This window comes from Mesorhizobium newzealandense, assembly GCF_042682145.1.
Taxonomy (GTDB): Bacteria; Pseudomonadota; Alphaproteobacteria; order Rhizobiales; family Rhizobiaceae; genus Mesorhizobium; species Mesorhizobium newzealandense.
This window is the reverse complement of the sequence record NZ_JBHUGZ010000028.1, coordinates 54,849-108,798: the sequence shown is the minus strand read 5'-3', so window position 1 is coordinate 108,798 and position 53,950 is coordinate 54,849. Positions and strand designations below refer to the sequence as shown.

Sequence of the window (53,950 nt, the reverse complement as noted above, 5' to 3'; positions counted from 1 at the left end):
CCTGATGATGATGATCGGCTTCTTTGGCTTCGCCACCGGAACATGGTGGATGACGCATCTGACCGCCGACTGGGATTTTTATGAGCTGCTTATCCCGCAGATCCTGCGCGGCTGTTCGATGATGCTGTGCATGGTGCCGATCAACAACATCGCGCTCGGCACCTTGCCGCCCGACCGGCTGAAGAATGCGTCAGGCCTGTTCAATCTCACCCGCAACCTCGGCGGCGCGGTCGGCCTGGCGATCATCAACACCGTGCTGATCGACCGCAATGCGTTCCACTACGCAAGGCTCTCCGAGCACGTGCAGTGGGGCAGTGCCGCTGCGCAGACCAAGCTGCAGAACATGACGCTCGATTTCGAGCAGACCGCCGGCCTCGACGCGACAAGTGCTGCGATCTCCAAGCTGTCGGGCATGGTGCAGCAGCAGGCCGCGCTGCTGTCCTTCATGGACGTGTTCTATCTGCTGACGGTGCTGTTCGCGACGCTCGGCCTGTTTACCATGCTGATCCGCAGGCCGGCAGCGGTCGGTGGCGGCGGTGGTGGCGGCCACTGATATCAAAACGTGGACATCCGTTTCGGGAAGCTCCTCCAGTCCACGCCCGAAAATGTCTGACCACGCAAAAAACTCCGGGCCGCAAGCCCGGAGTTTTTCGTCATGCTGATGGGTGTTGTCAGGCCGTGGCGGGCTTGAAGGTCAGCGCCACGCCGTTGATGCAGTGTCGCAGGCCGGTCGGCGCCGGGCCGTCGTCGAAGACATGGCCGAGATGGCCGCCGCAACGGCGGCAATGCACCTCGGTGCGGGTCATGCCGAGCGACCTGTCCACGGTCTTGCCGATGCCATTGGCGATCTCTTGCCAGAAACTCGGCCAGCCGGTGCCGGAATCGAACTTCGTCTCGGACGGGTAGACTGGAAGGTCGCAGCCGGCACAGGCAAAGATGCCCTTGCGGTGTTCGTTGAGCAGCGGGCTGGTGCCGGGATACTCCGTGCCTTCCTTGCGCAGCACGTCAAAGGCGGCCGGCGACAGGATGGCTTTCCACTCGGCGTCGGTCTTGGTGACCTCGAATTTTTCGGCGGCCAGCGCTGCCTGCGGACTGCCCATGCGCAACATCGTGGCCGCGGCCCCGACGACACCGATGGCGGCGACACCGCTCAAAAGTAAGTCGCGACGGTTCATGACCAGTTCCTCCTGTTGTCTGTGTGCCAAACTATACCGCCACGCGGAAATCAAAAAGCCGGTGACGGTGGCCCTCACACGAACACTCCGCGCCGGTCCACATCTGGATGTGGGCGGTGCGGAGTGCGCGGGTCGGTTGCGGATCACGGGAGCGAGACCATGCAATCGACAGAGAGCCCTTGCTGCAATTTCGTCGGCAGCAAGCCCCTTGTTACATCTTCGGCAAAAGAACCTTGTCGATGACGTGGATGACGCCATTGGACTGTTCGACATCGGCGATCGTCACATTGGCGACATTGCCATTCTCGTCGGTCACGGTCACCTTGCCGCCGTCGGCCTTCAGCGACAGCTCGCAGCCGCCAACGGTCTTGACCTTGTGGGCGCCGCCATCAGCCTTGGCCATCGCGGCCACGTCCGCCCCCATCGCCTTGGCGCCGATGACATGGCAGGTCAGGATCTTGGTGAGCTTGTCCTTGTTCTCGGGCTTGAGCAGGGTTTCGACCGTGCCGGCCGGAAGTGCTGCAAAGGCGTCGTTGGTCGGCGCGAACACCGTGAACGGCCCGGCGCCCTGCAGGGTTTCGACAAGGCCGGCCGCCTTGACCGCGGCGACCAGCGTCGTGTGGTCCTTCGAGTTCACAGCATTCTCGACGATGTTCTTGTTGGCATACATGGCGGCGCCGCCAACCGTCGGGTTTTCGGCATAGGCCGCGGTGGCAAGAGCGGAAACAGCGATAGCACTGGCAAGCAAAAGGGTGGCGTATTTACGCATGATGTCAAACTCCTCGGGTTTTTCTCTTCCCATCTTTGGGGACGCGAGGAGATACGGGACACAAATGCGAGAGTTTCAGAAATATCTGGATTTTTTAATTTTACTTGCCCCGCAAGGGAGATTTTAGCGCGAAGCGGTTTGCCGGCTCGAAGGTCCCGATTAGACATGCGCGGAGGAAGATAGACTGCTGGTCTTCTGTCTAGTGCTGCCGACGGGAAAGCCGGTCAGATGCTCTTCAGATCGCCAGCCGCGACCACCGGTCCGGTCGGCTGTCCGGTTGGCGAACCGCCGGCCGGCTCGAGGCTGACGGCGAGCACCGCACCCTGGGCGAGCTTCTGCTGGGCTGCCGGCGAGACGACAATATGCGCCGTCGCGCCGGCAGGAATGACGCCCATCGAGACCGGCGGGTTCTTGCCCTCGATCATCCACAGCTCGAAGTCCTTACCGGCGGCGCGCTCGCCGGAGACATGCGACAGGCCGACCTCGTGATGCGCGGCATCGTAGACGGCGAGATATTTGACATCGCTGCCCTCGGCCGCCAGCGAGGCGACGAGGCGCGCCTGTGGCTGCTCGACCGGCGGGTTGAGGATGGGCACGGCGACGTAGATCGCCAGCGCGGCGACCGCCGCTGCGGCGAGGCCACGCCAGAAGGCCAGGCTGGACCACACCCCGCCGCGCGATTCAGCGGGCGTGGCGACAGTCGCGGTGGACGCGAACAGGCGGCGATCGATCGCTGCCTTGACCGAAGCTGGCGGCTCGATTTCCAGGTAGGCGGCGGCGAGCGGCGAGAAAGAGACCTCCCAGTCGTCGACAAGACGGGCGAACCCAGTCTCCGCATCGATGCGCCTGGACGCGATCTGCCGCTCATCCGCCGGCAGCACGCCGAGAACGTATTCGGCGGCGAGCAGGTCGTCGCCTCCACGTTCCGGTCCGTTGTCTTCCGCCAGCGTCATCTTTCCAGACATTCTCTGAGTTTCAACAGGCTGCGGCGCAGCCAGGTACGCATCGTGTTCAACGGCACGCCATGGCGCTCCGCCAGTTCGGCATAGCTCTCGCCCTTGAGATAGGCGCCCCGAACGGCCGCCGCCCGGTCCTTTTCCAGCTCATCGAGACAATGATGGATGCGTTCGGATTCATCACCCGCCACCACCATCGCCTCGGGCCCTGGCGCCGGATCGGCCACGTCGAGCGCGGCATCGATATCGACGGCGGGCTTGCGCCGCGCTCTTATGCGATCGATCGCATGGTTGCGCGCGATGGCCACCAGCCAGGAAATCGGGCTTAGATCTGAGACGGCAAAACGGTCCGCCTTCGTCCATATCTTGACGAAGACTTCCTGCAGCGCTTCTTCCGCATCTCCCCGATCATTCAATACACGAAGGCAGACGCCGAAAAGTTTCGCGCTGGTCTGCCTGTAGAGCAGATCGAACGCAGCCCGATCCTTCATCGAAGTCCGGACGATCAGCTTGGTGATGTCCTGCGGCGTCATGCGAGCCAAATTAGGCAATTGCGATGTATTTGCAACGACGGAAACATTCTTGTGCAGCTAAAGTTCCCTGCTTCGGGTCGCCCGGGCGTGTCGGTCGATTGCCAATGAAATCGCCACTGGCTCCAGCTGTTCATTTGAGCATAAACCGGTTTCCACTTTTCGGGATCATGCTCTAGCTTGCCTTTAGCGACGGGGGAATGCGCATGTCGGTTGAACATACATTGTGGGCGCAAGACGCAACCGGCCTCGCCGATCTGGTCCGCAAGGGCGAGGTTTCGCCGGTCGAACTGACCGAAGCGGCGATCGCCCGTGCCGAGGCCACCCATCCCGACATCAACGCCACCGCCGAGCCGCTCTATGATGCCGCGCGGGCCCGGGCAAAGACTGTCGACCGCTCGCTGCCGCTGGCCGGCATTCCCTTCGCCATCAAGGACCTCGGCATCGCCATCAAGGGTGTGCCGACGCATGGCGGCAGCCGAATTCCGGCATGGCTGGCCGATGTCAATTCGGTGCTGACCGACCGCTATCTCGCCGCCGGGCTCATCCCGATCGTCACCTCGACGTCGCCGGAACACGGGCTGCGGCTGATGACCGAATCCAAGGCCTTCGGCATCACCCGCAATCCCTGGAACACCGGCCATACCAGCGGCGGCTCGTCCGGCGGTGCGGCGGCGCTGGTCGCTGCCGGCGTCGTGCCGGTGGCGCATGCCTCCGATGGCGGCGGCTCGATCCGCGTGCCTGCCGCCTGCACGGGACTTGTCGGCCTCAAGACGTCGCGCGGCCGCATACCGCTGACGCCGTTGGTGAGCGAGAGCTGGTACGGCATGGTGGTCGACCATGCGCTCACCCGCTCGGTGCGCGATTGCGCGCTGCTGCTTGACCTCACCCACGGACCCGACTTTTTGTCGCCCTATGCGGCGCTGCCGCCGAAGGGCAGCTTCACCGCTGCTGCCGCACGCGATCCCGGCAAGCTCAGGCTGGCCGTGTACCGCAAATCGCCGCTCAGCCTGCCGGTCTCGGCCGAGACGCTTGTTGCGCTCGACACCGCGGTGGCGCTCGCCCGCGAGGGCGGCCATACCGTCGAGGACATCGACCTGCCCTTTATCGGGCGCGATTTCCTGGCCGATTTTGCCGGCAGCGTGGCCTCGGCCGTCGCCGGCACGATGCGGGCCGAAGCGCTGCGTGTCGGCCGTTCGGTTTTGGGCGACATCGAGCGGGCGACGCGGGTCGTCGCCCGCTTCGGCGAACATCTGTCGGCCGGCGAGACCTATGCCGGCCTGCAGCGGCTGCATGCGACCTCGAGACAGCTGATCGCGGAGACCGCACAGTATGATGCCGTGCTGATGCCGATCATTGCCCACCCGCCACTCGCCTGCGGCGCCATGGACCCGAAAGGCGCCGACGAACTCATCGAAAACCTGCTCGACAAGCTTCATCTCAGCGCCCTGCTGAAGCTGAAGCCATTGTTCGGCCAGATGATGGACAAGAGCCTCTGGTTCACCCATTGGCCGGCGATCCAGAATGTCAGCGGCCAGCCGTCGATCGTATTGCCCGTCCATGTCACCGACGCCGGGCTGCCGCTCGGCATCCAGGCGGCGGGCCGTCCGGGCGACGAGGAGACGCTGTTGTCGCTTGCCGCGCAGATGGAGAAGATCTCGGGTTGGCTGGGCCGCAGGGCGCCGCTGAGGGTGCCGTCATGATGACGAGGTCGTGAGGCGCTCGAATATGACAGCAAAGCCATTTGCGGCTGGCGCCAATTCCCGCTAAGACGCCGCCGTCCTTTCCAAGTGCATGTCGCCCAAAAGTGTCCAGCGGTTTTGGGACAACGACATGCATAACCAAAAGCCAGGAACCAAGCCGATGACGGAGATAACCGCCACCGCCGAAATGCAGGCCGCCCTGCTTTCGCGGGCGCTGCCCTACATGCAGCGCTACGAGAACAAGACCGTCGTGGTGAAATATGGCGGTCACGCCATGGGCAATATCGAGCTCGGCAAGGCTTTCGCCCGCGACATCGCACTCCTGAAGCAATCCGGTGTCAATCCGATCGTCGTTCATGGCGGCGGCCCGCAGATCGGCGCCATGCTGGCCAAGATGGGCATCGAATCGAAGTTCGAGGGCGGCCTGCGCGTCACCGACCAGAAGACGGTCGAGATCGTCGAGATGGTGCTGGCCGGTTCGATCAACAAGGAGATCGTGGCGCTGATCAATGCCGAGGGCGAATGGGCGATCGGCCTGTGCGGCAAGGACGGCAACATGGTCTTCGCCGAAAAGGCCCGCAAGACGATGATCGATCCGGACTCCAACATCGAGCGCGTGCTCGATCTCGGCTTCGTCGGCGAGCCGGTCGAGGTCGACCGCACCTTGCTCGACCTTCTGGCGCGTTCCGAAATGATCCCGGTGCTGGCGCCCGTGGCGCCCGGCCGCGACGGCCACACCTACAACATCAACGCCGACACTTTCGCCGGCGCCATTGCTGGCGCCTGCCAGGCGACACGCCTGCTGTTCCTGACCGACGTGCCCGGTGTGCTCGACAAGAACAAGAAGCTGATCGACGAACTGACGGTGGCCGAGGCCAAGGCGCTGATCAGGGATGGCACGGTCTCCGGCGGCATGATCCCAAAGGTCGAGACCTGTATCGAAGCGATCGAGCGCGGCGTCGAAGGCGTCGTCATCCTCAACGGCAAGACGCCGCATTCGGTGCTGCTTGAGCTGTTCACCGAGCACGGCGCCGGCACGCTGATCGTGCCCTGAACGACACCCTTGGCAGCTTGCTGCCAATCTATCAGGCGGATTGGGGAACGCGCGCGATGACCTTGATCTCGAAGTCGAATCCCGCCAGCCAGTTCACGCCCACCGCGGTCCAGTTCGTATAGGGCGGCTCGCCGAACGCCTTCAGTCGAACGGCGTCAATCGCCGGCCATTGCGTGGCCGGATCGGTGTGGAACGTGGTCACGTCGACGATGTCGTCGAACGTGCAGCCGGCGGCGTTCAGCACGGCCGCGAGATTGTCGAAGGCAAGCTGGACCTGCTTTTCAAAGACCGGCTCGGCCGCCCCGTCCTCGCGGCTGCCGACCTTGGCCCGAGACGAACAGAAAGTCGCCCGAGCGGATCGCCGCCGAATAGCGGTTGATCTCATAGAGGGCCGGCCGGCCGGCAGAGAAGATCGCGTCGCGTTTGGTCATAGTCTCACTCCATCTAGACAAGGCAGGCCAGACCGCCCGACGATTGCGAAATGACTTCGCCGGGAAGGCGAAAGCCGTTCGCAAGGCTTCAGGGTCTTGGATCGCTGCGCTCCACTGTCCGGGACGGCTATTGACATACGCCCCGTATGCGGGATGTGGGTGCATACGCTGCGTATGTCAATACGCATACGCGACGTATTATTTTCAAGAGATGACATTGGCCGCGGGCCAAGCTCATTCGAGCGGTCAGGCATTCGGCGAGATCGGGATCCCGGGCAAAGCCAGCTTGCGTGCCGGGCGTCGAACGGTCATCGATTCCTCCTCGGCGTCCTGCGGCGCGCCCCAGAACTCGGCAAGCGTCGGGCCGTCTTTCACCCGGCCGTCGCGGACCAGAAAACCCCAGACCTCGCGGAACCAGACGCGGCGGCCCATTTGCGTGTACCAGCGCATCGAATGCCGCTGCTCGGGGTCCTTGTGGAACAGGATGCGGGCCAGCGCCTTCGGCCGCGACTGCACCGCGAGTTCGATCAGCTTGACGCTGAAGAACAGCATCCACGGCTTCAGCCGCGTCATCTGCAGCACCTGGTGCTTGTAATCCCACAGTCGGGCATCTTTCTGGATCACCTTGCGATCCCGCGCGATCCTGAAGAACGGTGTCCAGCGATGCGGCGTTACATACAGCGCCTGGATCTGGTCCGGGTCGTAGGCGATGAGCTGGCGAAAGCCGCGCCACAGGTCGCGAAAACCTTCGTCCTCGAAGCCGGCCACCCAGGTCGCCATCGACAGGATGCCGTTGAGGCGCAACAGCCGGATCGCTTCGCGGTCGGATGAGGTGCTGCCGCCCTTGCGGATCAGTTGCAGCGTCTGTTCGTCGGTGTTTTCCATGCCGAGCAGCCAGCGAATGACGCCCGCCTTGCGGTAGAGATGCAGGATGTCGGCATCGCGCACGATGTCGTCGGCGCGGGTCGAGCCGACGATCAGCACCGGCACGTTCTCGGCGATCATGGCGTCGAGAAAGGCGCGCCAGGCTTTTTTCGAAACCGTCGGGTTCTCGTCGGCGAGGTTGATCAGCTCGACGCCGTGCTCGCGGTGCAGCCAGGCGATCTCCCTGGCGAATTTCACCGGATCGCGATGCCGCCAGCGCGTCCAGAAGCCACGCTGGCCGCAATAGTTGCACAGATGCGGGCAGCCGCGCGAAAACTGCATGACCACGGCACGCTTGCCGCCCCAATAGCTATAGCGCCCGTGGTCGATCAGCTCCCAGCCGACGCGGTAGGCGTCGAGATCGGCGATGGTCATCGCCGGCTGCGTGGCGAAGGGGCGGCGCAGATCGTCGCGAAAGGCGATGCCGGCCACGCTCGCCGGCGGCTGGTGCATTTCCAACGCCTCGACCAGAGCCACGACGGTCGCCTCGCCCTCGCCGCGAACGATGAAGTCGAAGGCGTCCGTTGCGGCGAGGATGTCGCGCCAGTGATAGGTCGGGAACACGCCGCCGTAGATGACGATGGTCGCCAGCTCGCGCTGCTTGATCATGCGCGCGATCAGCAAGGCGGTCGGGTGCGCCGAGGTCGAGCCGGAATGGCCGATCAGGACGAAATCGGGGCCATCGTCGAGTGCGTTGCGCACCACCATGTCGAGTGGCATCGGCCCGAATTCGGCGTCGACGAGCCGCACCTCATGGCCGGCATCGATCAGCGGCCCGCCCAGCGCCAACAGGCCAAGTGGCGGCAGGTGATCGTCCGGCACGCGGCTGCCGATGGCGGTGTGCGGTGGATTGATCAGGACGATTTTCATGGCGGACCCCTGGGATGGTTGGTCCGCGGATGCTGGCCGGCGATATGGACACGCGCTTGGCCCGCTTCAGCAGTTTGCGTGCAGCTTTTCCGCAGGAATGCCGTGGGCGAGCGCAATCACCGCCTGAGGTGGCCGAGCGGCACGTGGCCGGGGCCCTTGATGTTCTGCAACACCAACTGGGTGTGGACGTCACGCACGCCGTCGAGCCGCATCAGCCGGTGCATGACGAAGGCGTTGAGCTCGTCGACCGACGGCACCATGACATGCAGCAGGAAATCGTGGTCGCCGGTCATCGTCCAGCATGAAGACACCTCGTCCATGCGCTGCACGGCGGCAATGAAACTTTCGGGCGAGCCGTCGCTGTGGCTGACGAGGCGAATCTGGATGAACACCTCGACCATTAGGCCGACCGCCCGCCGGCTGATCACCGCGGCAAAGCCCTTGATGATGCCGGCCTCCTGCAGCGCTTCGAACCGCCGCGCGCACGGTGTCGTCGACAGGCCGATCTCTTGTGCCAGCTCGGACACCGGCTTGCGCCCGTCGCGTTGCAGGACATCGAGCATCTTGATCTCGAAATCATCGAACTGAGGCATTTTCACTCCTCTGGTGCGGTTCTCGAGTGAATCTTATCTCAAATATCGTGTTCCGGCCATCATCGAAACCGATTTGCCTCGGAAAATCCGGTTAGGATTTCGGACATTCGCCATTCATGATTTGCGAGGAGAAAAACCATGACGACGATGAGCGTTGCCGAATACGCCCGCGACTGCGCTGCACAAGGGTTGCGCGGCGACTATTCGGTCTGCCGTGCCGATTTCACCGTCTCGCAGGGTTACAATTACAGCGCCGAGGAACAGGCGGTGTGGCGCACGCTGTGCGACCGCCAGACCAAACTGACGCGCAAGCTCGCCCACCACTCCTATCTCGACGGCGTCGAGAAGCTCTGCCTGCTCGACCGCATCCCCGACTTCGACGACGTCAGCGTCAAGCTGCGCAAGCTGACCGGCTGGGAGATCGTCGCCGTGCCGGGTCTCATTCCCGCGGCACCGTTCTTCGATCATCTCGCCAACCGCCGCTTCCCGGTCACCAACTGGCTGCGGACCAGGCAGGAACTCGACTACATCGTCGAGCCGGACATGTTCCATGATTTCTTCGGTCACGTGCCGGTGCTGTCGCAACAGGTGTTCGCCGACTTCATGCAGATGTACGGCGAGAAGGCCGGCGACATCATCGCACTGGGCGGCGACGAGATGATCACCCGGCTCTACTGGTACACGGCCGAATATGGCTTGATGCAGGAGAGCGGCCAGAAGCTGAAAGCCTTTGGCGCCGGCCTGATGTCGTCGTTTACAGAGTTGCAGTTCGCCGTCGACGGCAAGGACGCCCACCACGTGCCCTTCGACCTCGAAACGGTGATGCGCACCGGTTACGAGATCGACAAGTTCCAGCGCGCCTACTTCGTGCTGCCGTCCTTCGACGCCTTGCGCGATGCTTTCCAGGCTGCCGATTTCGAGGCGATCGTCGCGCGCCGCAAGGGCCAGCAGGCACTCGACCCGGCGACGGTCTAAACAATTCCAGGAGAATTGTTTCCGCCCGGAACGACATGCATGAAACACAAAGCGCGTCGCATGAATCCGTGTCGACGCGACGCGCTTTGGACGCTTTGATCCCCCTGGGCTATTGCATGGCGGCAGGGTTCATCCACAGGAACTCCCAGACGTTGCCGTCGGGGTCCTCGATGTGGCGGTTGAACATGAAGCCGAGGTCCTGCGCAGGGTTGGGATCGGCCCGGCCGCATGCCGCCACGCCCTTCTCGATTGTGGCATTGACCTCGTCCTTGCTGCCGGCGGTGAGTGCGATCAGCATCTGGCTGTCACGCCTGGCGTCGCCGATCTGACGCGTTGTGAACTGGCCATAGTGCTGGTGCGTCAGCAGCATCACCCCAATCGAGTCGGAGAACATGATCGAACTGGCCTGGTCGTTCGAGAACTGCGGATTTAGTGTGCCGCCGATCGCGAGATAAAACTTGGTCGCGGTCTGAAGATCGCGCACCGGCAGATTTATGAAGATCATCTTGGTCATCGGTCTAAGCCTTGCCTTCGTTGACAGGTACTAGTCAGTCCAGTACCGTTTTCACGACTATCATGCGGGAACGGTACCGTCTAGTACTGGTCAGGAGGTCGCCATGAAAATCGACGGTGAGACGAGATCGGCACGCAAGGATCGTGAAATCATCCAGGCGGCCACGGCGGCGTTCATCGGCAAGGGATATGACGGGACCAGCATGGAGGAAATCGCCACCAGGGCGGGGGCCTCCAAGCAGACCGTTTACAAGCATTTCACCGACAAGGAGACGCTGTTCGGCGAAGTCGTTCTTGCAACCGCTACCCAGGCCAACGATGTCATCGAGTCCGTGACGACGCTGCTTTCCGAGGCGAAATTCATGGAAGGTGGCCTGCAGCAGCTCGCTCGATGTTTGATAACGACGCTCATGGATGAAGAGTTGTTGAAGCTGCGGCGCTTGATCATCGCCAATGCGGATCGAATGCCGCAGCTTGGCCGCAGTTGGTACGAAAAGGGCTTCGAGCGCATGCTTGGCTCAATGGCTTCCTGCTTTCAAAAGCTCACCAGTCGAGGGCTGATACAAACCAGTGATCCCTATCTGGCAGCCAGCCACTTTTTTGGGATGCTTCTTTGGATCCCCATGAACGAAGCCATGTTCACGGGAAGCAACCGGCGCTCCAAGGCCGAACTGGAACGGCACGCGGATGCCTCAGTGGGGGCGTTTCTTGTCGCCTATGGGGTCCAGCCGAAATAGTCCCGTTGCCTGCCGACATTCGCAGTAACGCCGCCAACACATCGCACCCCTATCGCCCAGGGTTGTCCGACCCCTCGGCCTTCAGCCGCGCCAACTGGTCGCGCTGCAGGTCGAGGGCCGCGTTGACGAAGCGCGATATGGTGGCGAGCTCGGCGTCGCTGAAGGTCGCGATGACCTTTTCGCCTTCCCGCGCAATAGTGCCGTAATAGCGCGCCGACAGCTCCCGCGTCGCCTCGGTCGCCTCTATCACCACCTTGCGCCTGTCCTCGAGACTGCGCGTGCGCGTCAGCAGGCCGCGCGCCTCCAGCCGGTCGATCAAGGCGGTCACCGCCGCTGGCGTCAGCCCTGTCGCCGTAGCGATCGCGCCGGCCGATTGCGGGCCGCCATACAGCAGTCCCAGGCAATGCCGCTCCGCCGTATTGAGCCCGAGCCTCGCCCCCACCGCTTCGTCATAGGCCTGCGTCGCGTCCTGCCATTGCATGATGGCAAGGCCGATGGCCGTCGTCGTGTCGGCACGATTCCCGCTTGACGAATTTCTTTCGATCATCTAACTATCAATCTGTATAACATTTAGACTATCGCAGCAATATGCGGCTGCAGCGCCGACAAGGCAAGAGCCAGCCGCCACCATGGAGTGAAAAAATGAGCTTGATTCAAAAGCGGGCGCCCCTCTCGCATGAGGAGGAGTTCAAATATGCCAAGCTGGCAATGGAATGGTATGGCTGGGGGTCCCCCATCGGCCTCGGCATCTTGCTCGTGGCGCTGGCCGCTGCCGCGGTGCTGGTGCGCATCGCCGTCTACGGCTTCTGAGCCATGCCGCGCATCTACCGGCGCCATCATTGGCGCCGGTACTGTCGGGATGCTTCGACATCCCGAGACGTTGCAATGGAACCGTCAGACGGTGACCACCTTGCTCAGATGGTCGCCCAGCCGGGAGGCCAGCGCGGTGATCGTCGTTGTCGGATTGCATTCGCCCGATGTGCAGAACACCGAGGAGCCGCCGACATAGAGATTGTCCATGCCGTGCACCTTGCAGTTGGCGTCGACAACACTCTTGGTGACGTCGGTGCCCATGCGCGTGCCACCCATATGGTGATGGCCCGCCGTCTCGTCATTGGTCGGGTAGTCGCCGCCATTGGCGATCCAGTCGGCAATGCGCACCCGGCCGAGATTCTTCTCGATCAGTGTCGTGCCGAACAGCCTCAGCCCTTCGAGAAGGGTGCGGCGTTCCAGTTCCGATTTCTTCCAGTGCAGTTCGATGCGCGGCACGCCGGCATGGTCGACATCGGTCTTCGACAGTTCGATCTGGTTGGAGGCCATCGGCGCCTGTTCCCAGGCAACATAGAGCTGGGCCGCGCAGCGCAGATTCTGGCTGAGCTTGGAGGACATCCATTCGGCCATGTCGGGCGCCGTGCAGGCGAGGTCGGCGATCAGGCTCTTGACGCCCGGATACGGCGTCTCGATCAGCCTGATGCCGAAATTCATGATCTGCAGGCGCTCCATGGCGGCAAGCGTCGGCGAGAAGAAGGCCTCGTTGACGGCATCGACCTCGAACTCGCCATAGTCGTCCAGGATGGCATTGCCGCCCTCGAAGGTCGGATGCTCCATCCAGTAGCGGCCAAGCGCTGTCGCATTCGGCACCACGCCGCCGTTCGAGCGCTGGTTCGACCACAAAAGCAGCCGTGAATTCTCCAGTCCGCCGGTGCAGACAATGAAATAGTCTGCGCTGAAAGAGCCGGCATCCTGCCCGTTGGACCACAGCCTGGCGCCCGTCACCCGCTTGCCGTCGCCGGCAAGTTCAGTGGCGTAGGTGTTGAGCACGACCGCGATGTTTCCGCTCTTGTCGAGCTCGTCGGCGAATTTTTCGCCGAAGCGCACCGCCGGGCTCTTGATCAGCTGCACCCAGCGAATGTCGTCGGAGACCGGTACATCCGGCTGGAAATTGGGAAGTTCGAGGATATCGTGCACTTCCCGCAGATAGGGTTCGATGTCGGTGCGGCGGATCGGCCAGCCCGTGTCGGGCGCCCAGGCCTTCGGCTCGAAATCCTGCTTGTCGAGCACGCGGCACCAGCCTGCCCAGTGGTTCGAACTGCCACCCATGAACCGCAGCCGCGTGACGTCGAGATCGAAGTAGAAATCGCCCACCGTGGTGCCGCGGTAGAAATCCTGCGACTCGTCGCTGAATTCACGGGAGCCGGCCTCCAGCACCACGACCGGAATGCCGGCGGCGCCGAGCTTGCGGGCAATGGTGGTGCCGGCCGGGCCGGAGCCGAGGATGCAGACCTTGGCGGTGAAGTTGGCGGCGCGAAACGCCTCATAGCTGTCGAAGATCATGCCAGATCGCTCCGCTTCAGGATCCAGCCATTGACCTCGACGATCTCGTTCGGATCGGCCCGTGTTGGATCGGAATGCGAGGCATCGGCATCAGGCAGATTGCGGAAAAGGGACAGGGCGGGCAATGCCATCAGCGCCTGCACGATCGTGCGGCGGGATATTTTCTTGATGAAGAAACTCATGACTGGTCTCTCGGGTGGGGGCCTCGGCTGCGCATGGCGTTCCCGGAACGACAGGTCCCGGAACGGCACATGCCTCGTCGCCGAAGCCAGTATCGTGCCAGCCTAGCCGCAAAGCAGCGAAAACCGGGTAAACGGCGCAACCGAGTGCGAACAGGGTTAGAATTTCGTTAACGGGCCGGGTAGCGGATCGGCCGCTGATCACGCCGCCGCGGAAATGTCCGTATCGAGGATCGTCAGATTGCGACCCCGGTGCTTGGCCTGGTAGAGATGCCGGTCGGCGGCGCGCATCAGGTCCGATACGCTGATATCCTCGCCACAGACGGTCCCGCCGATGCTGACAGTGAGCGGAACGGTCCGCTCGTCGACGGGTCGGAAACGGATCAGCTCGACCTCGCGGCGAATGCGCTCGGCGACGCGCTTGGCCTCCTGGTCAGTGGCGCCGATCAGGAAGGCGCCGAACTCCTCGCCGCCGATGCGGCCGAGCACATCGCCGCTGCGCACGCCGCGCTCGATCGCACTGGCGATCAGAAGCAGCGCGTCATCGCCGGTCAGGTGGCCAAAATTGTCGTTGATCCTCTTGAAGTGGTCGGCGTCGATGATCAGCAATGCGCCGCGATCGGACTTGCGGCGGGAGCCCTCGAGCGCGGCAAAGAAGTTTTCCCGGTTGAGCATGCCGGTCATGTCGTCACGGCTCGCCTTTTCCGCCAGCCGTCGATGCGCGGCGGCGAGCTGGGCATGGGCTCGGGCGAGGTCGCGATGCGCGCTTTTCAGCCTGTCGCTTTGCCAGAAAGTGCTTGCGCTGGCGACCCATGCGAGGACCAACGGACACAGCGTGGAGGTCAGCCAGATCGTCCGGTTGACCGGAAATCCCATCGCCGGGACGATGATCAGCGTCAGCAGGAGAGAGGCCGCGACAGAGGCAAAAGCAACGGCGGCGGATCTCAGAATTATGCTGTTCATCGCGGGCTCCCACAGGTCTGTCTCTCTGCCAGCAAGCCCTGAAGGTCACCTTTCCCGGATGCCTAAAATTTGAATCGTGGTGCCATTTCCGCCACCCTCGACGCGTAGAAGTTGTGGATAAAGTCTCTTTCGGAATGTCCGTTTCATGCCATAAGGAGCGCATGACCACGCTGCCTGATCCCGTCCGCTTCGCCCACGTCACCGACTGGGTGTTCGACCTCGACAACACGCTCTATCCGCATCATTCGAATCTGTTCTCGCAGATCGACGTCAAGATGACCGCCTATGTCGGCGAACTGCTGGCGCTGCCGCGCGACGAAGCGCGCAAGTTGCAGAAGGAGCTCTATCTGGAGTACGGCACGACGTTGAACGGGCTGATGACGCGCCACGGCATCGATCCCGACGATTTCCTCGAGAAGGTGCATGACATCGACTATTCATGGCTGGTGCCCGATCCCGTTCTCGGCACCGCCATCCGCCAGCTTCCGGGCCGCAAGTTCATCTTCACCAACGGCGACCGCAGGCACGCCGAACGCACCGCGCGCCAGCTCGGCATTCTCGACCATTTCGACGACATCTTCGATATCGTCGCCGCCGGGCTCAATCCCAAACCGGCGCGCCAAACCTACGAGAAGTTCGCCGAACTTCACGCCGTCACCGGCCACAATGCGGTGATGTTCGAGGATCTTGCCCGCAACCTTGCGGTGCCGAAGTCGCTGGGCATGACCACGGTGCTCGTGGTGCCGCACAATTTCGAACCGACCTTCTCCGAGATCTGGGAGCGCGACCCGGCCAACGAGGATGATGTCGATTTCGTCACCGACGATCTGGCGAGCTTCCTGACGGCGATCGTCGAGGTTACGGCCTAGGTTCGTCCGTGCTCGGCGGGACGCTGCCTGCTCTCACAGATTGTAGAAGCGGCTGATGATGCCCCAGGCCTCGTCGGCGGTGTCGACGAAGTCGATGATGTCCTGGTCGCCGGGGCTGATTGTGCCCTGTTCGGCGAGGAAATCGAGATCGATCGCCCGTTTCCAGAAGGATTTGCCGAACAGGATCACCGGCACGCGCTCCATGCGGCCGGTCTGGATCAGGGTCAGCGTCTCGAAAAATTCGTCCATCGTGCCGAAGCCGCCGGGAAACACCGCGACCGCCTTGGCGCGCATGACGAAATGCATCTTGCGGATGGCGAAATAGTGGAAGTTGAAGCAGAGCTCCGGCGTCACGTAGATATTCGGCGCCTGCTCGTGCGGCAAGACGATGTTGAGGCCGATCGACGGCGCGCCGACGTCGTCGGCGCCGCGATTTCCGGCTTCCATCACGCCGGGCCCGCCGCCGGTCACCACGACATATTCGCGGTAATATGAAGCAGCCGACTGCTGCGAGCAGAGGCGGGCGAACTTGCGCGCTTCCTCGTAATATTTGCTGTTTTCCTCGAGGTTCTTCCTCTGCGTCTCGTTCTTGGCCGCCCAGGCGTCGCCGCCGGGCTCCGGCAGGCGTGCGCCGCCAAACAGGATCACCGTTGAACGGATGCCACGTTCGGCCAGGATCATTTCCGGTTTCAAGAGTTCGAGCTGCAGCCTGACCGCGCGCAATTCGCGCCGCGTCATGAATTCGGGATCGTTCCAGGCCAGCCGGTATGTCTCGGCACGCGTCTGCGGCGTGTCCGGCACGCTCTTCGACCGCTCCAGATCCTCATCCGAATGCGGCAGCGGGGTCCATCCCGCCTTTTCCATAGGAGTCATAATTGTCTTACCCGTCCAAATTCTTCAGTTGCGCCGTCCCATGGCGCAGCCGCGATTGACCCCCATTGAGCCTTAACATAAGCAGGTTCCGCAAAAGTGTCCGGCGGTTTTGCGACAAGAACCTGCTACATGCAAAGACCCAGGCAGGCAAAGCCTGCCAGGGGTCCGCGCGACTTCAAACAGGGTAAGGCGCAGCCCCTTAACAGCTTGGTAATGGAGCAAATTCATGTCGAAGCCCGATCTGGCGAGCCTCGAGAAGACCATTGAGAAGGCCTTCGAGGAACGCGACACGATTTCGACGGCGACCCGCGGCGAAACCCGCGACGCCATCCAGTCGGCGCTCGACCTGCTCGACCGCGGCACCGCCCGCGTCGCCGAGCGGCAGGCCGACGGCAAGTGGCACGTCAACCAGTGGCTGAAGAAGGCCGTGCTGTTGTCCTTCCGGCTCAACCCGATGGAGATCATCAAGGGCGGCCCGGGCCAGGCCGTATGGTGGGACAAGGTGCCGTCGAAGTTCGATGGCTGGAGCGCCGTCGACTTCGAGAAGGCCGGCTTCCGCGCCGTACCGTCGTCGATCGTGCGCCGTTCCGCCTATGTCGCGCCGGGCGCCGTGCTGATGCCGTCCTTCGTCAATGTCGGCGCCTATGTCGACAGCGGCACCATGGTCGATACCTGGGCCTCGGTCGGCTCCTGCGCCCAGATCGGCAAGAACGTGCATCTGTCGGGCGGCGTCGGCATTGGCGGCGTGCTGGAGCCGATGCAGGCCGGTCCCACCATCATCGAGGACAATTGCTTCATCGGCGCGCGCTCGGAAGTGGTCGAAGGCTGCATCGTGCGCGAAGGCTCGGTGCTCGGCATGGGTGTCTTCATCGGCCAGTCGACCAAGATCGTCGACCGCGCCACCGGTGAGGTCTTCTACGGCGAAGTGCCTCCCAATTCGGTTGTGGTGGCCGGAACGATGCCCGGCAAGAACGTGCCAGGCGAAAACTGGGGGCCAAGCCTCTACTGCGCCGTCATCGTCAAGCGTGTCGACGCCAAGACCCGCTCCAAGACCTCGATCAACGAATTGCTGCGCGATTGATCTTTTCCGGAAACGGACGCACCTTCCGCCGGCGCGACAATGAGTCGCGCATGACTGATGGAGGGGTGACATGGACTGGAAGTATCTGCTGACCAGCTACGAGGGTCGCATCAACCGTGCCAAGTTCTGGGCTTGTGTCGGCGTTGTGTTTGTCGGCGGGATCATCGCGATGATCCTCGACAACATACTCGGCACGACGTTCAACCAAATGCCCTACGGCTTTATCTATTTGCTCTATTCGCTCGCCATGCTCTATTCGATCTTCGCCGTCTACGCCAAGCGCTGGCACGATCGCGGCAAGTCCGGCTGGTGGAGCCTGATCATCCTCGTGCCGATCATCGGCGCGATCTGGTTTCTGGTCGAATGCGGCATTCTCGAAGGCACCAAGGGTGCCAATCAATATGGACCGGACCCGCTTGCCTGACAGATCGAATCTCACCTGGCTTTTCTTCAAAACCTCGGGCCGCGTCAGTCGCGCGGCCTATTTTCTTGGCGGGTTGCTCGTCGCCATCATACAGGCCTTTCCGCTCTACCGCTTCACGCTGGTGCCGGAAGGCTCGGCCGAGAGCAACATGTGGTCGTTCATCTTCTTCATCGCCTTCATCGCCTCGCTGTGGTCGAACATCGTGCTGGCGGTGAAGCGGCTGCACGACCTCGACAAGCCGGGCATTGCCGCGCTGATCCTGTTCGTGCCGGTGGTCTCGATCGTCGCCTTCCTTGTCTTGTGCCTGTTTCCAGGGCAGCCTGGACCCAACCGCTACGGCCGGCGCACCAACGAGCCGGCAGAGTCCTGAGGGCCGGTCGGACATGCGCTACCGCACGCTTGATCCGAAACTGATCATCGACACCGCCGAGCGGCTGGAAGGCCGCGTCGCCGAGCGTTTTCCCGAGGCCGGACTGCGCGGCGTCGCCGCCGAACTGGTGTCGCTGTCGCGCGATCTGACCAAGGCGGCTCGGGCGCTCGAAGCGCCGATCTGGTGGCTGCGCGGGCTCATCGTCGCCGCCGTCGTCGCCGGCGCGCTGATCTTCCTGTTCGTCGGCACCATCCTGCCGCTCATTCACATCTCCCAGTCCGATGATGCGGTGCAGTCGGTGCAAGGCATCGAAGCCACGATCAACATGATGATCCTCGCTGTGCTCGGCTTCCTGGCGTTGATCCGCACCGAGGAGCGCATCAAGCGCAAGCGGGTGTTTCGCCAGCTGCACGGCCTGCGCTCGCTGATCCATGTCATCGACATGCACCAGCTGACCAAGGATCCGGCAGCCCTCTCAGTCAATTTCAAGCCGACCTCGCACTCGCCGGCCCGCATCACCAATGCCGCCGACCTGGCGCGCTACCTCGACTATTGCTCCGAAATGCTGTCGATCACCGGCAAGATCGCGGCGCTGTTCGCGCAGTCGGTCAATGACGACGTGGTCATCGACGGCGTCAACGACGTCGAGAACCTGGCCTCCAACCTGTCGCGCAAGATCTGGCAGAAGATCACGCTGATCGACGCCCACCCGGCGGCGCAGCAACCTGCTCCGGCGCCAGCCCCGGCGACCCAGGCCGCCTCGCTTCCGCCTCGCGCACCAGCGCGGTAACCTTTTTCAGCACGGGCGCCGGCGTACCCGCCTTTTCGGCGAGGCTCAGGACAGCCCCCTGCAATTCATCGATCTCCGTCGGCCGGCCGCGCTGCAGGTCGTCCCACATTGACGAGCGGGCTTGCCGGTCGATCGCCAGCATGCGCCGCGCCAGCAGCCTGAACAGCCAGTCCGGCAGCCTGAGCACCGTCGGCAGCAACGCCGGCCGCAAGCCGGCGATCCGCGCCGGCTCGATGCCGGACGCTTTCATCGCCGTGAGCGCCTCGTCGATCTGGCCGGCCAGGATCAGCCGCCAGCGACGGTCGGCGAGTTCCGTTGCCAGCGGCAGGCCCGACAGCGCCACCAGCGCGTTGTTCAAATTCATCAGCAGCTTGCCCCACAGCACGGCCCTGATGTCGCCATGCGCTTCGACCGCAAACCCTTCGACGCCGAGAAGGTTGACCAGGCCGGCGTCGCCGTCTTCGATCATCACCTTGCCGTCGCTGGCGCGATGCACGCGCAGCGGCAGCTCGCCGTCGGGAGACTGCACCACATTGAACGGCACCATGCCGGCCAGCACCGTTCGGCCGTCGAGCCCGGTGCGCAGCCTGTCGGCATTGTCGACGCCGTTCTGCAGGCTGATCACCACCGCATCGGGGCGGGCGTGAGCCCTGATGAGGGCTGCCATATCCTGCGTCGCGCCGCTCTTGACCGTCACCAGGATCACATCCGCCTCCGGCAGGGCGACAGCCGGATCGGTGGTGACGACAAGCGCCTCCGGCTTGACCGAGCGATCGCGGCCCTGGAGGTCGCTGACCCGCAATCCGCCCAGCCGCAATGCCGCCTCGATGCGCGGCCGGGCCAGCAGGGTAACCCGGCGTCCGGCGAGCGCCAGGCAGCCGCCGGCATAGCAGCCGATGCTGCCGGCGCCGGCAACGACGATCCTTCTGTCCGCGTTTGCCATCTGTCGCTCCGCACCGGCCCGCAACTATACGACATGAAAACCATAATGTCGGCGCCATCACTGGCCCTTATGTCTGGCCGTGACAGGCCCCCCGCTTTCGATTATCGCTTTTGCCATGACGCTGCCGACCGATCCCGCCGAAAACCTTGCCGCCCTTATCCGTTGTGCTTCGGTGACGCCCGCCGAAGGCGGCGCGCTGACCGCGCTGGAGACGATGCTGAAACCGCTCGGCTTCCTGGTCGATCGGCCGGTGTTTTCCGAAGACGGCACGCCGGACATCGAGAACCTCTATGCAAGGCGTTCCGGCAACGGCCCGCATCTGATGTTCGCTGGCCATACCGATGTGGTGCCGGTCGGTGACGAAGCGGCCTGGACGCATCCGCCCTTCGCCGCCGAAATCGCCAATGGCGAGATGTACGGCCGTGGCGCCGTCGACATGAAGGGCGGCATTGCCTGCTTCATCGCCGCCGTGGCGCGCCATGTCGAAAAGAATGGCGGCCCGAAGGGGTCGGTCTCGCTGCTGATCACTGGCGACGAGGAAGGGCCGGCCATCAACGGCACGGTCAAGCTGCTTGAATGGGCGGCTTCCAGGGGCGAGAAATGGGATGCCTCGATCGTCGGCGAGCCGACCAACCCGGACGCGCTTGGCGACATGATCAAGATCGGCCGCCGCGGCTCGATGTCCGGCGCCATCACCGTCATTGGCCGTCAGGGCCATGTCGCCTATCCGCAACTTGCCGATAATCCTGTGCGCGGGCTGATGAGCCTGGTCGACGCCTTGCTGCATCCGGTTTTCGACAAGGGTACCAGGGATTTCCAGCCGACCAATCTGGAGGTCACCTCCATTGATGTCGGCAACCCGGCCACCAATGTCATTGCGGCCAAGGCGACCGCGACCTTCAACATCCGCTTCAACGACACCTGGACGGCCGAGACCGTCCAGGCGGAAATCCACAATCGCCTCGATCAGGCGGCCAAACGCAAGAAGTACCGGACCGGCAAGAAGACGCCGGTCGACTATGACCTCGTCTGGCGCGACCGGCCGAGCCATGTCTTCCTGACCCGCGACGACAAGCTGATCGAAACGCTCCGCGGCTCGATCAAGTCGGCGGTCGGCAAGGAGCCGACGCTGTCGACCTCGGGCGGCACCTCCGATGCGCGTTTCATCAAGGACTATTGCCCGGTGGTCGAGTTCGGGCTGGTCGGCAAGACCATGCACATGGTCGACGAGCGCGTCGCCATTGCCGATCTCGAAACGCTGACACAAATCTACCAGCGCTTCATCGAAGATTGGTTCGGGCAGGGATGAGCATGCTTTCGGCGGACGAAACCCAAGCTTCGTTGACCGGTGCCTGGCGGCTGATGCTCGGCAAGGCCGATGGCCTGCGCCTGCTCGACCTGTCGGCCGACGGCTTCTGGAATTCCTTTTTCGCCATCATCGTTGCCGCGCCGCCGCTGGTCGTCGGCTGGGTCGGCATCGCCAATGAGATCGGCGATCCCGACGCCTTCGCCGGGCGCTTCAGCATGCTGGTGCGCCTGGCGACGGTCGATATTGGTTCCTGGGTGCTGCCGCTGATCGCTTTGGCCCTGGTCGCGCCGCGCGCCGGTATCGGCGGCCGCTTCGTCCACTATGTCGTTGCCAGCAACTGGGCTTCGGCCATCACCGCCTGGCTGATGCTGCCCTCGGCTTTGATCAGGCTTTTCCTGTCGTCCGCAAGCCAGATATCAAGCGCCGTGTCGCTACTGCTGTTTGCCCTGTCGATGGCGCTGACCTGGCGCATGACCAACGCCACCATCGGCAAGGGTGCCGCGGTTGGCACCGCCGTTTTCGTCGGCATGTTCATCGCCTCGCTATTGGTGCTGTTCGGACTGCAGATTCTTCTCGGCATCACCGTACCGGACGATGTCGGGCCTCAGAGCCTTTCCGGGCTCGTCTCCGGATAGTCGACGCCCACCAGAAACAGCCCATCAGGCGGCGCCACCTGGCCGCAGGCGGCGCGGTCGTGCGCCTCGAGCGCCGCTTTCAGGTCGGCGACGGTCCAGCCGCCTTCGCCGACGCGCTTGAGGGAACCGACCATCGAGCGCACCTGATTGTGCAGAAACGAGCGCGCTGAAGCCTTCACCTCGATCAGGTCGCCCTGCCGGCTCACATCGAGCCGCTCCAGCGTCCTGACCGGACTGTTGGCCTGGCATTGGGTCGAACGGAAGGTGGTGAAGTCATGCCGTCCGAGCAGGACTTTTGCCGCTTCGTGCATGGCGCCGGCGTCGAGCCGTTTCGGCACCCACCATACCTTGCCCTTGTCGAGCGCTGCCGGCGCGCGGCGGTTGAGGATGCGGTAGAGATAGTGGCGGCCGGTGGCCGAGAAGCGCGCGTCGAAGTCGTCGAAGACGACCGTCGCCTTCAGGACAGCGATGCGCGCGCCGGCCGCCTGCAGATGGGCGTTGACGGCGTCACGCACCTTGTCGCCCTGCCACGCCTTGACGAGGTCGACATGCGCCACCTGGGCGGTCGCATGCACGCCGGCATCGGTGCGGCCGGCGGCACGCAACCGGACCTCTTCGCCGCAGAAGTTTTCGATCGCCTGCTCGATCGCCTGCTGCACCGAAGGCTGATCCGCCTGGTGCTGCCAGCCGGCAAACAGGCTGCCGTCATATTCGATGTCGAGGCGAAAACGCGGCATTTTAGAGCATGATTCCGAAAAGTGTGATGCGGCTTTCGGACGACATCATGCTCTATCTCTCTGAGGTAGAGGCGGATTCAGATTTCAGGTCGATTCGACCTGAAATCATCCGGCTCTAATGCATGTCGCGCAAAAGGGGGCCTCGATTTTGCGTGAACGACATGCATGAAACCAAAAACCTAAAGCGCGTCGCCGGAATCCGTTCAAACGCGACGCGCTTTAGGCCTGTTGCCGCCTACGCGGCGAGCGCCGAGCCGAAGGCCGAGGCGTAGACCAGCCTGCCGGCTTCCGGGGCGTCGCCCCAGGCCAGTGCCTGCAATGCCTCGCCTTGGTACTCGCTCTCGAACTTTTCGGCGCGTTCATGGCTGTAGCCGAAACGGCTGTAGTAAGCCGGATCGCCCAGCACAACCGCCAGCGTCTCGCCGGCATCCTTGAGGCGGATATGCGCCTCGCGGATCAGCGCACCGCCGATGCCGCTGCCATGGAACGAAGGTTCCACCGCCAGTGGCGCGAGCGCCACAGCCGCAAAGTTCTTGCCGCCGCTCTGGACGAACAGCCGCGAAAACAGGATGTGGCCGACCACCTGGCCGTCTTCTTCCGCCACCAGCTCGGTGACGGCGTCGCCGCCGGTAACCAGCGCGTCGACCAGTCCGGCCTCCGCCTGCTGGCCGAAAGCGTGCTCCTCGACGAGGCGGATGGCCTCGCGATCTCGCGGCGTCGCCGCGCGTATCGACATCATGCTCATGAGAATCTCATTCCTTTTTCGATCTTGGCCCCGCGCAGGAATTCCGACGCGGCAGCGGGCCTTCCGCCCGCCCGTTGAACTTCGACCAGACTGATCGCGCCTGCCCCGCAGGCGACCGTCAGCCGGTCATCGAGAATTCCTCCCGACTCGCCGGCGCCTTGCGACAGCGTCGAGCGAAGCAGTTTGAGCCGCTCCAGGCGGCCGCCAATTTCTATCTCGGACCAGGCACCGGGAAAGGGCGACAGGCCGCGGATGGTATTGTGGACCGCGCCCGCTGAGCGAGTCCAGTCCACGCGCGTCTCGGATTTATCGATTTTTTTGGCGTAGGTCACCCCGTCCACCGCTTGGCGAGTAAATGTCAGGGTGTTCCTTTCCAGTCGCTCCAGCGCTTCCACCATCAGTGCAGCACCGACACTCATCAACCGATCATGCAGATCGCCGGCTGTCATATCGGGTTCGATGGCGCATTTTTCAACCATTCCCACCGGACCGGTGTCCAGGCCCTCTTCCATGCGCATCACCATCATGCCGGTTTCGCTGTCCCCGGCCATGATCGCGCGTTGGATGGGCGCCGCACCCCGCCAGCGCGGCAGAAGCGAGGCATGGCCGTTGATGCAGCCAAGCCGGGGTGCCTCCAGAACCGCCTTCGGCAGCAGCAAGCCATAAGCGACGACCACGGCGACATCCGCCTGCAGGACGCGGAAAGCGGCCTGCTCGGCCCCGCCTTTGAGCGACACCGGCGTACGCGTCTCGATGCCCAGCCGCTCCGCCTCGCGCTGCACCGGCGACGGCGTCAGCTCCAGCCCGCGCCGTCCGGCGGCGCGCGGCGGCTGGGTATAGACGGCGGCAACCTCATGACCGGCCTCGGCGATGGCGCGCAATGTCGGCACCGAAAACTCCGGCGTGCCCATGAAGATGACGCGAAGGGGCATTTCCCCTATCCCACCATCTTGCCCGGCGCCTTGTCCCTGGCGAGCTTCTTGAACTTCTTCACCACCATGTCGCGCTTCAGCTTCGAGATGTGGTCGATGAACAGGACACCATTGAGGTGGTCGATCTCGTGCTGCAGGCAGGTCGCCATCAAGCCCTCGGCCTCGGTCTCCTGCAGCTTGCCGTCACGGTCGAGATATTTGACCCGGACAGTCGCAGGGCGTTCGACCTCGGCATAGTAGTCCGGGATTGACAGGCAGCCTTCCTCGTAGACGGAGCGCGTGTCGGCGCTGCTCAGGATTTCCGGGTTGATGAAGACATGCGGCGCCGGCGTCTCGTCTTCCTTGGCCAGATCGATCACCAGCATGCGCACTGGCTCGCCGATCTGGATTGCCGCGAGCCCGATGCCGGGCGCGTCATACATGGTCGCCAGCATGTCGTCGGCTAATTTGCGCAAAGGCCCGTCGACGCGCTCCACCGGCTTGGAAACCTGGCGCAGGATGGGGTCGGGAAGGATGATGAGCGGCTTGATCGGCATGGCGTTCCACCTAAGACCTCCAGCGAAAAGCGTCAACCGGTGCACCGGGCGCTCGTTCACGCTTTGATCTGTGTCAGCCGCGCGAATCGGCTATGCTGTCCACATGAATGATCTGACATCCATCCTTTCGGAGCCTGTCGCCCGGCTTGGCGCCTCCACGATCACGCTCGGCCATGCGCTGGCTTTCGGCGTGTTGCTGTTTCTTGGTCTGTTCGTGGCGCTGGTCATCGCGCTGTGGCGATCGGCCAAGGCGCGCGCCGTCGCTGCCGCCGAAGCGGCCGACCATGCCCGCGACGCCGAGGCGCGGATGGCCGGCATCCTGCAGTCCCAGGCCGAGATGCAGGGCCGCATGGGCGCCATCGCAGAAGTGTTCGGGGCGAGGCAAGCGGAGCTGACGCAGTCGATCGGCCAGCGTCTCGACGCCATGACCGGCCGCCTCGGCCAGACCATGACCGAGCAGACCAAATCCACGCATGAGAGCCTGGCCAAATTGCAGGAGCGGCTGGCGATCATCGATACCGCGCAAGGCAACATCCAGTCGCTTGCCGGCCAGGTCGTGCAATTGCAGGCGATCCTCTCCAACAAGCAGACGCGCGGCGCCTTCGGCCAGTCGCGCATGGAGGCGATCGTTGCCGACGGCCTGCCGCATGGCGCCTACGAATTCCAGGCGACACTGTCGAACGGCAGCCGGCCCGACTGTTTGGTGAAGATGCCGAACGGCGCGCCGTCGCTTGCCATAGATGCCAAATTTCCGCTCGAAGCCTGGAACGCCATCCGCGCCGCCGATGGCGCCGACCTGCAGAAGGTCGCCTCGCAGGCCTTCCGCCGCGACATCGAGATCCATGTCCGCGATATATCGGAAAAATACCTGATCCAGGGCGAGACGCAGGACACCGCCTTCATGTTCGTGCCGTCGGAATCGGTGTTCGCCGAGATCCACGAGAATTTCGAGGCCATCGTCCACAAGGCGCACCGCGCCCGCGTCGTCATCGTCTCGCCGTCGCTGCTGATGCTGTCGATCCAGGTCATCCAGGCCATCCTCAAGGACGCGCGCATGCGCGAACAGGCGCATCTGATCCAGGGCGAGGTCATCCGGCTGATGGAGGACGTTGCGCGTGTCGACGAGCGGGTGCGCAAGCTGCAGGTTCATTTCGGCCAGTCGGCCAAGGACATCGACGACATCCTCGTCTCGACGTCGAAGGTGACCAAGCGTGGCCAGAAGATCGAGGCGCTGGAGTTCGGCGCGCAGCCCGACGGCGAGGCCGGCCCGGACGCTACGCCACGGCCTCCCGCTGCGAAAGTCGAGGCTGGTGCCCGCGTTGCTGATTCGAAGACCGGGCAGCTCAGGCTGAGGGTTGTCGAAGGCGACGACTAGATCGGTTCATCGTATCAGCGAAACGCAGAACCGCTCTATCTCTTTGTTTTCACGCAATTCCCCAGGGAAAGCGCTACGCGCTTTTCCCGGGAAAACCGTTTCACACTTTTCCTCGAACTGCTCTAAACCGCCGCAGCAGCGCTACTGCTCCTCCACGGTCGTCATGCCCTGAAATTCCGGCAGCCAATGCAGCGCCGAACGGTGCCATTTCTGCTGTGTCGGGATCAGATCCTCGCGTTGCCGCGCGGTTCCCGTTCGAATTCCGTAGACCTTTGGCCCATCTCCAACCGACGTGGCATAAAGGTGCGAACCGCAGTCGGCGCAAAAGGCCTGGGCGCGCTTGGCGCCGCTCGCCCCGGTCTTGATATAGATTTTCGGCGTACCCTTGGTGATCCGGTAGTGATCCTCGGGCGCGGGAACAGTCACCCGAAAGGCCGTGCCGGTCAGTTTCTGGCAGTCCGAGCAGTGGCAGATCGAGGTCTTTTCCGGGTCGATCTCCGCCTCGTAGGTGATGGCGCCACAATGGCAGCCGCCGTCGATTTTCATCGTCGCTCCTCCAAAATTCGCCAGTCCTGGCTGGGCTCATTCTTAGCTGGGCAAAGCCGTGAGGCAACGGCGCAGCGCTAGTCCAGAACCGGATCGGATGCGGATTCGATCAGCTTGCGCCGCTGTTCCCAGGTACCCGTGGTCTGCGGCTTGACGAACAGCCGCGTGATCTCCGGCATCTCTGTCTTCAGCTGCTTCTCGATACGCTCCACACAGGCTTCGATCTCGGGCGCCGTCAGGTGATCCTCGAATTCGATGCTAAGGCCGGCGACGATCTCTTGCGGTCCCATGTGGACGGTCAGAACACCATTTGCCTTCTGCACCGCAGGATCCTGCTGGACGATCGCCAGCACCTGTCTCTGCACCTCCGGTGAGGCCGGCTCGCCGATCAGCAGGCCCTTGCTTTCGCGGGCCAGGAAAATCGCCGTCGCGCCCAGGATCAATCCGATGCCGATCGAGGCGGCGCCATCGAGTTCCGGCATCTCGAGCAATTCCGCTGCCAGAATGCCGGCGAAGGCGACGATCAGGCCGAGCAGCGCGGCACTGTCCTCGAACAGCACGGTGTAAACGCTCGGATCCTTGCTCGATTGCACGGCCTGCAGCCAGCCCTGCTTGCCCTTTTGCTTGCGGAACTCCTTCAGCGCCACCAGCCAGGAGCTGCCCTCGAACAGGAACGACAGGCCGAGAACGATGTAGTTCACCTCAGCGTTGGCGACCGGTTCAGGCGCCATGATGTGCACGACGCCCTCGTAGAAGGACACCCCGGCGCCCAGCGCGAAGACCAGAAGGGCGACGATGAAGCTCCAGAAATAGAGCTCGCGACCGTGACCGAGTGGATGCGTCCGGTCGGCCGGGCGGGCGGCGCGGTGCATGCCGTAGAGCAGCAGCCCGCCATTGCCGGTATCGACCAGCGAGTGCACGCCTTCCGACAGCATCGCCGAACTGCCGGTGAAGAACGCGGCGGCGAACTTGGTCAGCGCGATGGCGAGATTGCCGGCCAGCGCCGCGTAGATCACCCTTTTTGAGCCGCCATGCCCGGCCATGGTGTCTTCCCCGTTCAAGGCGCCCGGACTAACGGCCAGACCGCCAAAGCTCCACAGGCATCACAACGCGCGAACTGTCGGCTCGTTCAAACGGCGGTGGCTAAAGAGGTCGGTCGTTAAAGAGGGTCGGGCGGAAGACGGCGACTATTCGATGATCTCGTCGGTCCACACCTTGAAACCTGCAAGCGTGCCCGGCCCGAAAATATGGGTCAGCGGCACGTCCGCCGCGTCACGGCCGGAGGCGATCAGGATGCGGCCGATGCGCGGCGCATTGTTGCGCGGGTCGAAGACATGCCAGCGGCCGCCGAGATAGACTTCCATCCAGGCAGCGAAATCCATGCTCGACCACGGCTTTGGCGTGCCAATGTCGCTGATGTAGCCGGTGCAGTAGCGCGTTGGGATGTTGAGCGCCCGGCAGAAGGTGACCGCGAGATGCGCGAAGTCGCGGCACACGCCACTCTGTTCGCGATAAGTTTCCGCCGCGGTGCGCGTCGGCCGCGCATTGCCGTAGTTGAAGACGATATGATTGTGGACGAAATCGCAGACCGCCTGGACACGCGCAATGCCGAGCGGCGTGTGGCCGAACAGCCGCCACGCCTCGTTCGCCAGCAGGTCGCTCTCGCAAAAACGGCTGGGCAGCAGAAACAGGAGCGTGTCCGCCGGCAGGTCGCGCACCTCGTGCTGCCAGGCCATCAGGTCGCCAATCTCGAAGGTGCCGGGATCGCGGATCACCGCGTCGGTGCCGAAGGTGAAGCGCCCGGGCGGGGCGACGAACCGGTTGCACCAATTGCCGAAACTGTCGCGATAGCTTTCGATAGGCACCGGCGGATTGGTGGTCAAAAAGTCCGGCCGCTCGAGATCGGAGGCGCGGGAATAGTGGACATTCAGCATCGCGATGAGCGGCGTTTCCTGCGGAAAGTCGAAGCTCATCTCGCAGCCGATGTGGATTCGCATTGTCGTCCTGACCGGCCTGCCTGTTCATCGCCTGGCGAAAAGCCGGGCTGATGCTGCAGTGCGAAGACAACCATGGCACGGACCGGCATGGTTTACGAGCAAATTAGAAACCGGTTGAAAGCGGCCGACTGGCGGCGTCGACAGGCGCTGGCCTCTTGCAGTCGGACGTTTCTCTTGTTTCACTTCGCTTTCCACATCAGGAGGAACGAATCATGGCTAAAGGTGCGATGAAGGCAGGCAAGGAAGCCCGCAAGCCGAAAAAGGACGCCAAGAAGCCCGCAGCGGCGCCGGCCCTGAAGGCGCCGCCGGTCAAGGCGATGAAGCTCAAGGACAAGTAGGTCTGGTCAATCCGCTTCGGGATGGATTGCGACCGGCGACGTTGTTGCCGGTCGTTGTTGATCGAGCGCTCGAAATTCCTATATTGGCGTGGCGGGGACGACCTCGCTCCTTCCCCGAAAATCCGGCCGGGACGACCCGCCATTGTTGATTGAGCATCGGATTCCGAAAATCGAATTCGGCCCGATGCTCCGATGGAGCGTTGTCGATGTCGTGGATTCTTCTGTTCTTTGCCGGCCTGTTCGAGATCGGCTGGGCAATCGGCCTCAAATACACCGATGGTTTCTCGAAACTGGTGCCGACCGTGCTGACCGTCGCCTCGATGATCGTCAGCCTCGCCCTGCTCGGCCTGGCGCTGAAGACGCTGCCAGTCGGTACTGCCTATGCGGTGTGGACCGGCATCGGCACCGTCGGTACGGCGCTGCTCGGCATCTGGCTGCTCGGCGAGCCAGCCACCGCGATCAGGCTGGCCTGCATCGCGCTCATCGTCTGCGGCATCATGGGACTTAAGTTCGCCGCCTGATCATACCGCCAAAGCGCGTCGCATTTGCACGATGCGCTTCAGGTTTTTGTTTTTGTGCATGTCGTCCTCCCAAAACCGGGGCCACTTTTGGGCGACATGCATTGGACAAACACATTCAGGGCCGCTGCAAGGCGACCCTGATTCTCGAAGCGGATGCTTCGTAGCTGGAGGCTAGCGGGCGGAGAAGCCTGGAGGCGTCCTGCCCGTGCGCTGCTTGCGCGCCGCATAGCGTGCGTCGCGCTTGGCCTTGCGTTCAGCTTCGTCGGCCAGCAAACGGGCAATGCGCTCGTTTTCTTCGGCTTCCCGAATCTTGGCATCAGCCTGTGCCGCCTCTTCGGCCGCGATGCGTGCCGCTTCGGCTGCTGCCTCGCGCTCGGCCTTCTCGACCGCCTCGCGTGCCAGCTTTTCCTGCTTCAGCCTGGCCTTTTCAGCCTCACGTATCTGGCGAGCCTCGAGGATCGCCTTGCGCTCGGCCTGTCGTGCCTGCACCGCAGGATCGTCTGCCGCCGGCTTTGACTTGAAGCGCTCCAGAAGCGCCTTCTTTGCCTCGTTCGCGGCATTGCGCCGCTCGAAAATGTCTTTTTCCCTGTAGATAGCCAAGTCCACTTCCCTGAAGTCAATTCGCGACGCTTACATACGCGCGAATGCCGAGAGTTCAAGCGCCAAAACGGCATGCCAGCCATGAAATTCCGGGTTGTTGCAGTCGGGAGACGCCTTTTCGGGCGAAACCGACATGCACTGTTCACCGTCCGCCCCTCTGGCGGCGCGGCTACCGCGTCGCTACCTCTAGAGCGGTTCAGCGAAACGGTGAACTGCTCTTTCTCTCTGTTTTGACGCAATTCCGGACCGAAAACCGTTTCACACTTTTCCTGGAATTGCTCTAGCCGGAAAACCCAACACCAGGATGACATTCGAATGGAACTCGGTCTCTACACCTTCGCCGACGTCAGCCCGCAGCCGGGCCCGGGCGCCATTGGCCCGCATGAGCGGCTGCGCAACCTGATCGAGGAGGTCGAACTGGCCGACCAGGTCGGCCTCGACGTCTTCGGTCTCGGCGAGCATCACCGGCCCGATTATGCCGCCTCGGCACCGGTCGTGGCCCTGGCCGCTGCCGCCGAGCACACGAAGCGCATCAAGCTGACCAGCGCGGTCACCGTCCTGTCCTCCGACGATCCGGTGCGCGTCTTCCAGCAATTCGCCACGCTCGATCTTCTGTCGGGCGGCCGTGCCGAAATCATGGCCGGCCGCGGCTCGTTCATCGAATCCTTCCCGCTGTTCGGCTACAATCTCGAGGACTATGACGAGTTGTTCGCCGAAAAGCTCGACCTGCTGCTTGCCATCCGTGACAGCGTAGAGGTCACCTGGGCCGGCAATCTGCGGGCGCCGATCAACGATCGCGGCGTCTATCCGAGGCCGTTCCAGGACAGGCTGCCGGTCTGGATCGCCATCGGCGGTACGCCGCAATCGGCTGCACGTGCCGGTGCGCTCGGCCTGCCGCTGGCGCTGGCCATCATTGGCGGCGAGCCGGCGCGCTTCGCGCCGCTGTTCGATCTCTACCGTGAGGCCGCCAAGCGCGCCGGCAGCGATCCGGCGGGCCTCGCAACCAGCATCAACGTGCACGGCTTCATTGCCGAGACCACCGAGCAGGCGGCCGATGATTTCTACGGTCCGCAGGCCGAAGTGATGAACCGCATTGGGCGCGAGCGCGGCTGGGGTCCGACATCGCGGGAGCATTTCGACCAGTCGCGTGGTCCCAATGGCGCCCTGTTCGTCGGCAATCCGGAGCAGGTGGCCGAAAAGATCGTCGCCCAGCACAGGATCTTCGGCAATGACCGCTTCCTGCTGCAGATGGCGATCGGCACCATGCCGCATGCCAAGATCATGAAGGCGATCGAACTCTACGGCACCAGGGTGGCGCCGATCGTGCGCAAGGAAACCGCGAAGTCCGCGCCGGCACTGGCAGCGCCCGTCTAGGCCAGCGGCAGGTCCGCAGCCCGTCGGTTGCACGCTACCGGTTACCAGGCGGCCGCCATCATCTCGGCATGATGGATCTCCGTCGCCTCGTCCGCCGGGAACATGCACTCGATACGCAGTTCCTGAGCGGCAACGGTTTGCGGCGTGCCCACCGTGGTGACCATCGAAAAGTAGTTGAGGACCCGGTCTTCCCTGATGAAACCCAATGGAATGGCAGGCATGAAACCGATCGCCACGGGGTTCTTCCAGTCACTTTTCACGTCCGGATAGGCGAGCAGTTCTGCCAGCAAGGCCTTGGTCTTCTCGTCGACGACACGGCCGATGGATTCGCGATAGACACGTTCGAACAAACTCCTCGCCACATCCTGCCAATTGGCGATGAACGGACGCATGCCCTGAGGATCGAACATCAGGTGCAGCATGTTGCGCGGTCCCTGGCGAGCGGCGATGTCGATGAAACAGCCGAAGAAGCGCGGCGTGGCTTCGTTGGTCATGAGCACGTTCCAGTATCGATCCATGACCACGGCGGGAAACGGCTCGTGCTGCCGCAACATGCGCCGCAAGGCATTGGTCACGCTCTTCATCTCGGCGGAGTCCCACTCGCTCTCGGAAAACATCGGCGCATAGCCTGCCGCCAGCAGCAATGTGTTGCGGTCGCGCAAGGGGATATCGAGCGCCTGGGCGATGGCCATCAAGGTCTGGCGGTTGGGAACGCTGCGGCCGCTTTCGACGAAGCTGATCTGCTTTTGCGAAATGCCCGTATCGAGCGATAGGTCGAGCTGGCTGCTGCCACGCAGATCACGCCAGTGGCGCAGGAGCACGCCCAGGTTCGGCATCATGTTGGTCGTGAGTTTCGCCGATTTCATGGATCATATCCTCGCAACCACCCGCACCATACACGGCGCATATGCCCCGACTGCGCATGGATGGCGCGCCAACCAATCCATGCGCTGCCGATTGGCTCAGGCCGCCGCGGACCACGCCTGGGGCTGGAGGCGTTCCTCGATCGGCGTGCCGGCCATGTTGGTGGTGGTTGCCGCCACGGTGGAAATGCCGACACCGGTCACCACTTCCAGGATCTGGGCCTTCGAATAGCCCGCCGAAGTGAACGCATCGATGTCCGCATCGCTCACGTTTCCTCTGGTCTCGATCAGCGCTTTCGTCAGCGCCGAGAGTGCCGCATATTTCGGGTCTCTCGGCAACCGGCCATCACGGATCGCCTTGACTTCGCTTTCGGCAATCCCGTCTTCGATGGCGAAGGTCGAATGCGCGGCAACGGTCCAGGGGCATTTGATCGTGACCGCGTTGGTAAGCAGCAGGACCTGCTTTTCGATTTCGTCGAAGCTGCCGCCGTGAAAACTGCCGAAGATGCCGACGAATCCGTTGAGAAGAACCGGATTGTTCGCCATCGTCGCCAGCGCATTCGGAAGGAAGCCAAATCTCTCTTCCAGCGCCTTCAGCGCAGGCTTGGATTTTTCCGGCGCCGACTCGATCGTCTGAAGGTTGAATCTCTGCATTTCTAACGTCCTCTTCCAAGATCAGTTTCTGATTGCACGCAAACCTTCGCGTTGCGCCATGGCAGTGTTGGGTCATTGTTTCCTTCTGGCGCCGCGAAAGCCTGCCTGTATTAGGCTTGTCGAAGGAGTGGTCTCAATTACACGCCATGTAATATTCGCTCGCGCTGCCGTCTGATTTCCTGCCAAGCCTCACGCCGCGCGGTCTCGTTCCCGAAGCCGGTTCATGGAACCTGCGCCCGTAACTCTGCGTTTCATGCAGGCAATTGCCGATCGCGGAGGGCGGCGGCTCGAGGGTGACCATGAAAACCGAACCCGCTACCTTGGGCGCAGGCGTTGCCGATGAGCCAGATCCGCGCGTCGAGACCCGCGCCGACACGCATCTGATGCGTTCGCTGCTCGTCGGCATCTTCCTGTTCATGGCCATCTACGCGCTCTACTTCGCCCGCGCCTTCTTCATGCCGGTGATGCTGGCTTTCCTGCTGGCGCTGACACTGACGCCGATCGTCCGGCTGCTGCGCAAGCGCGGCATTCCCGAAGTGGTGTCGGCGACCCTTCTAGTGCTGCTGTCGATCTGCATTTTCGCCAGTGCCGGCTACCTGCTCAGCGGCCCGGTCATCGACCTCATCAACAACACCTCGTCGATCGGCCAGCAACTGACCGAGCGGCTGGCGCAATTGCGGCGTCCACTCGAGCGGATCATGCAGATCTCGCATCAGATCGAGCAGCTGACCGCGACGTCGCAGGAGCCCGGCATCCAGAAGGTGGCGGTCGCCCAGTCAGGGATGCTGTCGTCAGCGGCCAGCAACATCCTGTCGGCGGGAACAAGCCTCACCATCATCTTCGTGCTGTCGCTGTTCCTGCTCGCCTCGGGCACGATGTTCTACGAGAAGATCATCCAGTCCTTCGCCAGCCTCAGCGAAAAAAAGCGGGCGCTGCGCGTCGTCTACGACGTCGAACGCGAAATTTCGCACTATCTGCTCACCGTCACCATCATCAATGCCGGCCTCGGCGCGGTGATCGGTCTTGGCCTGTGGGCGCTCGGCATGCCCAACCCGCTGGTCTGGGGCGTCGCCGCCGCCCTGCTCAACTTCCTGCCCTATGTCGGGGCGCTGATGACCATCTTGCTTGTCGCGGTGATGGCGCTGATCAGCTTCGACACCATCTCCTACGCGCTGCTGGCACCGGCCTTCGTGCTGTTGTGCGACACTGTCGAAGGCCAGTTCGTGACACCGATGGTGGTTGGCCGGCGTCTTGAGATCAATGCCGTGGCGATCTTCGTCGCCATCGCCTTCTGGTCGTGGCTGTGGGGCTTCGTCGGCGCCCTGATGGCAGTGCCGCTGTTGGTCGTCATCAAGGTGTTCTGCGATCATTTCGAGGGGCTCAGCCACGTTGGCAATTTCCTCGCCGCGCAGCAGACGGCAGTCGTCGTGGACGATGACGTCGCCGATCCCGAATCCGCAAAAGGCTGATCAATATTTTTGAATTTGCGGCGCCGACAGGCGCTTCCTACATGCGGTCCCTACACAGGATCCCGTTCATGACAGCCCTTTCCGTTCTCGACCTGTCGCCGATCATCGAAGGCAGCGATGCCTCGCAGTCGCTGGCCAACTCGCTCGATCTTGCCCGTCATGCCGAGCTGCTGGGCTACAAGCGCTACTGGCTGGCCGAGCATCACAACATGCCGGGCATCGCCAGCGCGGCCACCGCCGTCGTCATTGCCCATGTCGCCGGCGGCACCAGGACCATTCGCGTCGGCGCCGGCGGCATCATGTTGCCTAATCATGCGCCGCTGGTGATTGCCGAGCAGTTCGGCACGCTGGCCGCCTTGCATCCTGGCCGTATCGATCTCGGCCTCGGCCGCGCGCCGGGCACCGACATGGGCACGGCTCGAGCGCTGCGCCGCAACCTCGAGGCCGGCGTCGACAATTTCCCGCAGGATGTGGTCGAACTGATGGGCTATTTCCAGCCGGCCGAGGAGGGCCAGCGCATCCGCGCCGTGCCCGGTGAGGGCCAGAACGTGCCGATCTGGATCCTTGGCTCCAGCCTCTACGGCGCGCAGCTCGCCGCCATGCTCGGCCTGCCTTACGCCTTTGCCTCGCATTTCGCGCCGGCGGAACTCGATCACGCGCTGGACACCTACCGCTCGCGCTTCCAGCCGTCGGAACAGCTCGACAAGCCGCATGTCATGCTCGGCCTCAACGTCTTTGCCGCGCCCACGGACGCCGAAGCGAGGCTGCTGTTCACCTCGCTGCAGCAGGCCTTCGTCAATCTGCGCACCGGCAGGCCCGGTCGGTTGCCGCCACCGGTCGAGAACTATGACCGCGATCTCGATCCGATGGCCAAGACCATGCTCGGCCAGGCGCTGTCCTGCGCCGTCGTCGGGTCCCCGGACACGGTCAGGCAAGGTATCGACGCGTTCGTGCGCCGCACCGGCGCGGACGAGCTGATGGTCACCGCGCAGATGTTCGATCATGCCGCGCGGGTGCGGTCGTTCGAAATCCTGGCCGAGGCCCACAAATCGCTGTCGCAGGCGGCCTGATAGTCTTGGAACGGGATACTCCTGGCTTGGAAGGTGCGGTCTGCTTCTGCTAAGGGGCGAGGCATCCTTCCGCAACATCGAGTTCCCCCGTGAAAAATGACCATGACGCACGCATGCTGTTTGCCATCGATCTGGCGCGGCGGGCGGGCGAACTTGGCCTGAAATATTTCCGCGACCTCGACAGCCTGACCATCGAGAGCAAGGGCCATCAGGACTTGGTCTCGGAAGCAGACCGCGAGGTCGAACTGTTCCTCCGCGCCGCCATTGCCGCCGACTATCTGCAGGACGGCATCGGCGAGGAACTTGCCTCGGTAACAGGCTCGACAGGCTATGTCTGGGTGATCGATCCCATCGACGGCACCGCCAATTTCGTGCGCGGCATTCCGGCCTGGTGCGTGGTGATCGCGTGCGCCCGGCATGGCGAGACCGTGGTTGGGGTCATCCACGAGCCGTCGACCGGCGAGACCTTTCACGGCCGCCTCGGCGGCGGCGCCTTCGTCAATGGCAGGCCGATCAGGACAAGTGCTGCCACCAGCCTGGAAGAAGGGTCTGTCGGGACCGGATTCTCAAACCGCGACGACACCGAAAATGTCGCCGTGCTGGTTCGCATGATCCTGGCCGAAGGTGGCGTCTTCTTCCGCAACGCATCCGGCGCCTTGATGCTCGCCTATGTCGCCGCCGGCCGCCTGCTGGGCTATGTCGAGGAGCACATGAACGCCTGGGATTGCCTGGCTGGCATGCTCCTGGTCGAGGAAGCCGGTGGCACGGTCGTCAAACCCGATCCGACGACGGTGCTGCAGAATGGGACGCTGGTAATATCAGGCGGCAGGGGAGTCTTCCCGAAACTGCATCAGCTTGGTTCAGAGGCGTTCAAGCTCTGACCCTGCCGACTTCGTCATCCAGGGCAGGGCAGGGCAATCACGCCAGTTTGGCCAGCAGCTTCATGAAGGTGGCGATCTCCTTGGCCGAGAGTGGCGCCAGCGTTTCTTGGGTGATCTCGCGCGCCAGCGGGATCAGGCGCTCGATCGCCTCGCGGCCCTCCGCGGTCAGGTTGACCAGCAGCCGCCTTTTGTCGACTTCATGCTTGGAAAGCTCGACCAGGCCGCGTGCCTTCAACCGGTCGATGACACCCTTCACCGTCGCCGCATCCATGGCGATCAGCGTGCCAAGCTGGTTCTGCGAGGTCTCGCCGACATCGCGCAGCTTGGCCAGTGCCGCGAATTGCGGCGGCGTCAGATCGGCGATATGGGCGGCGAAGATCGAAACATGGCGCTGGTGCGCCTTGCGCAGGATGAAGCCGACCTGCTCCTGCAAGCGATAATCGTTTTCATCAGGCTCTTCGGCGTCGACGAGCTTCAGCAGATTGTCCCCGCCGCTCACCGCAGCCCGTCCCAGGCCTTGATATCCCCAGCCGCCAGCCCGCCCATGCGGTCGTGCACGCGCGGGCCACAGGTCATGGCGAGGCAGAACAGGATCTCGTCGGGGCGCGGGCCGTCGTTGATGCCGACTTCCATGGCGTCGAAATGGCTGCGCACATAGGCGGCATTGATGTGGCCGAGCGGCACGTCGAGCCGCGAGCCGAAGGCGCCGACCTTCTTCGCCGACGGTACGATCGCCTTGGCATCGCCGAGCCGTTCGCGCATGGCATAGCCGCCGGGCACATGCCACAGCGCGCCATGCTCAAGCTCGCCGGCGGTGCCGACGATAGCGCCCTTGCCATAGCCGTCGATCTGCTTGGGATCGCCGCCGAGTGCCGCGATCAGCCGGTCGGCCAGCAACAGGCCGAGCGGCTTCAGATCGTCCATGGCGCTCTGCAAGTCTTCCACGTAGCGCCCGGCAAACGGGTTCTTGACCAGCGCCATGGCGGCGGCGCGCCGCCGCGGCACCTTGGCCATCGGCCCGCCCTCATGAAAGATCTCTTCGGTCAGAACCGCGATCTTGCGGATCGGAAACTCAGGCATGGGCAACTTCCTTCCCTGGACTTTTGTTGGGCGCGGCAAGCGCCATGTAACCACTGATGCGGGTCTGGCCGGCAAGAAACAGCGCCGACGTGGCAATCAATCCTCTGCGGCGGAAATCTTCGGCGAGGGCAAGTCCGCTGTCCAGCGCCGTGGCGATTTCCGCTGAAGAAAGCCGTCCGACCTCCTGCGTCACCAGCCGGTCGCCAAGGTCGCTGTCCGGCGCCATGTCGCGCGCCGGCACACGCCGGATGGCCGGATGGCCGGGCAGGTCGACGGCATTGGCGATTAGCGTCGCCGCGGCATCGGCTTCGGCCCCTGTGCGCGCCAGCACGGTGACGGCATCGGCGATGCCAAGCGAAAACGAGCGCCCGCGCCAGCCGCTGGTGGCGACGCCGCGCACCCCATCCCCGGCATGGATGACGACGCGGTCGGCCAAGCCATGTCCGGTGCCGGCGATGACAAGTGTCATCGACCGGCCGGTGCCGAGATGGAGCGCGCTGTCGCCGCCATTGTTGACATAGGCGCGGTCAATCCGACGGCCCGCAAGCAAGGCGCCGAGTACTTCGTCGGCTACCGAACCCGCGACAGCGGCCATCGGCGTGATGAAATCTTTCGCCAACGGCACGACGGCCGCTTCCATGCGCCGCGCTGTCGGACCAGCGAAGGTGCGCGGCCGCAACGCGGCCGGCCGGCGCAATTCAGGCAATTCCTCGACCAGTTCGGCCAAAATGGTCTGGAAGCGCGCTGCGGCCTGCTCATAGGCCTTGCGGCATTCGTGCGCCTCGCCAAAGGCCTCGACGATCAGGTCGATCGGCCCGTGGTTCAGATGCAGCCGCTTGCCGTCCTGCAGCCAGTGTGCTTGCGGGCCGGTCATTATCCGGCCCCGTTCGGGGGCACACGGTGCAATTGCGCCAGCGGCGGCCATGGATTGCCGGCCGCGGCACCCGTGCCGCGGCGCGGATTGAGATACTCGCCGCCCTTGGCAACGATATCCTCGACGCTGCGGATTTCGGCCTCATAGCCGCCAAGCCTGACATAGTCGTCGCGGCGCAGAGTGAACTCGATCGGTGCCACCAGCGCCGGTGTCGGCACATAGCCGAAGGCGCCCTCCGGCACTCGCGTGACATCGACCATCAGCGTGATGCCGCCGCCCGGCCAGACATAGACCGGCGCGCCGCCAACCGTCACATAAGTCTTCAGGCCTTGCACGGAACGGGTCAAGTTGACCGGGTTCTCGGTAACGCCGGCGCGCAGCGAACCGCCGGCGCCGCCGATGAACAGCACGGTGCACAGCGCCGGCTCGCAATTGTCCTCGATCAGCCCGACGGATTTCTGCAGCCGCTCCGGGAAGGGTTTCTGCACCGGCTTCAATTCGTCATCGAGTTCGTAATAGGCAAACTGCTCGCCGGTGGTCGAAACCATCAGCAGCGACAGGCCGGGCCGCGCGCCCTTCTTGGCGTTCCATTCGCCGAGGATCGACAGCGGGTCGGAAATGCTGGTGCCGCCCCAGCCGAGGCCGGGCTCGGACACCTTGAAATAGCGGCCAGGCGTCGAGCGGCGGCCGATGATTTTTATGCCCGTATCCTGCCAGCCCAGCACCTTGCCGGCCTGATGCTCGGAAACGACGCCGGTGATGTGGTCGTCGACCACCACGACCTCGTCGACAAGCCCGCGCCATTGCGTGGCGAACATGCCGATGGTGGCGGAGCCGCAGCCGACCCGCATGCGGTGTTCCTGCTTTCCGTCGATAACAGGTGGTTTGCCGGCTTCGACGATGATCGTGGCGCCGCCGTCGATGGCCAGCTCCACCGGCTTGCGGTTGCACAGATTGAGCAGCGCATCGCAGGTGGCGCGGCCTTCCGACTTCGAGCCACCGGTCAGATGATGCACGCCGCCCAGCGACAGCATCTGCGAGCCGTATTCGCCCGTCGTGACGTGGCCGATCGCCTCGCCAGCCGCGCGGACTATCGCGGTCTCGGGACCAAGGTGACGGTCGGTGTCGATCTTCACCTTGACGCCGCAATAGGAGAAGATGCCCTCGGTGACGACGGTGACGAGATCGACGCCCTCGACTTCCTGGCTGACGATGAAGGGCGCCGGCTTGTAGTCGGGATAGGTGGTGCCGGCACCGATTGCGGTGACGAAGCGGCGGCCGGTGTTGACCAGTTCGCCATCCCAGGCCTCGCCCTCGGCGACGAACGGCACCATGGCCGTGCCCGACTCGGTCGCGTGGTCGAGGATGGTCAGCGGGTCCATGCGTACGATCCTGCCGCCGACATTGCCGTAGCGGTCGCAGGCGCCGGTGCGGCCATCGGCGATGTAGCACATGACCGGGCAGGCATCACAGCGGATCTTCTCAGCCACCTGCTTCTCGCCGGGATCGTGGGTTTCGAAGCGTTCGGCAAGCTCGCTCATGGGCGTGCCTCCTTTTCGCGAATAGCGGCCCGGATGCGCGTCGGCGTCGCCGGAACCTTGGTGACCAGGACACCGGTGGCATGCCTGATGGCATTGAGGATCGCCGGCGCCGTCGGGATCAGCACGTGCTCGCCCAGACCCTTGGCGCCGAACGGTCCTTCCGGATCGGGAACCTCGATCAGGATGGTCTCGATCGGCGGCACGTCGCCAATGGTCGGGATCAGATAGTCGTGCAGATTCTCGGTGCGGCCGGGGATGTATTCCTCCATCAGCGCCATGCCGATGCCTTGCGCGATTCCGCCCTCGATCTGGCCTTCGACCAGCAGCGGGTTGATCGCCTTGCCGACATCGTGCGCCGCGGTGATCTTGATCAGCTTCACCGTGCCGAGCTTGAGGTCGACCTCCAGCTCGGCGATCTGCGCGCCGTAGCCATAGACCGCATAAGGCTTGCCCTGGCCCTTGGCATCGAGCGGCAGCGTCGGCGGATCGTAGGTCTCCTCGGCGCGGAAGACGAAGCCATCGGTGTCCACGTCGAGGGCGGCGAGATCGATGCGGCGGGCGGCGTCGCCCTCGCGGATGACGAGAGCCAAGCCATCCAGTTGCAGGGACGCCCTTTCGGAAACATTGGCAAAGCGCAGGATCTTTTCGCGCAAGGCGCGGCCGGCTTTCTCGGCGGCCTTGCCGGTGACGAAGGTCTGGCGCGAGGCCGAGGTCTTGCCGGCATCGGGGGAGATGGCAGTGTCGGCGCTTTTCAGCCGGAATTTCTCCAGCGGCAGGCCCAGCGCGTCGGCGCAGATCTGGGTGATGACCGTGTTCGAGCCCTGGCCGATGTCGACCGCGCCCTGATGCAGGATGATGTCGCCGCAAGCCGCGATGCCGACCCGAATGGTCGATGGGTTGGGCAGCGAGGTGTTGCCGCAGCCATACCAGCAGGAAGCCACGCCAACGCCGCGCTTTCTATCGGTGTTGGTGCTGTTGAATGCATCCGCGTCAGTCTTCGCGCGCGACCAATGCGGCCGCAGGGATTCCAGGCATTCGGCAATGCCGACGCCGGAGTCCAGCCGCTGTCCGGTAACCGTTTCGGATCCGTTCCGAAGGCAGTTCTTCAGGCGAAACTCGAGTCGGTCGATGCCGAGTTTGCCGGCCAGCTCGTCATAGAGCGTCTCTTGCATGATCGTCGCCTGCGGCACGCCGAAGCCACGGAAGGCGCCGGAGATCGGGCCATGGGTATGGATAGCGCGGCCCTCGGCCCGGTAGTTCGGCGTCGCATAGGGGCCGGACGCATGCACTGGCACGCGGTTGGCGACCGTCGGCCCCCAGCTGGCATAGGCGCCGGTGTTGAAATCACCGGCAAAGATCATGCCGGTGACAAGACCGTCGGCATCGGCGCCGATGGTCGCCTTCATCTCGGCCGGATGGCGCTTGGTGGTCGACATCATGGATTCGTTGCGCGTGTAGGCAAGCGCCGCCGGCCGGCCGGTCTTCAGCGCCACAAGGCCGATCAATGGCTGCAGCGAGACGTCGAGCTTCGAGCCGAAGCCGCCGCCGGTCGCGGTCGGCACGATGCGCACCTTGTCGACGGCAAGGCCGAGCACTTTAGCGGTCTCGTCGCGGTCCATATAGGGCGCCTGGGTGCAGGCGACGACGACCAGCGTGTCGCCATCCAGATAGGCATAGCCGGCTTCCGGCTCGATATAGGCATGCTCGACATAGGAGGTATCTATGGCGCCGGACACGGTGACGGCAGCGCCGGCAAGGGCCGCCTCGGGATCGCCGCGCTCGACAAAGCCGGAGGTGAGCAGGTTCGCCGGGCGGCTTTCATGGATCAGCCTGGTGCCGCTGGCCTGTGCTTCGCAAGGCTGCAGGACATGCGGCAGCTCGCTCCAGCGGACCGGAAAATCCGACAGGTCGAGATCGAGGATGGCCTCGCGCTCGCCGGCGACCAGCGCCACCGCCTCGCCGCGAAGGCGAGCAAAACCCTCGGCCAGCGCCGGCTGGTCGGCGAACGGGCCGATAACGCCGAAGCAGTTCTTTCCCGGAATGTCAGCGGCGGTGAAGACACCGGCGATGCCAGCATGCGCCTGCGCCCAGCCATCGAGGTCGCCGAAGGCGAAGCTGGCATGATAATGCGGCGAGCGCACCACCAGCACGGCCAACGCATCGGTGGGGAAGGAATCGCCGCCGAATTTCTCGCCGCCGGTCACCTTCGGCACACCGTCGAGCCTGATGGGTGAGGAGCCGATGGCATGACCGGACTGAGGCAGGCGGAAATCGAGGTTTCCGGCCTGCTGAGAGGCATCCATCACCGCCGCGATGATCTTCCGGTAACCGGTGCAGCGGCAGAGGATGCCGCCCAGCGCGTCCTGCACCTCGGCCTCGGTCGGGTTGGGCTTCTTGTCCAGCAATGCCGTTGCCGCGACCAGCAGCGCCGGCGTGCAGATGCCGCACTGCGCCGCGCCATGATCGAGAAACGAGGCCTGCAGCACCGACAGCCTTCCATTGGCGAGCCCTTCGACTGTCGTGACCGCCGTTCCCGCGGCGGAAGCCGCCGACATCAGGCAGGCGCAGACAGGATCGCCGTCGATCAGCACCGTGCAGGCGCCGCAATCGCCGGCGTCGCAGCCGACCTTGGTGCCGGTCAGCAGCAATTCGTCGCGCAGCACGGAGGACAGCCGGCGCAGCGGCGGCACGTTGACCGAGATGGCGGCGCCATTCACCGCGAAGGCGATGTCGGCTCGCTCAGGGCCGAGGCCAGGCTGAACGCCGCCCGGATCGGGCAGAGCTTCACGCACGTCGGGCGAGACCTGGCTCATGCCGCCACCACCTCGTGTTCATTCATTGGCCCACAGGCCTTCAGCACGGCGCGGGCAACGATTTCGCGCACCGCATCGAGCCGGTATTCGGCGCTGCCGCGCACATCGGCGATCGGCGATAGCTCAGCCATCGGCGCGGCCAGGACCGCATTGGCGAGCGCTTGGCCGGCGGGCAAGCCGCGCAAGGCGGCTTCGACGCCGGCGAGGCGCTTGGCCACCACCGAGCAGGAGCCGGCGGCGACCGCCGCTTGCCTGACAGTGCCGTCGTCGACGACCAGACGCGCCGCCACCATGGCGATCGAAATGACGAGATAGCGCCGTGCGCCGAGCTTGACGAAGCCTGACGTGCCGGTGGCGGCAGGTTTCGGCACGCGGATCGCTGCGACCATCTCGCCGGGCTGCAAGGCCGTGCGGCGATTGCCGAGAATGAAATCCTGCAGCGGCAGATGACGCGTCGCCGCCACTGAGCGCAGTTCGACCTCGGCATCGAGGATCAGCAGGGCGGGCACGCCGTCGGCGGCCGGCGAGGCGTTACAGAGATTGCCGGCGACCGAGGCGACGTTCTGGATCTGCACCGAGCCGACTTCACGCGCCGCCTGCTTCAGTGCGTCGAAGGCCGGCGGCAAGGGATGGCGGATGATGTCTGTCCAGGTCGTGCGTGCACCGATGACGAGATGGCCGTCCGTCTCGACTATGCCGCGCAGCGCCGCCAGGCCGTTGATGTCGAGGACATTGTCGCGGAAGGGCTTGCTGCCTTGTGCCGGATAGAAATCGGTGCCGCCGGCAAGAATGCGCCAGGCGCCCTCGCCAAGCAAAGCGAGCGCTTCGTCGACCGAGGTGGGTTTCGCGTAACGGATCACGCTTTGCCTTCCAGTAAAGAGGTCTTCCAGAAACTGGTATTTCGAAAGACCCTGCCAGCACAAGCTGCCGGACGAAATTCATTCGTATGCAAATGATATCAAGACGGCAGGAATTGTCAAAGCCAGAGTTTGTGGCAGCTCGCGCGGGCACGCATTTGTTATGCCTTGAGAGGTTGACGCCGCCGGCCATCTGGTCGAGTTTCTGCGTCCGGTCGCGTCAGCGGCATTTTCCACTGGAGCCTGCATACAGAAGAGGAAAGCCCCATGGCCGACGAAGCGCTTGTTGTCATCGACCTGCAGAACGACTTTTGTCCGGGCGGCGCGCTGGCGGTTGCCGGCGGCGACGAGATCGTGCCGCTGGTCAACGACCTGATCCGGCACGCCGACCATGTCGTGCTGACGCAGGACTGGCATCCCGCCGGCCATTCGAGCTTTGCCTCCAGCCATCCGGGCTCACAGCCTTTCACGATGATCGACATGCCCTACGGCCAGCAGACTTTGTGGCCGGACCATTGCATCCAGGGCAGCCTGGGGTCGGATTTCCATTCCGGCCTCGCCTGGACCAAGGCTGAGCTCGTTATCCGCAAGGGGTTTCGGCCTGCCATCGATAGCTACTCGGCCTTTTTCGAGAACGACCGGACGACGCCGACCGGCCTTGCCGCTTATCTCAGGGAGCGTGGCATCGACACGCTGACCCTGGTCGGGCTGGCGACCGACTTCTGCGTCGCGTTTTCGGCGCTGGACGCCGTCAAGCATGGCTTCAAAACCACCGTCCGGCTCGATGCCTGCCGGGGCATCGATCTCAACGGTTCACTCGATGCCATGCTGAAGCGCATGCGCGATGCCGGCGTGACGCTCGAAGACCACGTCCTGGATTGAACGCACCGTGGGGCGCAAGAGGGGCTTTTTGCGGATTGCGACTGGAGCGGGCGCTGCGATAGCCGTCGCGCTGCTGTTTCCGGAACAAGCCTTGGCGGCGGAGGAACACGGCCTGCCCGGCGCCTCGATGTCGCTGTGGTGGGCGCTGCCCTTTGCCGGCCTGCTGTTGTCGATCGCCACCGGCCCGCTGCTGTTCCAACATGTCTGGGAGCACCATTACGGCAAGATCGCGGCCCTCTGGGCGGCGCTGGTGATCGTGCCGCTGGCATTGGCCTTCGGTCTCCCCTTGGCGACCGAGGCGGTGCTGCATGCGCTGCTCGCCGAATACATGTCTTTCATCATCTTGCTGTTCGCGCTGTTCACCATTTCGGGCGGCATTCTCGTTGCCGGCAATATCCACGGCACGCCGCTGGTCAATGCCGGGCTGCTGCTGGTCGGCGCGTTGCTGGCCTCGGTCATCGGCACGACCGGTGCCTCGATGATCCTGATCCGGCCGATCATCCGGGCCAATGACAACCGGCCGTTCAACGCCCATGTCGTCATCTTTTTCATCTTCCTGGTTTCCAACATCGGCGGCTCGCTGACGCCCTTGGGTGACCCGCCGCTGTTCGTCGGTTTCCTGCGCGGTGTCGATTTCTTCTGGACGACCACCAATCTCTATCGCGAGACCCTGTTCGTCGGCAGTGTCGTGCTGGCGGCATTCCTGGCGATCGACATCATCCTGTATCGGCGCGAGGGCGGCGCGCCGAAGATCAAGGACCCGACGCCGGATTCCAAGATACGGCTCCGCGGCCTGCCCAACGTTCCACTGCTGGCCGGGGTCATCGGCGCCATCCTGCTGTCGGCGACCTGGAAGCCGGGTGTCAGCTTCTCCGTCCAGGGCGTCAGCCTCGAACTGCAGAACCTGGTGCGCGACGCCATCATCCTGGTGCTGGCCTTCGTTTCGCTGGCCGTCTCACGCAAGGAGTACCGCGAGGCGAACGGCTTCAACTGGGGTCCGATATCAGAAGTGGCGAAACTGTTTGCCGGCATCTTCATTGCAATCGTGCCGGTGATCGCCATCCTGAGAGCCGGCCCCAGTGGCGCGCTGGCGCCGCTGGTCGCGCTGGTCACTTCGCCTTCCGGCCAGCCCAACGACCTTGCCTATTTCTGGCTGACCGGGGCGCTATCGTCCTTCCTCGACAACGCGCCGACCTACCTGGTGTTCTTCGAACTGGCCGGCGGCGACCCGCGGCACCTAATGGCGGAGGCCGCCTCGACCCTGGCGGCGATCTCGGCGGGCGCTGTGTTCATGGGCGCCAACACCTATATCGGCAATGCGCCCAACTTCATGGTCTATGCCATCGCCAGGCAGCGCGGCGTCAGCATGCCGGGCTTTTTCGGCTACATGCTGTGGTCCGGGCTGGTGCTGATCCCGACCTTCCTGGTTGCGGGCTTGCTGTTCTTCGGCTGATCAGCCGACACCGACATAGCGGCGAACCGCCGACGGGTCGGCGCGCAATTCCTCGACATCGACTGTCTCGCGGTTGCGGCCGTTCTCGATGAAGCAAACACGGTCGGCGACGGACAGCACCGCATCGACGCGCTGCTCGACCAGGATGGTAGAGACATGCATGTCGCGCAGTTTCGACATCGTCTCGCGGATTTTTGCGATCATCGACGGCATCAGCCCTTCGGTCGGCTCGTCGAGCAGCAGCACCTGCGGCTCGAGGCAGAGCGCACGCGCCATGGCCAGCATCTGTTGCTCGCCGCCGGACAAGGTGCCCGAGCGCTGCCGGAGCCGCTGGCGCAGCAGCGGGAAGAGATCGAGCACGCTTTCGCGCGTCGCCTTGCCCTTGCCGCGCGCCATCAGCCCGATCTCGATGTTTTCCGCCACCGTCATCTCGGCGAACAGACGCCTTCCCTGCGGCACATAGGCGACACCGGCCTTCGGCACCTCATGCGCCGGCAGACCGGTCAACTCCTGGCCACTGAGCCTGATCGATCCGGCGCTGGCCGGGACAAGACCCATGATGGCTTTGAGCGTCGTCGTCTTGCCGGCGCCGTTGCGGCCGAACAGGCACAGCACCTCGCCCTTGTTCAGCACGAGGTCGAGACCATAGAGCACCTGGACCTCGCCATAGAAGCAGTCCAGTCCCGAGATCACCAACGCTCCAGACGTTGCCTCCGTCATATTCGTTGCAGTCATGGGGCGGTCCCCAGATAGGCTTCCTGGACAGCCGTGTTCTCGCGGATCGCCTCGGGCGTGCCTTCGGCGAGGATCTTGCCGGCGTTGAAGACGGTGATGCGGTCGGCCAGCTGCATGACGACCGGCATGTTGTGTTCGATCAGCAGCACGGTCGCGCTTCTGGCGATCTCGCGCACCAGGTTGATGAAATTGTCGATCTCGCTGTCGGCCAGGCCTTGCGTCGGCTCGTCGAGGATCAGCAGGCGCGGCTTCAGCGCCAGCCCCATCGCCACCTCCAGTAGGCGCTGGTGGCCATAGGACAGCTGCCCGGCAGGCATGTGGGCGCGGTCGGCAAGGCCGGTGCGTTCGAGCGCGGTCATGACGCCGGCGCGTACGGCGCCTTTCGAGCGGCCGTCGCTCAGCGTCCGCTGCACCGGCAGCGCGACATTGTCATAGGCGGAGAGATTGGCAAAGACGCTGGTGATTTGGAACGTGTAGGCGATGCCCTGGCGGACGCGGACATAGGCCGGCAGGCTGGTGATGTCGGCTCCGTCGAAGACGATCATGCCGGAAGACGGTTGGATGCGGCCACTGACCAGGCTGACGAAGGTGGTTTTCCCCGCACCATTGGGACCAATGACGGCGCGGATCTCGCCGGGCATCAGCGCGAAGTCGACCCCATCGACGGCACGCAGGCCACCGAAATTGCGCGACAGGTCCTTGGTGGTCAAAAGCGGCATCATGGCAGCCACCCGAGCCAACGCTGCCGGATGCTGCCGAGAATGCCTTTGGGGAAAAACAGCACCAGCAGGATGAGGGCCACGCCGACGATCAGCAGATAGGCCGAGGTGTAGCCGCTGGTGATGTCGATCACATAATACATGAACAGCGTGCCGATCAGCGGCCCGAGCGTCGTGGCGCCGCCGCCGAGAAGCACCCAGAGCAGCGGCAGGATCGAGTATTGCACCGAAGCGAAGCTCGATCCGACATAGCCGAACAGCAGCGCATAGGCGGCACCCGAGGCAGCGCAGATGATGCCGGAGATGACGACGGCGGCGAGCTTGTTGGAGAACGTGTCGTATCCCAGCATCTTCGTCCGCTCCTCGTTCTCGCGGATGGCGACCAGCACGCGGCCATATCTGGAGCGGACGATCGCCAGGGTGACGAGAAGGACGATCGAAAACAGCCCGAGCGCGCTCATGTAGCGGACGGTCGGGTTGGTGAGGTCGAGCAATGTCTCACCAAAGGTGAGCACCCGCGCCTGCTGCGGCACGACCATGCCCTGGTCGCCACCGGTCCACCCTGCAAAATAGAGGACAAGGAGATAAAAAACCTGCGCGAACATCATGGTGACGATCATGAAGGCGACGCCCGTCGTGCGCAGCGCCAGCAGGCCGATGACCAGTGAAAGAACAACACCACAGCCGAGGCCTGCGGCGAATGCCGCCGGCACGCTCCAGCCGAGCTGGATGACGGCAAGGCCGGCACCGTAGAGCCCGGCGGCAAAGAACATGGCGTGGCCGAGGCTGAGCAGGCCGACATAGCCGAACAGCATGTTGTAGCCCATGGCGAAGACCGCCAGCACCATGATGCGGGCGAGCAGGCCGTGGTAGTACTCCGGCAGTAGGAAGCTCAGCACGAGCAGCAGCGCGATGACGCCGAGATGCAAACCGTAGGCTTTTGCCGGCGAAGCTTCGCTCATCGCGATGCTGTCCCGAACAGGCCTTGCGGCCGGAACACCAGCACCATGGCAACCAGCAGCGTGGCGATGATCTTGGCCAGTGTCGGCGAGAAGAACATCGAGATGATGCCGTCCGACAGGCCGATCAGCACGGCGGCGACGACCGTGCCGCGCAGCGAGCCGAGACCGCCGATGATGACGACGATGAAGGAGAGCAGCAGCGGATCCTGACCCATCAGGTAATGCGCCTGGCTGATCGGCACGATCAGCACCGCCGCGATGGCTGCCAACATGGCGCCGAGCGCGAAGACGCCGCCATAGACGCGGCCGACGGGAATGCCGAAGGCCTGCGCCGTCTCGCTGTCATACTGCGTGGCACGCATGATGAGGCCGATCTTCGTGCGCGTCAGCACCAGCCATGTCGCGAGCAGCAGCAGGGCCGAAGCGGCGATGATCGACAGTTTGTAGCCGGAGTAGCCGAACCACGGCAAAAGGATACGATAGCTGAATGGCGGCTCCACCGGCCGCGCCTCCGGACCGTAGAAGGTCAGCGCGAGCTGCTGGATGATGTAGAGCATGCCGATGGTGGCGACGATGGTGGCTTCCGGATTGTAGTTGAGCCGGCGCAGCACCAGCCGCTCGGCGACCAGCGCGATGGTGCCGACGATAAGCGGCGCAACCACCAATGCCGCCAGGAAGCCGAGCGCCGGATGGCCGCCGATCGCCGTGGTGATTGCCCAGGCGAGCACGGCACCGAGCATGAAGAACTCGCCATGCGCGACATTGACCACCCGCATGACGCCGAACACCAGCGACAGGCCAAGCGCCGTCAGCGCCAGCACGGCGGAGGTAACGAGGCCTTCGAGGGCGGCGAGGAGGAGGTGCGGACCAAAGTGCATTCAGGGCGCCCTTACCCTCCCCCTAGGGGGAGGGTGACCGCGCAGCGGTCGGGTGGGGGGTGGGGCACGGGCCGTCGCGACCCCCGCCCCGTCTCATAGGCTTCGCAGGTGCGAAGCCTATTTGCCGACCCTCCCCACAAGGGGGAGGGTAAGGCGCCTCACAGCGCCTGCGTCGTATAATCCCCTTCAGCCTCGTAAAGCCCGTCCTCGATCTTGGTCTTGTGGACGACCTTGAGCTTGCCGCCCTCGACCTTGGAGATGTTCTGGATGCCAAAACACTGGTGGATCTTGCCGTTGAAGGTCTTTGCACCTTGCGGGTGTTCCGGACCCTCGGCGAAGGCGGTCAGCGCTTCGGTCGCCTCGACCAGCTTGGCGCGGTCTTCGGGCCCCTTGTAGCCGGCGTCTTCCATCGCCTTCTTGACGACGTAGAGCGTCTCCCAGCAGCCGAACATATGCGCGGCGGTGGAGACGTCCTTGGGGTCGCCGACGGCGGCGCCATTGTCGTCGATGCCGACAGCGGCGCGATAGGCCTTCTGCGCCTCGGAATCATCGGCCTGCGCATAGCGCGGCGAGCCTTCCCAGAAATGGCTGCCGTCGAGGAATTCAAGGCCGGGGCTGTTGATGTCGGTGGCTTCGAGCGAATCGATGAAGCCGAACAGCTGCGGCCGGTTGGAGCCGTAGAATTCGCCGAGTTCCTTGACGAAGGTGAGCACCGCCGGACCGACCATGACGTGGTAGATCACCTCGGTCTCGGCCGGGATCTGCGGGAAGTATTTGGTGAAGGACGATTCCGTCGGCGGGATGGCGATCTGGGCGATGACGTCGGCGCCTTGCGCCTTCAGCGCCGGCGGCAGGTAGTCGCGGTGATCGTAGCCGAAGGCGAAATCCGGGAAGATCATGGTGACCTTCTTGCCGACATTACCGGCAATCCACGGCGCCATCGACTGGATCTGGCTCTTCACGTCGGTGATGCCGGGCTGGAAGACATAGCGGTTCAGCTTGGTCGAGGCGACATGATGGCCTTCGCTGACGACGAAGTAGGGGATCTTGGCCTCGCCTGCGGCGGGCGCCGAGCCGATGACGACATGCGAGAACAGCGTGCCGAAGACGATGTCGGTCTTGTGCTGGGTGGCGAACTTGCCGACCACCTCTGCGCCACGGCCGGGATCGGTGCCGTCATCCTCGACGATCACCTCGACCTGACGGCCATTGATGCCGCCCGCGGCGTTGATCGCCTTGATCGCGGCGGCGGTGGTCTTCTCGTACCAGCGGCCATAGGCGGCGCCGATGCCGGTGCGATGCGACTGGAAGCCGATCTTGATCGGCGCCGAACTCTGCGCCTGGGAATAGCGGACGAAACCTGGCGCGGTGACCAGGCCGGCGGTGGCGGCCAACCCCTTCAGCGCCGTGCGCCGGGTGAGGCCGGTTTTCGAGAGGTCGAAGGTCTTGCTCTTGTCCATGATGCCGTTCCCCTTGTTCAGCGTTAGGAGCGCAAAGTCCGCTCAGTTCCGGAAGTCGAAAAATTGCATGTGTACAAACTAAATCACCAAAGTCCGGACACGGCAATGCCGGTTCGAGCTCTTTGTCTTGACTCAATTCCGGACGGAAAACCGTTTCACACTTTTCCTGGAATTGCTCTAGGGGAATCACGGCTTGTTTTCCAGCGCAAACGGCTCAGCCCACCGTTGGCGTGGCGAGCAGCCAGAGGCCGAAGACCGTATAGGCGATCATCAGCACGGTGAGCGGGAACTGGCTGAGTGCTGCGCGGGAGGACTGCGGGTGCAGGCGCCAGGCGAAACCGTGGGCGACGAGGACGGCGAGCACATGGCCAAGGATGATGGCGCCGGCCTGGACATTCCACAGCCACCACGCCGAGTCCGCTCCGGCAACGATGCCGGCCTCGATCTGCATGTCGGCGGTGCCGAACAGGTTCCAGCCCAGCGCGAACGGATCGGACAGCGCCGCAAGCGCATACTGGCCGTCGACGAGCAGCGACTTCAGGTAATGCGCGACATGATAGGCAAGGGCGATCGGCACGATCGACCAGACAAGTAAGCCGGCTGCGTCGCCAAAGGCCTGAGTGCTGCCGGCAAGACGCTGACCGAGCCAGACGGCGAGCATGAACACCGCTGCCAGGAGCAAGAATGTCAGAACGAGCCCGAAAGTGCCGCTGCCGATCACGGCGGTGCGGCCCGGGAATTCGAGCGGATTGATACCGAACAGGCCGAGCCAGAAGAAGGTTTTCGACAGGCCGTCGAAGGATACCGACGACAGGGCAAGAAGCAGGAAGGCAATGCCGCTGGTCGGCAACGGTTCGGCGGCGAGCAGTTTGGCGCCCGGCCAGCACAGGCCAAGCCGGCCGGTTTCGTTGCGCTCGACGACGGCGAAACGCGCCACCATCGCGAAGAAGACCGTCAGGAATTCGCCGCTGCGGCTCCAGCCACGGTAGCCGAACGCCAGCATGGCAAGGAAGGTGAGCAGCCAGTAGAGACCGGCGGCCAAGGCCAGCCGCGCCGGATCGTCGGGCGCCGGATCGATGAGTTCGAACCAGGCAAAGGCGAAGAACAACAGGACCGCCGGCCAGCAGCCGAGCCATTGGGGAAGCCGGCATGCCGGTTCATCCCCCGCGCCGAACAGGCGCGAAGCAAGACGCCACGGCCCATACCACGGGTTCAGCCATGACCAGAGATCACCGAAGACCCCTTGCAGCAACGTGACGCCGGCCCAAAGCAGGGTCCAGATCACCAAGGGCAGCGGGTTGGAGAGCGGGTCGCGGCTTCCGAAAAAGCCGGTGGCGACGAGGATTGCAAAGCCGGCAAAGGAGATCAGGCTGTAGACGGCGCTGGCATTGTCGCTGAAGGCGAACAGCGGCAGGCGTCGGCGCCAGAAACGATCGAGCCAATCCCCCGGCAACAGCGCCAGCACGAGGAAACTGACGGCGACGGCGAAAGCCCCGCCAACCAGATAATAGCCGGTCGGCAGGAGCAGGACGTGGCCACGGTCGGAGGCGTGGGCGAAGGCGGGGGAGGGAAGAAGAAAGGCCAGCAAAGCGACGAAGCATGCGAGCAGGGTTATCGAGGAAAAACGCTCTACGGCGCCCCCCGAGATGTCCGGTAGGACAGAGGGGGGCGCGAAGGAACTCACGCTATCCAAGATTGCGATCTTTGGCTGGCGTAGCCACCCCTCACACCTTGACCAGTTGCTCCACGCGATCCTTTTCACCGAAGATCCTGAGATAACGCTCGATCTCTTTCTCATCGCCGGTCGCCTTGGCCGGATTGTCGGAAAGCTTGACCGCTGGCCTTCCATTGGCCTCGGTGACCTTGCAGACCAGCGATATGGCGTCCAGGCTGTTGGTTTCGGTTGGCGCGCAGCCCTCGAAATCATTGGTGAGGTTGGTGCCCCAGCCGAACGACATGCGTACCTTGCCCTTGAAATGGCGGTAGGTCTCTTCGATGGTTTCGACCTCGAGCCCGTCGGAAAAGATCAGCAGCTTCTGCCGGGGATCCTTGCCCTTGTCGCGCCACCAGGACAGGATTTTCTCGCCACCCTCGATCGGCGGTGCGCTGTCGGGGCGAAAACCGGTCCAATCGGCCACCCAGTCCGGCGCGTCGCGCAGGAAGGACGCCGTGCCGAAGGCATCGGGCAGCACGATCAGCAGGTTGCCGCCATAATAGCGCTGCCAGTCCTGCAGCACCTTGTAGGGCGACTGTTTCAGCTCTTTTTCCGAATTGGCGAGTGCTGCGAACACCATCGGCAGTTCATGCGCGTTGGTGCCGAGCGCTTCGAGGTCGTTGTCCATGGCCAAAAGCACGTTGGAGGTGCCGGTGAAAGCCTCGCCGATGCCTTCCTTCAACGCCTCCACACACCAGCGCTGCCACAAGAAGGAATGGCGCCGGCGCGTGCCGAAGTCGGAGATGCGGATGCCGGGCAGCGCCTTCAGCCGTTCGGTCTTGGCCCACATCTTGGCCTTGGCGCGGGCATAGAGCACATCGAGCGCGAACGGGCCGAACGCCCGCATGGCGGCGCGCGAGCGCAATTCGTTGATGATGGCGAGCGCCGGGATCTCCCACAGCGTGGTGTACATCCACGGCCCGCTGAAGGTCAGCTCATACTGGCCGTCGCGCTTAGACAGTTCGTATTCCGGCAGCCTGAAATTCTCCAGCCAGGCGAGGAATTCCGGCTCGAAGATCTGCTTGCGGCCGTAGAAATTGTTACCGCCGAGCCAGATCATCTCTTTCTTGCTGAAGCGCAAGGTGCGGGCATGGTCGAGCTGTTCGCGCAACTCGCCCTCGTCGATCTCGTCGGCCAGCCGCACCGAGGTGGTGCGGTTGATCAGCGAGAAAGTCGTGTCGACCTTGGGGTACATACCCCAGATCATCTGCAGCATCAAAAGCTTGTAGAAATCCGTATCGAGCAGGCTGCGCACGATCGGGTCGAGCTTCCAGGTGTGGTTGTAGACACGCCGCGCAATATCGGTCTTAGCCATGTTTCAACACCGCCTTCGCTGCCTGCTAC

At 63.7% G+C, this 53,950-nt stretch carries 58 protein-coding genes and 1 pseudogene (1 of these 59 running past the window's edge); 22 read left to right on the top strand and 37 right to left on the bottom strand.

From position 1 onward, the window contains the following. Positions 1-553 carry the 3' portion of a DHA2 family efflux MFS transporter permease subunit gene (locus ACFSOZ_RS32900; protein ID WP_379105073.1) on the top strand. 1,043 nt of this gene lie to the left of the window's left edge, so the window shows 553 of its 1,596 coding nt (coding positions 1,044-1,596); its start codon lies off the left edge, out of view; the stop codon is at positions 551-553. 118 nt (positions 554-671) lie between these two features. Here ACFSOZ_RS32900 and msrB read toward each other — a convergent pair whose 3' ends face one another. The 4 genes from msrB to ACFSOZ_RS32880 form a co-directional block, all read right to left on the bottom strand. Next, on the bottom strand, positions 672-1,175 hold the full coding sequence (gene msrB / locus ACFSOZ_RS32895) for a peptide-methionine (R)-S-oxide reductase MsrB (RefSeq protein ID WP_379105071.1): 504 nt from the start codon (positions 1,173-1,175) through the stop codon (positions 672-674). Positions 1,176-1,386: 211 nt separating this feature from the next. After that, a complete protein-coding gene (locus tag ACFSOZ_RS32890; RefSeq protein ID WP_379105069.1) occupies positions 1,387-1,944 on the bottom strand; it encodes a fasciclin domain-containing protein in 558 nt (185 codons plus the stop codon). A gap of 224 nt (positions 1,945-2,168) precedes the next feature. After that, on the bottom strand, positions 2,169-2,897 hold the full coding sequence (locus ACFSOZ_RS32885; protein WP_379105203.1) for an anti-sigma factor: 729 nt from the start codon (positions 2,895-2,897) through the stop codon (positions 2,169-2,171). Continuing rightward, the gene (locus ACFSOZ_RS32880) at positions 2,894-3,433 is read right to left on the bottom strand and encodes a sigma-70 family RNA polymerase sigma factor (RefSeq protein ID WP_379105067.1); all 540 of its coding nucleotides are present in this window, start codon (positions 3,431-3,433) and stop codon (positions 2,894-2,896) included. Before ACFSOZ_RS32880 ends, ACFSOZ_RS32885 begins: the two co-directional genes overlap by 4 nt. A gap of 203 nt (positions 3,434-3,636) precedes the next feature. Here ACFSOZ_RS32880 and ACFSOZ_RS32875 point away from each other — a divergent pair, with 203 nt between their 5' ends. Both ACFSOZ_RS32875 and argB read left to right on the top strand, forming a co-directional pair. Beyond that, complete coding sequence (locus ACFSOZ_RS32875) at positions 3,637-5,133, top strand: amidase (protein ID WP_379105065.1); 1,497 nt, start codon at positions 3,637-3,639, stop codon at positions 5,131-5,133. Between the two features lie 160 nt (positions 5,134-5,293). Continuing rightward, positions 5,294-6,187, top strand: a complete 894-nt coding sequence (argB, locus tag ACFSOZ_RS32870; protein WP_379105064.1) for an acetylglutamate kinase — start codon at positions 5,294-5,296, stop codon at positions 6,185-6,187. A 31-nt stretch (positions 6,188-6,218) separates the two neighbouring features. Here the strand turns inward: argB and ACFSOZ_RS32865 are convergent. From ACFSOZ_RS32865 to ACFSOZ_RS32855, 3 genes and pseudogenes are all read right to left on the bottom strand, one after another. Then, positions 6,219-6,618 (bottom strand): annotated as a pseudogene (locus tag ACFSOZ_RS32865) (RidA family protein). Between the two features lie 246 nt (positions 6,619-6,864). Next, positions 6,865-8,412 carry a magnesium-protoporphyrin IX monomethyl ester anaerobic oxidative cyclase gene (gene bchE / locus ACFSOZ_RS32860; RefSeq protein WP_379105062.1) on the bottom strand — a complete coding sequence of 516 codons (1,548 nt, stop codon included), beginning with the start codon at positions 8,410-8,412 and terminating at the stop codon, positions 6,865-6,867. A 116-nt stretch (positions 8,413-8,528) separates the two neighbouring features. After that, positions 8,529-9,005, bottom strand: a complete 477-nt coding sequence (locus ACFSOZ_RS32855; RefSeq protein WP_379105060.1) for an Lrp/AsnC family transcriptional regulator — start codon at positions 9,003-9,005, stop codon at positions 8,529-8,531. Between the two features lie 138 nt (positions 9,006-9,143). On the opposite strand from ACFSOZ_RS32855, the gene phhA reads away from it, so the two are divergent. After that, positions 9,144-9,980: a phenylalanine 4-monooxygenase gene (gene phhA / locus ACFSOZ_RS32850; protein WP_379105058.1), complete on the top strand. Its 837-nt coding sequence runs from the start codon at positions 9,144-9,146 to the stop codon at positions 9,978-9,980. Between the two features lie 109 nt (positions 9,981-10,089). On the opposite strand, the gene ACFSOZ_RS32845 is transcribed toward phhA, so the two are convergent. Continuing rightward, positions 10,090-10,494: a VOC family protein gene (locus tag ACFSOZ_RS32845; protein WP_379105056.1), complete on the bottom strand. Its 405-nt coding sequence runs from the start codon at positions 10,492-10,494 to the stop codon at positions 10,090-10,092. A gap of 103 nt (positions 10,495-10,597) precedes the next feature. Between ACFSOZ_RS32845 and ACFSOZ_RS32840 the strand changes: the two genes are divergently transcribed. Next, a complete protein-coding gene (locus tag ACFSOZ_RS32840; protein ID WP_379105054.1) occupies positions 10,598-11,230 on the top strand; it encodes a TetR/AcrR family transcriptional regulator in 633 nt (210 codons plus the stop codon). Positions 11,231-11,279: 49 nt separating this feature from the next. Here ACFSOZ_RS32840 and ACFSOZ_RS32835 read toward each other — a convergent pair whose 3' ends face one another. Continuing rightward, positions 11,280-11,777: a MarR family winged helix-turn-helix transcriptional regulator gene (locus ACFSOZ_RS32835; RefSeq protein WP_379105052.1), complete on the bottom strand. Its 498-nt coding sequence runs from the start codon at positions 11,775-11,777 to the stop codon at positions 11,280-11,282. 95 nt (positions 11,778-11,872) lie between these two features. Here ACFSOZ_RS32835 and ACFSOZ_RS32830 point away from each other — a divergent pair, with 95 nt between their 5' ends. Then, complete coding sequence (locus ACFSOZ_RS32830) at positions 11,873-12,040, top strand: hypothetical protein (RefSeq protein ID WP_379105051.1); 168 nt, start codon at positions 11,873-11,875, stop codon at positions 12,038-12,040. Positions 12,041-12,124: 84 nt separating this feature from the next. Here ACFSOZ_RS32830 and ACFSOZ_RS32825 read toward each other — a convergent pair whose 3' ends face one another. From ACFSOZ_RS32825 to ACFSOZ_RS32815, 3 genes are all read right to left on the bottom strand, one after another. Then, entirely contained in the window at positions 12,125-13,564 is a 1,440-nt protein-coding gene (locus tag ACFSOZ_RS32825; protein WP_379105049.1) for a GMC oxidoreductase, read from the bottom strand. Further along, entirely contained in the window at positions 13,561-13,746 is a 186-nt protein-coding gene (locus ACFSOZ_RS32820; protein WP_379105047.1) for a hypothetical protein, read from the bottom strand. The genes ACFSOZ_RS32825 and ACFSOZ_RS32820 overlap by 4 nt, the downstream gene beginning before the upstream one ends. A 198-nt stretch (positions 13,747-13,944) precedes the next feature. Then, positions 13,945-14,706, bottom strand: coding sequence for a GGDEF domain-containing protein (locus ACFSOZ_RS32815; RefSeq protein ID WP_379105045.1), 762 nt, complete (start codon positions 14,704-14,706; stop codon positions 13,945-13,947). Positions 14,707-14,867: 161 nt separating this feature from the next. Between ACFSOZ_RS32815 and ACFSOZ_RS32810 the strand changes: the two genes are divergently transcribed. Then, positions 14,868-15,575, top strand: coding sequence for a pyrimidine 5'-nucleotidase (locus tag ACFSOZ_RS32810; RefSeq protein WP_379105043.1), 708 nt, complete (start codon positions 14,868-14,870; stop codon positions 15,573-15,575). Between the two features lie 33 nt (positions 15,576-15,608). On the opposite strand, the gene ACFSOZ_RS32805 is transcribed toward ACFSOZ_RS32810, so the two are convergent. Continuing rightward, positions 15,609-16,448 (bottom strand): LOG family protein, encoded by an 840-nt coding sequence (locus ACFSOZ_RS32805; protein ID WP_379105041.1) that lies wholly within the window; start codon positions 16,446-16,448, stop codon positions 15,609-15,611. A gap of 226 nt (positions 16,449-16,674) precedes the next feature. Here ACFSOZ_RS32805 and dapD point away from each other — a divergent pair, with 226 nt between their 5' ends. From dapD to ACFSOZ_RS32785, 4 genes are all read left to right on the top strand, one after another. Next, positions 16,675-17,529: a 2,3,4,5-tetrahydropyridine-2,6-dicarboxylate N-succinyltransferase gene (dapD, locus tag ACFSOZ_RS32800; protein WP_379105039.1), complete on the top strand. Its 855-nt coding sequence runs from the start codon at positions 16,675-16,677 to the stop codon at positions 17,527-17,529. 70 nt (positions 17,530-17,599) lie between these two features. Further along, positions 17,600-17,953 carry a DUF805 domain-containing protein gene (locus tag ACFSOZ_RS32795; RefSeq protein ID WP_379105038.1) on the top strand — a complete coding sequence of 118 codons (354 nt, stop codon included), beginning with the start codon at positions 17,600-17,602 and terminating at the stop codon, positions 17,951-17,953. Beyond that, positions 17,946-18,323, top strand: coding sequence for a DUF805 domain-containing protein (locus ACFSOZ_RS32790; protein WP_256752423.1), 378 nt, complete (start codon positions 17,946-17,948; stop codon positions 18,321-18,323). The genes ACFSOZ_RS32795 and ACFSOZ_RS32790 overlap by 8 nt, the downstream gene beginning before the upstream one ends. A gap of 13 nt (positions 18,324-18,336) precedes the next feature. Further along, entirely contained in the window at positions 18,337-19,113 is a 777-nt protein-coding gene (locus ACFSOZ_RS32785) for a hypothetical protein (protein ID WP_379105036.1), read from the top strand. Here ACFSOZ_RS32785 and ACFSOZ_RS32780 read toward each other — a convergent pair. Then, positions 19,013-20,056, bottom strand: coding sequence for a 2-dehydropantoate 2-reductase (locus ACFSOZ_RS32780; protein ID WP_379105035.1), 1,044 nt, complete (start codon positions 20,054-20,056; stop codon positions 19,013-19,015). The two genes, ACFSOZ_RS32785 and ACFSOZ_RS32780, sit on opposite strands and share 101 nt — an antisense overlap. 115 nt (positions 20,057-20,171) lie before the next feature. Between ACFSOZ_RS32780 and dapE the strand changes: the two genes are divergently transcribed. Next, the gene (gene dapE, locus ACFSOZ_RS32775; protein WP_379105034.1) at positions 20,172-21,365 is read left to right on the top strand and encodes a succinyl-diaminopimelate desuccinylase; all 1,194 of its coding nucleotides are present in this window, start codon (positions 20,172-20,174) and stop codon (positions 21,363-21,365) included. Between the two features lie 2 nt (positions 21,366-21,367). After that, entirely contained in the window at positions 21,368-22,000 is a 633-nt protein-coding gene (locus tag ACFSOZ_RS32770) for a transporter (protein WP_379105033.1), read from the top strand. On the opposite strand, the gene truA is transcribed toward ACFSOZ_RS32770, so the two are convergent. The 4 genes from truA to def form a co-directional block, all read right to left on the bottom strand. Further along, a complete protein-coding gene (gene truA, locus ACFSOZ_RS32765; protein ID WP_379105032.1) occupies positions 21,970-22,737 on the bottom strand; it encodes a tRNA pseudouridine(38-40) synthase TruA in 768 nt (255 codons plus the stop codon). The genes ACFSOZ_RS32770 and truA overlap by 31 nt on opposite strands. A 235-nt stretch (positions 22,738-22,972) precedes the next feature. Further along, positions 22,973-23,482, bottom strand: coding sequence for a GNAT family N-acetyltransferase (locus ACFSOZ_RS32760; protein WP_379105031.1), 510 nt, complete (start codon positions 23,480-23,482; stop codon positions 22,973-22,975). After that, on the bottom strand, positions 23,479-24,414 hold the full coding sequence (gene fmt / locus ACFSOZ_RS32755; RefSeq protein WP_379105030.1) for a methionyl-tRNA formyltransferase: 936 nt from the start codon (positions 24,412-24,414) through the stop codon (positions 23,479-23,481). The genes ACFSOZ_RS32760 and fmt overlap by 4 nt, the downstream gene beginning before the upstream one ends. Before the next feature lie 5 nt (positions 24,415-24,419). Further along, positions 24,420-24,950, bottom strand: coding sequence for a peptide deformylase (def, locus tag ACFSOZ_RS32750; protein ID WP_379105028.1), 531 nt, complete (start codon positions 24,948-24,950; stop codon positions 24,420-24,422). Between the two features lie 103 nt (positions 24,951-25,053). On the opposite strand from def, the gene ACFSOZ_RS32745 reads away from it, so the two are divergent. Next, positions 25,054-26,325: a DNA recombination protein RmuC gene (locus ACFSOZ_RS32745; protein ID WP_379105027.1), complete on the top strand. Its 1,272-nt coding sequence runs from the start codon at positions 25,054-25,056 to the stop codon at positions 26,323-26,325. A gap of 141 nt (positions 26,326-26,466) precedes the next feature. Here ACFSOZ_RS32745 and ACFSOZ_RS32740 read toward each other — a convergent pair whose 3' ends face one another. The 3 genes from ACFSOZ_RS32740 to ACFSOZ_RS32730 all read right to left on the bottom strand — a co-directional run bounded on the left by ACFSOZ_RS32740 (position 26,467) and on the right by ACFSOZ_RS32730 (position 28,868). Next, positions 26,467-26,871 (bottom strand): GFA family protein, encoded by a 405-nt coding sequence (locus ACFSOZ_RS32740; RefSeq protein ID WP_379105026.1) that lies wholly within the window; start codon positions 26,869-26,871, stop codon positions 26,467-26,469. Between the two features lie 77 nt (positions 26,872-26,948). Then, entirely contained in the window at positions 26,949-27,914 is a 966-nt protein-coding gene (locus ACFSOZ_RS32735; RefSeq protein ID WP_379105024.1) for a cation diffusion facilitator family transporter, read from the bottom strand. A 144-nt stretch (positions 27,915-28,058) separates the two neighbouring features. After that, the gene (locus tag ACFSOZ_RS32730; protein WP_379105022.1) at positions 28,059-28,868 is read right to left on the bottom strand and encodes a transglutaminase-like domain-containing protein; all 810 of its coding nucleotides are present in this window, start codon (positions 28,866-28,868) and stop codon (positions 28,059-28,061) included. A gap of 212 nt (positions 28,869-29,080) precedes the next feature. Here ACFSOZ_RS32730 and ACFSOZ_RS32725 point away from each other — a divergent pair, with 212 nt between their 5' ends. Together ACFSOZ_RS32725 and sugE are read left to right on the top strand one after the other, a co-directional pair. Then, on the top strand, positions 29,081-29,206 hold the full coding sequence (locus ACFSOZ_RS32725; protein WP_258591069.1) for a hypothetical protein: 126 nt from the start codon (positions 29,081-29,083) through the stop codon (positions 29,204-29,206). Positions 29,207-29,412: 206 nt separating this feature from the next. Then, a complete protein-coding gene (gene sugE / locus ACFSOZ_RS32720; RefSeq protein ID WP_379019390.1) occupies positions 29,413-29,727 on the top strand; it encodes a quaternary ammonium compound efflux SMR transporter SugE in 315 nt (104 codons plus the stop codon). A gap of 171 nt (positions 29,728-29,898) precedes the next feature. On the opposite strand, the gene ACFSOZ_RS32715 is transcribed toward sugE, so the two are convergent. Then, complete coding sequence (locus tag ACFSOZ_RS32715; RefSeq protein ID WP_379105020.1) at positions 29,899-30,327, bottom strand: DUF6481 family protein; 429 nt, start codon at positions 30,325-30,327, stop codon at positions 29,899-29,901. 315 nt (positions 30,328-30,642) lie between these two features. On the opposite strand from ACFSOZ_RS32715, the gene ACFSOZ_RS32710 reads away from it, so the two are divergent. Beyond that, positions 30,643-31,701, top strand: a complete 1,059-nt coding sequence (locus ACFSOZ_RS32710; RefSeq protein ID WP_379105018.1) for an LLM class flavin-dependent oxidoreductase — start codon at positions 30,643-30,645, stop codon at positions 31,699-31,701. A 41-nt stretch (positions 31,702-31,742) separates the two neighbouring features. Here ACFSOZ_RS32710 and ACFSOZ_RS32705 read toward each other — a convergent pair whose 3' ends face one another. Together ACFSOZ_RS32705 and ACFSOZ_RS32700 are read right to left on the bottom strand one after the other, a co-directional pair. Then, on the bottom strand, positions 31,743-32,567 hold the full coding sequence (locus ACFSOZ_RS32705) for a helix-turn-helix domain-containing protein (protein WP_379105016.1): 825 nt from the start codon (positions 32,565-32,567) through the stop codon (positions 31,743-31,745). A gap of 96 nt (positions 32,568-32,663) precedes the next feature. Beyond that, the gene (locus tag ACFSOZ_RS32700) at positions 32,664-33,218 is read right to left on the bottom strand and encodes a carboxymuconolactone decarboxylase family protein (RefSeq protein ID WP_379105014.1); all 555 of its coding nucleotides are present in this window, start codon (positions 33,216-33,218) and stop codon (positions 32,664-32,666) included. A gap of 299 nt (positions 33,219-33,517) precedes the next feature. On the opposite strand from ACFSOZ_RS32700, the gene ACFSOZ_RS32695 reads away from it, so the two are divergent. From ACFSOZ_RS32695 to ACFSOZ_RS32685, 3 genes are all read left to right on the top strand, one after another. After that, the gene (locus ACFSOZ_RS32695; protein ID WP_379105012.1) at positions 33,518-34,687 is read left to right on the top strand and encodes an AI-2E family transporter; all 1,170 of its coding nucleotides are present in this window, start codon (positions 33,518-33,520) and stop codon (positions 34,685-34,687) included. A gap of 68 nt (positions 34,688-34,755) precedes the next feature. Next, positions 34,756-35,757, top strand: coding sequence for an LLM class flavin-dependent oxidoreductase (locus ACFSOZ_RS32690; protein ID WP_379105010.1), 1,002 nt, complete (start codon positions 34,756-34,758; stop codon positions 35,755-35,757). Positions 35,758-35,846: 89 nt separating this feature from the next. Further along, complete coding sequence (locus ACFSOZ_RS32685; RefSeq protein WP_379105008.1) at positions 35,847-36,638, top strand: inositol monophosphatase family protein; 792 nt, start codon at positions 35,847-35,849, stop codon at positions 36,636-36,638. 37 nt (positions 36,639-36,675) lie between these two features. On the opposite strand, the gene ACFSOZ_RS32680 is transcribed toward ACFSOZ_RS32685, so the two are convergent. From ACFSOZ_RS32680 to ACFSOZ_RS32655, 6 genes are read right to left on the bottom strand one after another with little or no spacing between them, the layout of a single operon-like run. Beyond that, positions 36,676-37,137 carry a MarR family winged helix-turn-helix transcriptional regulator gene (locus ACFSOZ_RS32680; protein ID WP_379105006.1) on the bottom strand — a complete coding sequence of 154 codons (462 nt, stop codon included), beginning with the start codon at positions 37,135-37,137 and terminating at the stop codon, positions 36,676-36,678. Then, positions 37,134-37,718, bottom strand: coding sequence for an amino acid synthesis family protein (locus ACFSOZ_RS32675; protein ID WP_379105004.1), 585 nt, complete (start codon positions 37,716-37,718; stop codon positions 37,134-37,136). Before ACFSOZ_RS32675 ends, ACFSOZ_RS32680 begins: the two co-directional genes overlap by 4 nt. After that, positions 37,711-38,592: a UPF0280 family protein gene (locus ACFSOZ_RS32670; RefSeq protein ID WP_379105002.1), complete on the bottom strand. Its 882-nt coding sequence runs from the start codon at positions 38,590-38,592 to the stop codon at positions 37,711-37,713. The genes ACFSOZ_RS32675 and ACFSOZ_RS32670 overlap by 8 nt, the downstream gene beginning before the upstream one ends. Continuing rightward, a complete protein-coding gene (locus ACFSOZ_RS32665; RefSeq protein ID WP_379105000.1) occupies positions 38,592-40,133 on the bottom strand; it encodes a 6-hydroxynicotinate reductase in 1,542 nt (513 codons plus the stop codon). Before ACFSOZ_RS32665 ends, ACFSOZ_RS32670 begins: the two co-directional genes overlap by 1 nt. Further along, positions 40,130-42,946, bottom strand: coding sequence for a molybdopterin-dependent oxidoreductase (locus ACFSOZ_RS32660; protein ID WP_379104998.1), 2,817 nt, complete (start codon positions 42,944-42,946; stop codon positions 40,130-40,132). The genes ACFSOZ_RS32665 and ACFSOZ_RS32660 overlap by 4 nt, the downstream gene beginning before the upstream one ends. Next, a complete protein-coding gene (locus ACFSOZ_RS32655; RefSeq protein WP_379104996.1) occupies positions 42,943-43,806 on the bottom strand; it encodes an FAD binding domain-containing protein in 864 nt (287 codons plus the stop codon). Before ACFSOZ_RS32655 ends, ACFSOZ_RS32660 begins: the two co-directional genes overlap by 4 nt. Positions 43,807-44,070: 264 nt before the next feature. Between ACFSOZ_RS32655 and pncA the strand changes: the two genes are divergently transcribed. Together pncA and ACFSOZ_RS32645 are read left to right on the top strand one after the other, a co-directional pair. Continuing rightward, the gene (gene pncA, locus ACFSOZ_RS32650; RefSeq protein ID WP_379104994.1) at positions 44,071-44,685 is read left to right on the top strand and encodes a bifunctional nicotinamidase/pyrazinamidase; all 615 of its coding nucleotides are present in this window, start codon (positions 44,071-44,073) and stop codon (positions 44,683-44,685) included. Between the two features lie 28 nt (positions 44,686-44,713). After that, the gene (locus ACFSOZ_RS32645; protein WP_379104992.1) at positions 44,714-46,138 is read left to right on the top strand and encodes a sodium:proton antiporter; all 1,425 of its coding nucleotides are present in this window, start codon (positions 44,714-44,716) and stop codon (positions 46,136-46,138) included. On the opposite strand, the gene ACFSOZ_RS32640 is transcribed toward ACFSOZ_RS32645, so the two are convergent. The 7 genes from ACFSOZ_RS32640 to pncB all read right to left on the bottom strand — a co-directional run bounded on the left by ACFSOZ_RS32640 (position 46,139) and on the right by pncB (position 53,921). Continuing rightward, the gene (locus ACFSOZ_RS32640; protein WP_379104990.1) at positions 46,139-46,873 is read right to left on the bottom strand and encodes an ABC transporter ATP-binding protein; all 735 of its coding nucleotides are present in this window, start codon (positions 46,871-46,873) and stop codon (positions 46,139-46,141) included. After that, the gene (locus ACFSOZ_RS32635) at positions 46,870-47,595 is read right to left on the bottom strand and encodes an ABC transporter ATP-binding protein (RefSeq protein WP_379104988.1); all 726 of its coding nucleotides are present in this window, start codon (positions 47,593-47,595) and stop codon (positions 46,870-46,872) included. Before ACFSOZ_RS32635 ends, ACFSOZ_RS32640 begins: the two co-directional genes overlap by 4 nt. Beyond that, positions 47,592-48,554, bottom strand: coding sequence for a branched-chain amino acid ABC transporter permease (locus ACFSOZ_RS32630; RefSeq protein WP_379104986.1), 963 nt, complete (start codon positions 48,552-48,554; stop codon positions 47,592-47,594). Before ACFSOZ_RS32630 ends, ACFSOZ_RS32635 begins: the two co-directional genes overlap by 4 nt. Then, positions 48,551-49,432, bottom strand: a complete 882-nt coding sequence (locus tag ACFSOZ_RS32625; RefSeq protein WP_379104984.1) for a branched-chain amino acid ABC transporter permease — start codon at positions 49,430-49,432, stop codon at positions 48,551-48,553. The genes ACFSOZ_RS32630 and ACFSOZ_RS32625 overlap by 4 nt, the downstream gene beginning before the upstream one ends. A 158-nt stretch (positions 49,433-49,590) precedes the next feature. Next, complete coding sequence (locus ACFSOZ_RS32620) at positions 49,591-50,892, bottom strand: ABC transporter substrate-binding protein (RefSeq protein ID WP_379104982.1); 1,302 nt, start codon at positions 50,890-50,892, stop codon at positions 49,591-49,593. A 214-nt stretch (positions 50,893-51,106) separates the two neighbouring features. Next, positions 51,107-52,540: a hypothetical protein gene (locus ACFSOZ_RS32615; protein ID WP_379105201.1), complete on the bottom strand. Its 1,434-nt coding sequence runs from the start codon at positions 52,538-52,540 to the stop codon at positions 51,107-51,109. A gap of 76 nt (positions 52,541-52,616) precedes the next feature. Then, positions 52,617-53,921 (bottom strand): nicotinate phosphoribosyltransferase, encoded by a 1,305-nt coding sequence (gene pncB / locus ACFSOZ_RS32610; protein WP_379104981.1) that lies wholly within the window; start codon positions 53,919-53,921, stop codon positions 52,617-52,619. Between the last annotated feature and the right edge of the window lie 29 nt (positions 53,922-53,950).

What these genes read in the sequence shown, in the direction of transcription:
- ACFSOZ_RS32815 (WP_379105045.1), bottom strand. Translation starts at nt 14,706, where the DNA reads ATGAACAGCATAATTCTGAGATCCGCCGCCGTTGCTTTTGCCTCTGTC.
- ACFSOZ_RS32700 (WP_379105014.1), bottom strand. Translation starts at nt 33,218, where the DNA reads ATGCAGAGATTCAACCTTCAGACGATCGAGTCGGCGCCGGAAAAATCC.
- ACFSOZ_RS32805 (WP_379105041.1), bottom strand. Translation starts at nt 16,448, where the DNA reads ATGACTCCTATGGAAAAGGCGGGATGGACCCCGCTGCCGCATTCGGAT.
- phhA (WP_379105058.1), top strand. Translation starts at nt 9,144, where the DNA reads ATGACGACGATGAGCGTTGCCGAATACGCCCGCGACTGCGCTGCACAA.
- ACFSOZ_RS32770 (WP_379105033.1), top strand. Translation starts at nt 21,368, where the DNA reads ATGCTTTCGGCGGACGAAACCCAAGCTTCGTTGACCGGTGCCTGGCGG.
- ACFSOZ_RS32795 (WP_379105038.1), top strand. Translation starts at nt 17,600, where the DNA reads ATGGACTGGAAGTATCTGCTGACCAGCTACGAGGGTCGCATCAACCGT.
- ACFSOZ_RS32875 (WP_379105065.1), top strand. Translation starts at nt 3,637, where the DNA reads ATGTCGGTTGAACATACATTGTGGGCGCAAGACGCAACCGGCCTCGCC.
- pncB (WP_379104981.1), bottom strand. Translation starts at nt 53,921, where the DNA reads ATGGCTAAGACCGATATTGCGCGGCGTGTCTACAACCACACCTGGAAG.
- ACFSOZ_RS32620 (WP_379104982.1), bottom strand. Translation starts at nt 50,892, where the DNA reads ATGGACAAGAGCAAGACCTTCGACCTCTCGAAAACCGGCCTCACCCGG.
- ACFSOZ_RS32740 (WP_379105026.1), bottom strand. Translation starts at nt 26,871, where the DNA reads ATGAAAATCGACGGCGGCTGCCATTGTGGCGCCATCACCTACGAGGCG.
- ACFSOZ_RS32675 (WP_379105004.1), bottom strand. Translation starts at nt 37,718, where the DNA reads ATGCCTGAGTTTCCGATCCGCAAGATCGCGGTTCTGACCGAAGAGATC.
- ACFSOZ_RS32665 (WP_379105000.1), bottom strand. Translation starts at nt 40,133, where the DNA reads ATGAGCGAGCTTGCCGAACGCTTCGAAACCCACGATCCCGGCGAGAAG.
- ACFSOZ_RS32635 (WP_379104988.1), bottom strand. Translation starts at nt 47,595, where the DNA reads ATGATGCCGCTTTTGACCACCAAGGACCTGTCGCGCAATTTCGGTGGC.
- ACFSOZ_RS32825 (WP_379105049.1), bottom strand. Translation starts at nt 13,564, where the DNA reads ATGATCTTCGACAGCTATGAGGCGTTTCGCGCCGCCAACTTCACCGCC.
- truA (WP_379105032.1), bottom strand. Translation starts at nt 22,737, where the DNA reads ATGCCGCGTTTTCGCCTCGACATCGAATATGACGGCAGCCTGTTTGCC.
- ACFSOZ_RS32890 (WP_379105069.1), bottom strand. Translation starts at nt 1,944, where the DNA reads ATGCGTAAATACGCCACCCTTTTGCTTGCCAGTGCTATCGCTGTTTCC.
- ACFSOZ_RS32730 (WP_379105022.1), bottom strand. Translation starts at nt 28,868, where the DNA reads ATGCGAATCCACATCGGCTGCGAGATGAGCTTCGACTTTCCGCAGGAA.
- pncA (WP_379104994.1), top strand. Translation starts at nt 44,071, where the DNA reads ATGGCCGACGAAGCGCTTGTTGTCATCGACCTGCAGAACGACTTTTGT.
- ACFSOZ_RS32660 (WP_379104998.1), bottom strand. Translation starts at nt 42,946, where the DNA reads ATGAGCCAGGTCTCGCCCGACGTGCGTGAAGCTCTGCCCGATCCGGGC.
- ACFSOZ_RS32810 (WP_379105043.1), top strand. Translation starts at nt 14,868, where the DNA reads ATGACCACGCTGCCTGATCCCGTCCGCTTCGCCCACGTCACCGACTGG.
- ACFSOZ_RS32705 (WP_379105016.1), bottom strand. Translation starts at nt 32,567, where the DNA reads ATGAAATCGGCGAAACTCACGACCAACATGATGCCGAACCTGGGCGTG.
- dapD (WP_379105039.1), top strand. Translation starts at nt 16,675, where the DNA reads ATGTCGAAGCCCGATCTGGCGAGCCTCGAGAAGACCATTGAGAAGGCC.
- ACFSOZ_RS32745 (WP_379105027.1), top strand. Translation starts at nt 25,054, where the DNA reads ATGAATGATCTGACATCCATCCTTTCGGAGCCTGTCGCCCGGCTTGGC.
- ACFSOZ_RS32880 (WP_379105067.1), bottom strand. Translation starts at nt 3,433, where the DNA reads ATGACGCCGCAGGACATCACCAAGCTGATCGTCCGGACTTCGATGAAG.
- ACFSOZ_RS32670 (WP_379105002.1), bottom strand. Translation starts at nt 38,592, where the DNA reads ATGACCGGCCCGCAAGCACACTGGCTGCAGGACGGCAAGCGGCTGCAT.
- def (WP_379105028.1), bottom strand. Translation starts at nt 24,950, where the DNA reads ATGCCGATCAAGCCGCTCATCATCCTTCCCGACCCCATCCTGCGCCAG.
- msrB (WP_379105071.1), bottom strand. Translation starts at nt 1,175, where the DNA reads ATGAACCGTCGCGACTTACTTTTGAGCGGTGTCGCCGCCATCGGTGTC.
- ACFSOZ_RS32725 (WP_258591069.1), top strand. Translation starts at nt 29,081, where the DNA reads ATGGCTAAAGGTGCGATGAAGGCAGGCAAGGAAGCCCGCAAGCCGAAA.
- ACFSOZ_RS32640 (WP_379104990.1), bottom strand. Translation starts at nt 46,873, where the DNA reads ATGACTGCAACGAATATGACGGAGGCAACGTCTGGAGCGTTGGTGATC.
- sugE (WP_379019390.1), top strand. Translation starts at nt 29,413, where the DNA reads ATGTCGTGGATTCTTCTGTTCTTTGCCGGCCTGTTCGAGATCGGCTGG.
- ACFSOZ_RS32845 (WP_379105056.1), bottom strand. Translation starts at nt 10,494, where the DNA reads ATGACCAAGATGATCTTCATAAATCTGCCGGTGCGCGATCTTCAGACC.
- ACFSOZ_RS32835 (WP_379105052.1), bottom strand. Translation starts at nt 11,777, where the DNA reads ATGATCGAAAGAAATTCGTCAAGCGGGAATCGTGCCGACACGACGACG.
- dapE (WP_379105034.1), top strand. Translation starts at nt 20,172, where the DNA reads ATGACGCTGCCGACCGATCCCGCCGAAAACCTTGCCGCCCTTATCCGT.
- ACFSOZ_RS32735 (WP_379105024.1), bottom strand. Translation starts at nt 27,914, where the DNA reads ATGGCCGGGCATGGCGGCTCAAAAAGGGTGATCTACGCGGCGCTGGCC.
- ACFSOZ_RS32625 (WP_379104984.1), bottom strand. Translation starts at nt 49,432, where the DNA reads ATGCACTTTGGTCCGCACCTCCTCCTCGCCGCCCTCGAAGGCCTCGTT.
- ACFSOZ_RS32630 (WP_379104986.1), bottom strand. Translation starts at nt 48,554, where the DNA reads ATGAGCGAAGCTTCGCCGGCAAAAGCCTACGGTTTGCATCTCGGCGTC.
- bchE (WP_379105062.1), bottom strand. Translation starts at nt 8,412, where the DNA reads ATGAAAATCGTCCTGATCAATCCACCGCACACCGCCATCGGCAGCCGC.
- ACFSOZ_RS32785 (WP_379105036.1), top strand. Translation starts at nt 18,337, where the DNA reads ATGCGCTACCGCACGCTTGATCCGAAACTGATCATCGACACCGCCGAG.
- ACFSOZ_RS32830 (WP_379105051.1), top strand. Translation starts at nt 11,873, where the DNA reads ATGAGCTTGATTCAAAAGCGGGCGCCCCTCTCGCATGAGGAGGAGTTC.
- argB (WP_379105064.1), top strand. Translation starts at nt 5,294, where the DNA reads ATGACGGAGATAACCGCCACCGCCGAAATGCAGGCCGCCCTGCTTTCG.
- ACFSOZ_RS32820 (WP_379105047.1), bottom strand. Translation starts at nt 13,746, where the DNA reads ATGAGTTTCTTCATCAAGAAAATATCCCGCCGCACGATCGTGCAGGCG.
- ACFSOZ_RS32760 (WP_379105031.1), bottom strand. Translation starts at nt 23,482, where the DNA reads ATGAGCATGATGTCGATACGCGCGGCGACGCCGCGAGATCGCGAGGCC.
- ACFSOZ_RS32840 (WP_379105054.1), top strand. Translation starts at nt 10,598, where the DNA reads ATGAAAATCGACGGTGAGACGAGATCGGCACGCAAGGATCGTGAAATC.
- ACFSOZ_RS32695 (WP_379105012.1), top strand. Translation starts at nt 33,518, where the DNA reads ATGAAAACCGAACCCGCTACCTTGGGCGCAGGCGTTGCCGATGAGCCA.
- fmt (WP_379105030.1), bottom strand. Translation starts at nt 24,414, where the DNA reads ATGCCCCTTCGCGTCATCTTCATGGGCACGCCGGAGTTTTCGGTGCCG.
- ACFSOZ_RS32710 (WP_379105018.1), top strand. Translation starts at nt 30,643, where the DNA reads ATGGAACTCGGTCTCTACACCTTCGCCGACGTCAGCCCGCAGCCGGGC.
- ACFSOZ_RS32855 (WP_379105060.1), bottom strand. Translation starts at nt 9,005, where the DNA reads ATGCCTCAGTTCGATGATTTCGAGATCAAGATGCTCGATGTCCTGCAA.
- ACFSOZ_RS32690 (WP_379105010.1), top strand. Translation starts at nt 34,756, where the DNA reads ATGACAGCCCTTTCCGTTCTCGACCTGTCGCCGATCATCGAAGGCAGC.
- ACFSOZ_RS32780 (WP_379105035.1), bottom strand. Translation starts at nt 20,056, where the DNA reads ATGGCAAACGCGGACAGAAGGATCGTCGTTGCCGGCGCCGGCAGCATC.
- ACFSOZ_RS32885 (WP_379105203.1), bottom strand. Translation starts at nt 2,897, where the DNA reads ATGACGCTGGCGGAAGACAACGGACCGGAACGTGGAGGCGACGACCTG.